This is a genomic window from Variovorax paradoxus (genome assembly GCF_030815855.1).
Taxonomy (GTDB): domain Bacteria; phylum Pseudomonadota; class Gammaproteobacteria; order Burkholderiales; family Burkholderiaceae_C; genus Variovorax; species Variovorax paradoxus_M.
Genome location: NZ_JAUSXG010000001.1, coordinates 2692863 through 2748346, shown reverse-complemented (window position 1 = coordinate 2748346; position 55484 = coordinate 2692863). Strand labels below are relative to the sequence as shown.

Annotated in this window: 55 protein-coding genes, 1 tRNA gene and 1 pseudogene (1 of these 57 only partly in view); 36 read left to right on the top strand and 21 right to left on the bottom strand. The window is 67.4% G+C overall.

Translation table 11 applies throughout. The features are described from left to right. From QFZ42_RS12905 to QFZ42_RS12875, 7 genes are all read right to left on the bottom strand, one after another. Positions 1-294, bottom strand: the beginning of a protein-coding gene (locus QFZ42_RS12905; RefSeq protein WP_307701331.1) for a 5'-methylthioadenosine/S-adenosylhomocysteine nucleosidase. It extends 651 nt beyond the left edge of the window; the window shows 294 of its 945 coding nt (coding positions 1-294); it begins with the start codon at positions 292-294; the stop codon falls past the left edge of the window. 8 nt (positions 295-302) lie between these two features. Further along, the gene (locus tag QFZ42_RS12900; protein WP_307701330.1) at positions 303-1304 is read right to left on the bottom strand and encodes a BMP family protein; all 1002 of its coding nucleotides are present in this window, start codon (positions 1302-1304) and stop codon (positions 303-305) included. Between the two features lie 76 nt (positions 1305-1380). Beyond that, entirely contained in the window at positions 1381-2010 is a 630-nt protein-coding gene (gene upp / locus QFZ42_RS12895) for a uracil phosphoribosyltransferase (protein ID WP_307701329.1), read from the bottom strand. A 34-nt stretch (positions 2011-2044) separates the two neighbouring features. Beyond that, the gene (locus QFZ42_RS12890) at positions 2045-3457 is read right to left on the bottom strand and encodes a URC4/urg3 family protein (protein ID WP_307701328.1); all 1413 of its coding nucleotides are present in this window, start codon (positions 3455-3457) and stop codon (positions 2045-2047) included. Beyond that, complete coding sequence (locus tag QFZ42_RS12885) at positions 3454-4779, bottom strand: GTP cyclohydrolase II (protein WP_307701327.1); 1326 nt, start codon at positions 4777-4779, stop codon at positions 3454-3456. Before QFZ42_RS12885 ends, QFZ42_RS12890 begins: the two co-directional genes overlap by 4 nt. Before the next feature lie 114 nt (positions 4780-4893). Then, on the bottom strand, positions 4894-5361 hold the full coding sequence (locus QFZ42_RS12880) for a DUF6152 family protein (RefSeq protein WP_307701326.1): 468 nt from the start codon (positions 5359-5361) through the stop codon (positions 4894-4896). 14 nt (positions 5362-5375) lie between these two features. Next, positions 5376-5795, bottom strand: a complete 420-nt coding sequence (locus tag QFZ42_RS12875) for a hypothetical protein (protein WP_307704228.1) — start codon at positions 5793-5795, stop codon at positions 5376-5378. A gap of 171 nt (positions 5796-5966) precedes the next feature. Between QFZ42_RS12875 and QFZ42_RS12870 the strand changes: the two genes are divergently transcribed. Together QFZ42_RS12870 and QFZ42_RS12865 are read left to right on the top strand one after the other, a co-directional pair. Next, positions 5967-6548 (top strand): sigma-70 family RNA polymerase sigma factor, encoded by a 582-nt coding sequence (locus tag QFZ42_RS12870; RefSeq protein ID WP_307701325.1) that lies wholly within the window; start codon positions 5967-5969, stop codon positions 6546-6548. Beyond that, positions 6545-7186 (top strand): DUF1109 domain-containing protein, encoded by a 642-nt coding sequence (locus tag QFZ42_RS12865; RefSeq protein WP_307701324.1) that lies wholly within the window; start codon positions 6545-6547, stop codon positions 7184-7186. Before QFZ42_RS12870 ends, QFZ42_RS12865 begins: the two co-directional genes overlap by 4 nt. 22 nt (positions 7187-7208) lie before the next feature. Here the strand turns inward: QFZ42_RS12865 and QFZ42_RS12860 are convergent, their stop codons facing one another. After that, complete coding sequence (locus QFZ42_RS12860; RefSeq protein ID WP_307701323.1) at positions 7209-8717, bottom strand: helicase HerA-like domain-containing protein; 1509 nt, start codon at positions 8715-8717, stop codon at positions 7209-7211. A 101-nt stretch (positions 8718-8818) separates the two neighbouring features. Between QFZ42_RS12860 and QFZ42_RS12855 the strand changes: the two genes are divergently transcribed. From QFZ42_RS12855 to fabG, 10 genes are read left to right on the top strand one after another with little or no spacing between them, the layout of a single operon-like run. Further along, positions 8819-9130, top strand: coding sequence for a phosphopantetheine-binding protein (locus QFZ42_RS12855; RefSeq protein ID WP_307701322.1), 312 nt, complete (start codon positions 8819-8821; stop codon positions 9128-9130). Positions 9131-9133: 3 nt separating this feature from the next. Continuing rightward, a complete protein-coding gene (locus QFZ42_RS12850) occupies positions 9134-9778 on the top strand; it encodes a hypothetical protein (RefSeq protein WP_307701321.1) in 645 nt (214 codons plus the stop codon). Between the two features lie 15 nt (positions 9779-9793). Next, positions 9794-11503, top strand: coding sequence for an AMP-binding protein (locus QFZ42_RS12845; protein WP_307701320.1), 1710 nt, complete (start codon positions 9794-9796; stop codon positions 11501-11503). Then, positions 11503-12501: an acyl-CoA synthetase gene (locus tag QFZ42_RS12840; protein ID WP_307701319.1), complete on the top strand. Its 999-nt coding sequence runs from the start codon at positions 11503-11505 to the stop codon at positions 12499-12501. The genes QFZ42_RS12845 and QFZ42_RS12840 overlap by 1 nt, the downstream gene beginning before the upstream one ends. Next, positions 12473-13120: a LolA-related protein gene (locus tag QFZ42_RS12835; RefSeq protein ID WP_307701318.1), complete on the top strand. Its 648-nt coding sequence runs from the start codon at positions 12473-12475 to the stop codon at positions 13118-13120. The genes QFZ42_RS12840 and QFZ42_RS12835 overlap by 29 nt, the downstream gene beginning before the upstream one ends. Then, entirely contained in the window at positions 13117-15519 is a 2403-nt protein-coding gene (locus QFZ42_RS12830; protein ID WP_307701317.1) for an MMPL family transporter, read from the top strand. Before QFZ42_RS12835 ends, QFZ42_RS12830 begins: the two co-directional genes overlap by 4 nt. Then, a complete protein-coding gene (locus QFZ42_RS12825; RefSeq protein WP_307701316.1) occupies positions 15519-16361 on the top strand; it encodes a polysaccharide deacetylase family protein in 843 nt (280 codons plus the stop codon). The genes QFZ42_RS12830 and QFZ42_RS12825 overlap by 1 nt, the downstream gene beginning before the upstream one ends. Next, the gene (locus QFZ42_RS12820) at positions 16358-17131 is read left to right on the top strand and encodes a class I SAM-dependent methyltransferase (RefSeq protein WP_307701314.1); all 774 of its coding nucleotides are present in this window, start codon (positions 16358-16360) and stop codon (positions 17129-17131) included. Before QFZ42_RS12825 ends, QFZ42_RS12820 begins: the two co-directional genes overlap by 4 nt. Then, positions 17128-17601, top strand: a complete 474-nt coding sequence (locus QFZ42_RS12815) for a hydroxymyristoyl-ACP dehydratase (protein WP_307701313.1) — start codon at positions 17128-17130, stop codon at positions 17599-17601. The genes QFZ42_RS12820 and QFZ42_RS12815 overlap by 4 nt, the downstream gene beginning before the upstream one ends. Beyond that, positions 17598-18329, top strand: coding sequence for a 3-oxoacyl-ACP reductase FabG (gene fabG, locus QFZ42_RS12810; protein ID WP_307701312.1), 732 nt, complete (start codon positions 17598-17600; stop codon positions 18327-18329). The genes QFZ42_RS12815 and fabG overlap by 4 nt, the downstream gene beginning before the upstream one ends. A 16-nt stretch (positions 18330-18345) precedes the next feature. Here fabG and QFZ42_RS12805 read toward each other — a convergent pair whose 3' ends face one another. The 4 genes from QFZ42_RS12805 to QFZ42_RS12790 are packed head-to-tail and all read right to left on the bottom strand — an operon-like array spanning position 18346 to position 21743. After that, entirely contained in the window at positions 18346-19122 is a 777-nt protein-coding gene (locus QFZ42_RS12805) for a glycosyltransferase family 2 protein (protein WP_307701311.1), read from the bottom strand. Continuing rightward, positions 19089-19892 (bottom strand): lysophospholipid acyltransferase family protein, encoded by an 804-nt coding sequence (locus QFZ42_RS12800; RefSeq protein WP_307701310.1) that lies wholly within the window; start codon positions 19890-19892, stop codon positions 19089-19091. The genes QFZ42_RS12805 and QFZ42_RS12800 overlap by 34 nt, the downstream gene beginning before the upstream one ends. Before the next feature lie 31 nt (positions 19893-19923). Continuing rightward, positions 19924-20952: a chorismate transformation enzyme, FkbO/Hyg5 family gene (locus QFZ42_RS12795; RefSeq protein WP_307701309.1), complete on the bottom strand. Its 1029-nt coding sequence runs from the start codon at positions 20950-20952 to the stop codon at positions 19924-19926. Between the two features lie 2 nt (positions 20953-20954). Next, on the bottom strand, positions 20955-21743 hold the full coding sequence (locus QFZ42_RS12790; protein WP_307701308.1) for a class I SAM-dependent methyltransferase: 789 nt from the start codon (positions 21741-21743) through the stop codon (positions 20955-20957). Positions 21744-21860: 117 nt separating this feature from the next. On the opposite strand from QFZ42_RS12790, the gene QFZ42_RS12785 reads away from it, so the two are divergent. From QFZ42_RS12785 to rng, 8 genes are read left to right on the top strand one after another with little or no spacing between them, the layout of a single operon-like run. After that, entirely contained in the window at positions 21861-22586 is a 726-nt protein-coding gene (locus tag QFZ42_RS12785) for a YebC/PmpR family DNA-binding transcriptional regulator (RefSeq protein ID WP_307701307.1), read from the top strand. A gap of 28 nt (positions 22587-22614) precedes the next feature. Further along, the gene (gene purD, locus QFZ42_RS12780) at positions 22615-23913 is read left to right on the top strand and encodes a phosphoribosylamine--glycine ligase (RefSeq protein ID WP_307701306.1); all 1299 of its coding nucleotides are present in this window, start codon (positions 22615-22617) and stop codon (positions 23911-23913) included. After that, entirely contained in the window at positions 23913-24830 is a 918-nt protein-coding gene (gene hemF / locus QFZ42_RS12775) for an oxygen-dependent coproporphyrinogen oxidase (RefSeq protein WP_307701305.1), read from the top strand. Before purD ends, hemF begins: the two co-directional genes overlap by 1 nt. After that, positions 24827-25462, top strand: a complete 636-nt coding sequence (gene nadD, locus QFZ42_RS12770) for a nicotinate (nicotinamide) nucleotide adenylyltransferase (RefSeq protein ID WP_307701304.1) — start codon at positions 24827-24829, stop codon at positions 25460-25462. Before hemF ends, nadD begins: the two co-directional genes overlap by 4 nt. Further along, entirely contained in the window at positions 25462-26145 is a 684-nt protein-coding gene (gene rsfS / locus QFZ42_RS12765; protein ID WP_307701303.1) for a ribosome silencing factor, read from the top strand. Before nadD ends, rsfS begins: the two co-directional genes overlap by 1 nt. After that, complete coding sequence (gene rlmH / locus QFZ42_RS12760) at positions 26142-26609, top strand: 23S rRNA (pseudouridine(1915)-N(3))-methyltransferase RlmH (protein WP_042579728.1); 468 nt, start codon at positions 26142-26144, stop codon at positions 26607-26609. Before rsfS ends, rlmH begins: the two co-directional genes overlap by 4 nt. Next, the gene (locus QFZ42_RS12755) at positions 26606-27211 is read left to right on the top strand and encodes a Maf family protein (protein WP_307701302.1); all 606 of its coding nucleotides are present in this window, start codon (positions 26606-26608) and stop codon (positions 27209-27211) included. Before rlmH ends, QFZ42_RS12755 begins: the two co-directional genes overlap by 4 nt. 7 nt (positions 27212-27218) lie before the next feature. Continuing rightward, positions 27219-28745 (top strand): ribonuclease G, encoded by a 1527-nt coding sequence (rng, locus tag QFZ42_RS12750; protein ID WP_307701301.1) that lies wholly within the window; start codon positions 27219-27221, stop codon positions 28743-28745. Between the two features lie 7 nt (positions 28746-28752). Here the strand turns inward: rng and msbA are convergent, their stop codons facing one another. After that, positions 28753-30537 carry a lipid A export permease/ATP-binding protein MsbA gene (gene msbA / locus QFZ42_RS12745; RefSeq protein ID WP_307701300.1) on the bottom strand — a complete coding sequence of 595 codons (1785 nt, stop codon included), beginning with the start codon at positions 30535-30537 and terminating at the stop codon, positions 28753-28755. Positions 30538-30698: 161 nt separating this feature from the next. On the opposite strand from msbA, the gene tolB reads away from it, so the two are divergent. The 5 genes from tolB to QFZ42_RS12720 all read left to right on the top strand — a co-directional run bounded on the left by tolB (position 30699) and on the right by QFZ42_RS12720 (position 34291). Then, complete coding sequence (gene tolB, locus QFZ42_RS12740; protein WP_444875726.1) at positions 30699-32015, top strand: Tol-Pal system beta propeller repeat protein TolB; 1317 nt, start codon at positions 30699-30701, stop codon at positions 32013-32015. A gap of 25 nt (positions 32016-32040) precedes the next feature. Continuing rightward, positions 32041-32559: a peptidoglycan-associated lipoprotein Pal gene (gene pal / locus QFZ42_RS12735; RefSeq protein WP_307701298.1), complete on the top strand. Its 519-nt coding sequence runs from the start codon at positions 32041-32043 to the stop codon at positions 32557-32559. Next, positions 32559-33308, top strand: coding sequence for a tol-pal system protein YbgF (gene ybgF / locus QFZ42_RS12730; protein WP_307701297.1), 750 nt, complete (start codon positions 32559-32561; stop codon positions 33306-33308). Before pal ends, ybgF begins: the two co-directional genes overlap by 1 nt. Positions 33309-33327: 19 nt before the next feature. Beyond that, complete coding sequence (locus QFZ42_RS12725) at positions 33328-34167, top strand: tRNA threonylcarbamoyladenosine dehydratase (RefSeq protein ID WP_373423331.1); 840 nt, start codon at positions 33328-33330, stop codon at positions 34165-34167. A 48-nt stretch (positions 34168-34215) separates the two neighbouring features. Further along, positions 34216-34291, top strand: a tRNA-Lys gene (locus QFZ42_RS12720). A gap of 58 nt (positions 34292-34349) precedes the next feature. Here the strand turns inward: QFZ42_RS12720 and QFZ42_RS12715 are convergent. The 7 genes and pseudogenes from QFZ42_RS12715 to QFZ42_RS12685 form a co-directional block, all read right to left on the bottom strand. Beyond that, a complete protein-coding gene (locus tag QFZ42_RS12715) occupies positions 34350-36374 on the bottom strand; it encodes a molybdopterin-dependent oxidoreductase (protein ID WP_307701296.1) in 2025 nt (674 codons plus the stop codon). Positions 36375-36414: 40 nt separating this feature from the next. Then, a pseudogene (locus QFZ42_RS12710) lies at positions 36415-36603 on the bottom strand (hypothetical protein); the annotation flags it as partial. 69 nt (positions 36604-36672) lie between these two features. After that, complete coding sequence (locus tag QFZ42_RS12705; RefSeq protein WP_307701295.1) at positions 36673-37680, bottom strand: NrtA/SsuA/CpmA family ABC transporter substrate-binding protein; 1008 nt, start codon at positions 37678-37680, stop codon at positions 36673-36675. Between the two features lie 44 nt (positions 37681-37724). Then, entirely contained in the window at positions 37725-38465 is a 741-nt protein-coding gene (locus QFZ42_RS12700) for an ABC transporter ATP-binding protein (protein ID WP_307701294.1), read from the bottom strand. Beyond that, complete coding sequence (locus QFZ42_RS12695) at positions 38462-39343, bottom strand: ABC transporter permease subunit (RefSeq protein WP_307701293.1); 882 nt, start codon at positions 39341-39343, stop codon at positions 38462-38464. Before QFZ42_RS12695 ends, QFZ42_RS12700 begins: the two co-directional genes overlap by 4 nt. A gap of 216 nt (positions 39344-39559) precedes the next feature. Continuing rightward, positions 39560-40696: a sigma-54 interaction domain-containing protein gene (locus QFZ42_RS12690; protein WP_307701292.1), complete on the bottom strand. Its 1137-nt coding sequence runs from the start codon at positions 40694-40696 to the stop codon at positions 39560-39562. Further along, positions 40693-41820, bottom strand: coding sequence for an acyl-CoA dehydrogenase family protein (locus QFZ42_RS12685; RefSeq protein ID WP_307704226.1), 1128 nt, complete (start codon positions 41818-41820; stop codon positions 40693-40695). The genes QFZ42_RS12690 and QFZ42_RS12685 overlap by 4 nt, the downstream gene beginning before the upstream one ends. 310 nt (positions 41821-42130) lie before the next feature. Between QFZ42_RS12685 and ssuD the strand changes: the two genes are divergently transcribed. The 11 genes from ssuD to QFZ42_RS12630 all read left to right on the top strand — a co-directional run bounded on the left by ssuD (position 42131) and on the right by QFZ42_RS12630 (position 54435). Beyond that, positions 42131-43294, top strand: a complete 1164-nt coding sequence (ssuD, locus tag QFZ42_RS12680) for an FMNH2-dependent alkanesulfonate monooxygenase (protein WP_307701291.1) — start codon at positions 42131-42133, stop codon at positions 43292-43294. Next, complete coding sequence (locus tag QFZ42_RS12675; RefSeq protein ID WP_307701290.1) at positions 43291-44481, top strand: acyl-CoA dehydrogenase family protein; 1191 nt, start codon at positions 43291-43293, stop codon at positions 44479-44481. The genes ssuD and QFZ42_RS12675 overlap by 4 nt, the downstream gene beginning before the upstream one ends. A gap of 340 nt (positions 44482-44821) precedes the next feature. Beyond that, positions 44822-45415 (top strand): FMN reductase, encoded by a 594-nt coding sequence (gene msuE / locus QFZ42_RS12670; RefSeq protein ID WP_307701289.1) that lies wholly within the window; start codon positions 44822-44824, stop codon positions 45413-45415. A 35-nt stretch (positions 45416-45450) separates the two neighbouring features. Beyond that, positions 45451-46587, top strand: a complete 1137-nt coding sequence (gene sfnG / locus QFZ42_RS12665) for a dimethylsulfone monooxygenase SfnG (RefSeq protein WP_307701288.1) — start codon at positions 45451-45453, stop codon at positions 46585-46587. 8 nt (positions 46588-46595) lie between these two features. Further along, positions 46596-47486, top strand: a complete 891-nt coding sequence (locus QFZ42_RS12660) for an ABC transporter ATP-binding protein (RefSeq protein WP_373423389.1) — start codon at positions 46596-46598, stop codon at positions 47484-47486. Positions 47487-47500: 14 nt separating this feature from the next. Continuing rightward, on the top strand, positions 47501-48382 hold the full coding sequence (locus QFZ42_RS12655; protein WP_307704225.1) for a branched-chain amino acid ABC transporter permease: 882 nt from the start codon (positions 47501-47503) through the stop codon (positions 48380-48382). A 3-nt stretch (positions 48383-48385) separates the two neighbouring features. Next, positions 48386-49402 carry a branched-chain amino acid ABC transporter permease gene (locus tag QFZ42_RS12650; RefSeq protein ID WP_307701286.1) on the top strand — a complete coding sequence of 339 codons (1017 nt, stop codon included), beginning with the start codon at positions 48386-48388 and terminating at the stop codon, positions 49400-49402. A 45-nt stretch (positions 49403-49447) separates the two neighbouring features. Then, a complete protein-coding gene (locus QFZ42_RS12645) occupies positions 49448-50770 on the top strand; it encodes an ABC transporter substrate-binding protein (RefSeq protein WP_307701285.1) in 1323 nt (440 codons plus the stop codon). Positions 50771-50808: 38 nt separating this feature from the next. After that, positions 50809-52071 carry an SfnB family sulfur acquisition oxidoreductase gene (locus QFZ42_RS12640; protein ID WP_307701284.1) on the top strand — a complete coding sequence of 421 codons (1263 nt, stop codon included), beginning with the start codon at positions 50809-50811 and terminating at the stop codon, positions 52069-52071. Position 52072: 1 nt separating this feature from the next. After that, positions 52073-52849, top strand: a complete 777-nt coding sequence (locus tag QFZ42_RS12635) for an ABC transporter ATP-binding protein (RefSeq protein WP_307701283.1) — start codon at positions 52073-52075, stop codon at positions 52847-52849. Between the two features lie 125 nt (positions 52850-52974). After that, positions 52975-54435, top strand: coding sequence for a SidA/IucD/PvdA family monooxygenase (locus QFZ42_RS12630; RefSeq protein WP_307701282.1), 1461 nt, complete (start codon positions 52975-52977; stop codon positions 54433-54435). A gap of 21 nt (positions 54436-54456) precedes the next feature. Here QFZ42_RS12630 and QFZ42_RS12625 read toward each other — a convergent pair whose 3' ends face one another. Then, the gene (locus QFZ42_RS12625) at positions 54457-55461 is read right to left on the bottom strand and encodes a tripartite tricarboxylate transporter substrate binding protein (protein ID WP_373423330.1); all 1005 of its coding nucleotides are present in this window, start codon (positions 55459-55461) and stop codon (positions 54457-54459) included. Between the last annotated feature and the right edge of the window lie 23 nt (positions 55462-55484).

Sequence of the window (55484 nt, the reverse complement as noted above, 5' to 3'; positions counted from 1 at the left end):
GTTCATGGTCGCGTTCGTCATGCTGATGCCCGAGAGGAACAGCACGACCGGCTTGCCTTCGAGCGTGCCGGTGGTGAACTCGACCCCGTTCAGGCTGTGCCTGGCGGCCCCCCGCAGGCGCCCGAGCAGCAGCTTGAGCTCGGGCTCGAAGGCCGACACGACCGCGATGCGCGGCGTGTCGTCCAGGCGCGTGCTGCCGATGTCGGCACCGCCGGTCTTGTACATACCGGCGCAACCCGCCAGGCCGAGGGCCAGCAAGCCGGCCGCAAGAAGAGAGCGCCAGCGCATCGTCATCGGCCCCTTCACTTGGCGGTCGATTTCGGTTGCGAGTCGTCGACCTTGATGGTCGCCTTGCCCGACAGGATGTCGGCCTGCTTGGCCTTCACCTTGGCCACGATGTCGGCCGGCACCTTCTTCTCGAACGTGCCGAGCGGCGCGAGTTCGGAGCCCTTGTGCTTCATGGTCGAGTAGACGCCGTAGTCTTCGGCGGCGAACTTGCCTTCCTTCACGAGCTTGATGGCGCGGTCGGCCGAGGGTTCGAAGTTCCACAGCGCGGAGGCCACCACCGTGTCGGGGTATTGCGCCTGCGTGTCGATCACGTTGCCGATGGCGAGCTTGCCCTTTTCCTTGGCTGCGTCCGAGACGCCGAAGCGCTCGGCGTACATCACGTCGGCGCCCTTGTCGATCATCGCAAAAGCGGCTTCCTTGGCCTTCGGCGGATCGAACCAGCTGTTGATGAAGCTCACGCTGAACTCGACCTTCGGATTCGTTTCCTTCGCGCCCGCCATGAACGCGTTCATGAGCCGGTTCACTTCCGGGATGGGAAAGCCGCCGACCATGCCGATGCGATTGCTCTTAGTTATGCCGCCGGCCACCATGCCGGAGAGGTACGCCGGCTCCTGGATGTAGTTGTCGAACACGCTGAAGTTGGGCGCCTGCGGCTTGAGCGACGAGCCCATGAGGAAGGCGACCTTCGGAAAGTCTTTCGCGACCTTGCGCGCCGCGGCTTCCACGCCGAACACTTCGCCCAGGATCAGCTGGTTGCCGCCGGTGGCGTACTCGCGCATCACGCGCTCGTAGTCGGCGTTGCTGACGTTCTCGGTGGCCTTGTATTCGATCTCGCCGCGCGCTTCCGCCGCCTTCAGCGCCTTGTGGATGCGGCCCACCCATTGCTGCTCGAAGGGCACGGTGTACACCGCCGCCACCTTGAGCTTGGCCTGCGCCCATGCAAGGCCCGGCGCGCCCGCCGCAAGCGCGGCGGCCAAGGCGGCGGAACGAATGATCAACTGACGGCGTGCTGTCACGGTGCTTCTCCTCGAGGTATGGAAATCTTCTTGTTGCGGCCGCATCGACAGCGGGCGCCGCCAGAGGGCGTCGGCTTTACTTGGTCCCAAAAATCCGGTCGCCGGCGTCTCCGAGCCCGGGCAGGATGTACCCGTGGCTGTTCAGCTCGCGGTCGATCGCGGCGGTGTAGATCGGCACGTCGGGGTGCGCCTTCTGCAGGGTCGCGACGCCTTCGGGGCAGGTCAGCAGGCAGACGAACTTGATCGACTTCGGGCTGAGTTCCTTCAAGCGCTCCACGGCAGCCACCGCCGAGTTGCCGGTGGCCAGCATCGGGTCGACCACGATCACGTCGCGGTTCTCCATCTCGCCGGGCATCTTGAAGTAGTACTCGACCGCGGTCAGCGTCTTGGGGTCGCGGTACAGGCCGATGTGGCCGACGCGTGCGCCCGGCACCACGGTGAGCATGCCGTCCAGGATGCCGGTGCCCGCGCGGAGGATGGACACCAGCACCAGCTTCTTGCCGTCGATGACCTTGGCCTGCATGGTCTCGAGCGGGGTCTCGACCTCGATGTCCTGCATCGGCATGTCGCGCGTGACCTCGTAGGCCATGAGCATGCTGATTTCATTCAGGAGCCGGCGGAAGCTGTTGGTGGAGGCATCCTTGCGGCGCATCAGCGTGAGCTTGTGCTGGACGAGAGGGTGATCGACGAGGTGGACGTTGCTCATTGGATTTTTTTCTACCGTTGCTGAAGCAGGGAGTCTAAAAGACGGTGCCGTCGCTCTCGATCAGGAGCGGTGGTGCTCCGTCACGCAAGCGTTGTGCCAGCGCACGGCCGGCGGCCCAGGTGCCGCCCTCGAGCACGCAGGCCAGCGGCAATTCTTCCTCGGTGCGGTCGAGCATCTTGCGCACGCGCGGTGCGAGCTCGTCGAGCAGCGCCACGGTGAGCGCACGCCATTCCACGATGAACTCGTCCCCGGCCTTCCATACGCGCGAAAGAGAAGCCGGGTCCTTCGGCACGATCACGCCGCTGTCGATCAGGAGGCCGCCGTTGCGGTATTCGGGCAGGGCGGTGAGCGCATTGAGCTGGCGCACCTTCACGCCCGCCCACTCGAAGGGTTCGAGCAGCGAATAAGTGAGCCATTGCGAAAGCTTGTGGAACGGCATCCATCCGTTGGTAAGGCCCGGCCCGCGCACCGCGCTGTGGCGCCAGCAGTCGCCCAGCGCGAGTGCCGGGTCGCTCGAACCGATGCCGCCCGTGGTGTCGCTGCCGTCGAGCGCGATGCTGTCAATGGCGTTGGCGGCGGGCCAAATGCGGGAAAGCGTTTCGAGCAGCAGCGAAAGGATCTGGTGCGCGGTAATTTCGGCGGTGGGCGGCGCGGCGGCCCCAAAGGGAGCGACCAATGCGTCGAACATGCCGGCGGGCCGGCCGTCGTCACCGAAAGTCTCGGGTTGTTCGCTCATCGCTTCGCCCAGGCGGCGCAGCAGCACGGCGCGGCCGGCAAGGCCTACCAGCGGATTGACGTCGCTCACTTGAAAGGCGTCGCCGAGCCGGTCGGTGACCAGGCCGCGCAGTCCTGCCGCATCGGCTTGCAGCGGATGGTCGGGGTTGGACGAAAAGAGTCCGCTCGTGAAGGCATGGAAACTCGCCACGCCCAGGCCTTCGGAGCGCGTGAAGCGCTGGCCCGTGGCCGGCTCGGTGTAGTGCCAGTCGGGGCCGGCCCCGGCATCGAGCAGCACGCTCACCAGCACCAGGTCGATGTGCGCGCGGGCACGCTGACGGGCATCGATGCCCTTGCCGAGCAGCGCATCGAGCTGTTTCAGCCGGTCAACGCCGCCGGCCTCGAAGTGGCGCCAGCGGCTGTGATACGGAATGGTGTCCCACGGGTAGCGCTCGCGCGTGACTTCGGCCACGGTGCGGGCTGCGTCGTCCGCCGCATCGTCGCCGCCGATGCGAAACCATTGCGACTCGCCGCGGCGTGCGCGGGCGAGCAGCGCGGCCGCGCGCTCGCGAATGGCGCCGGTGGTGCGCAAGAGGGTAGCGGCGCCCGCCGGTCGGCTGGTGTCGGGCGCGAATTCGGTCGCCGGATCGATGTCGCCAGCGCTGCCGGCCGGCAGGGTGCCCGACCCGTCTGCGGGCAGGTAGTTGTTGCTGTGTTCCTTGTTGTCGCTCATTCGCTCAGTCCCCGGCCCTTGGCCTTCTTGAGTTCCTCCGCGTCCGGCACCGGGCCGGGCGTGAAGTAGCCGGCCGCCATCTTGGCGTCCATCTCGACGCGGGCGTCGGCCGGAATCAGTTCGTCCGGAATGTTCACGCGCTCGCCGATCTCGATGCCGGAGCCGGTGATGGCGTCGAACTTCATGTTGCTCATCGACACGAGCCGATGGATTTTCTTGATGCCGAGCCAGTGGAAGACGTCGGGCATCAGCTCCTGAAAGCGCATGTCCTGCACGCCGGCCACGCATTCGGTGCGCGCGAAATACTGGTCGGCTGTGTCGCCGCCGACCTGGCGCTTGCGCGCGTTGTAGACCAGGAACTTGGTCACCTCGCCGAGCGCGCGGCCTTCCTTGCGCGAGTAGGCGATCAAACCCACGCCGCCGCGCTGCGCGCCCTGGATGCATTCCTCGATGGCGTGCGTGAGGTAGGGGCGGCAGGTGCAGATGTCGGAGCCGAACACGTCGGAGCCGTTGCACTCGTCGTGAATGCGCGCGGTGAGCTCCACCTCGGGGTTGGCGAGGTCGCGCGGGTTGCCGAAGATGTAGAGCGTCTGTCCGCCGATGGGTGGCAGGAACACCTCGAGGTCGGACCGCGTGACGAGTTCGGGGTACATGCCGCCGGTTTCCTCGAACAGCGTGCGGCGCAGGTCGGTTTCGGAGCAGCCGAAGCGCCGCGCCACCTCGGGCAGATACCACACGGGCTCGATGGCGGCCTTGGTCACCATCGCGGCGCCGCCGGTGGTGAGAAAGTGGCCGTCGGCCTTGAGCCGGCCGCTCTGCAGCGCCTCGATCACCTCGGGCAGGATCACGTGCGCCTTGGTGATCGCGATGGTCGGGCGGATGTCGTAGCCCGCGGCGAGTTCGGCGGAGAACACGTCGGCGACCAATGCGCCCCAGGGGTCGAGCGAGACGATGCGCCCCGGCTCGCTCCATTGAGGATACGGGCCGATCACGTCGGTCGGCGCGGTGTTGGTCAGGTCGGCCTTGTGTTCGCGCTTGAGCGCGCCGGCCGCCACGGCGAGCGCGCGGTACACGCTGTACGAACCGCTGTGCGTGCCGATGACGTTGCGGTGCGCCCGCTTGGTGGTGGTGCCCACCACGGGCCCGCGCTCGGTGGCGGTGGCCGCGCCCCATCGGATGGGCAGTGCGCCGAAGCCTCCGGCATGAGAGGTCAACCGGATGTGGCCGGTCGACGACGAAGGATGGATCGGGGGGAGGGGTGAGACGGGGATCGCGGAAGTCGCGGAGATCTCGGGAGAGGTGGCGGTGCTGTCTGCGGACATTGAAGGCCCTCAAAAAATGCAATGTACCGATCACTCGCGCGGCTGGCAAGCAGGGCGCGAACATCGTCATTGCCGCCGGTGGCCGCGGCGATTCCGCGGCGGCCGTGTTGCCGTTCAAGCCGGCGAGGAGCGCAGTCCGTAGGTCTTGCCGCCGACGAACAGGTATTCGGCGCGCAGCACCGCTTCGCCTTTTTCACCTGTGAACGTGAAACCCAGTGCGGCCACCGGGGTGCCGGGCTTGATCTCCTCGAGGCCCCAGGCCTGCAGCCGCGTGAGCGGCGCCAGTTCGACGAGCCACTTGCGGTCGCGCCGGGTCGGCAACTGGGCCTTGGCCAGCAGCCCTGGGCCGTCGACGGCCGTGCTCTGCTTGGGCAGCGGGCGCTGCTTCAGGTCCGACGGCAAAGTCGGGTTCTCGGGAAGCTCGAGCTCCAGCTCGCCATGCGGGTTGCGCCACATGACCTTGGTCGCGCGCCCCTCCAGGTAGAGCGGGCGGTCCTGGTCGAAACTGCTCCAGCCGTGGTGAGCCCACGCCGGCAGGGCCAGGCCCAGCGAAGCGGCAACGAACATGCGCCTGTGCATCATCTCGGCCTCCTTGTTCAGATGTAAGCGATCCAACGCCCGCAGATGATGACAGCGAGCCAAAACCCCAGCGACAGCAGGCATTGCAGCTTGGGGACTGCGCCATTCGCGGCGACGCCGCCGCGCACATGGAACCACACGGCGTTGACTCCCGCCAGGCCGATCAGCAGCAGCTTGATGCGAAAGGCGGTGTTGGCCAGAAGTTCGCCGGGCTGCGTCGAAAACATCGTGAGGCCTGTGGCGGCACACAGCCCGAAGCCGACGAGTGCCGGCAGCAGCGTCAGGCGCGCCAGCTTCGGTGCCGGAAGCTCGTGGGCGAAGCCCAGCATGCGCAACTCGAACACGAGCAGGCCGCCGAACAGCAGCGCGATGCCGACGATGTGCACCACCTCCAAGGCGGGATAAGCCCAGGGATGCGAAACCAGCCCGGCCAGCATCGGCATCAGCGACGGGCCGGAACCCGTTCACGGACCAAAAGGCTTGCGGCAGCAGGTGGCACGAGGCGCTCCTTCTTCAAGGGTTCGGACAAGCTTAGCCCAGGACGGGACCGCCGGGGCGGCACAATCCGGCGAACCTTTTTTCTGAACGCGCTGTAACCAGCCGGTCCGATGGCACGAAACACAATGGACAGCAAGACGCGAATGAGCGACGCCGAGGCGGCGCTGCGCAGCCTGTTCCTGCGCGGGCTGGACGGCGACGCCACGGCCTATCGCGAATTCCTGCAAAAACTCAGCGCGCACCTGCGCGCCTTTCTGGGCAAGCGCCTGTTCGGCTGGCCCGATGAAGTGGAAGACCTCGTTCAGGAATGCCTGCTCGCCATGCACAACCAGCGCCATACCTACCAGAGCGACCAGCCGCTGACGGCCTGGGTGCATGCCATTGCGCGCTACAAGATGATCGACCTGCTGCGTGCGAAGTCCGTGCGCGAAGCCCTGCATGACCCGCTGGACGACGACCTCGCCGTGTTCGCCGAATCGGCCACCGATGCCAGCGATGCGCGGCGCGACCTCGGCGGCCTGTTGCAGACGCTGCCGGAACGCCAGCGGCTGCCGATCGTGCACGTGAAGCTCGAAGGCCTCTCGGTGGCCGAGACGGCCAGCTTGACCGGCATGTCCGAATCGGCCGTGAAGGTGGGCATCCACCGCGGCCTCAAGGCGCTGGCGGCAAGAATGGGAGGCAAGCCCTCATGAAAACCGACGATCTCGTGGCCATGCTGGCGACCGGCGCCCCAGCCGCGCCGCGCCGCGCCGCAGGGCGCCGCCTGACCTTGGCACTGCTCGCGGGGTTGCCGTTGTCGTTCGCCATCATGTTCACCGAATACGGATTGCGCCGCGACCTCGTGCAAGCCATGTTCTGGCCGATGTTCTGGGTCAAGGTGCTGTTTCCGCTGTGCATCGCTGCGGCGGGCTTCGTGATGGTGCAGCGCCTTGCGCGGCCAGGCGTGCAGTTGCAGCGCGCGTGGATCGGCGTTGCCGTGCCTGTGCTCGTGGTGTGGGTGCTGGCGGCCATGGCCTGGTTCGGCGCACCGGCCACGGAGCGCATGCCGCTGCTCATGGGCCAGTCGTGGCGGATCTGCGCACTCAGCATCGGGTTCATGGCGCTGCCGGTCTTCGCGGCGGCGCTGCTCGCGTTGAAGAGCCTGGCGCCCACGCGGGCTGCGTTGGCCGGAGCGGCCGCCGGTGCGCTGGCGGGCGGGGTGGGCGCCTCGGTCTACGCGCTACACTGCATGGAGCTGACGGCACCATTCCTTGCGGTCTGGTACGTGAGCGGCATTGCGCTGCCGGTGCTCGTGGGCGCCGTGCTCGGGCCGCGCCTGCTGCGCTGGTGAGCCTGGCGGCGCGCCGCCGCGGTCAGCGCTTCTTGGCGCCGAAGATGCCGCCCAGCACGCCGCGCAGGATCTCCTTGCCCACCGAGGTGCCCATGGTGCGCACGGCCGACTTGGCCATCGTCTGCACCAGCCCGTCGCGCTTGCCGCCGCGCGGGCCCGTGCTGCCGAAGAGCAGGTCGTTCAGCATGCTGCCGGCTCCGGACGATTCGGCCGCGTCCTTGGCGCCAGGCTTGGCCGCCGGTGCGTCGGGCGCGGTTTCGGCACGGCCCTTGAGCTTTTCGTAGGCCGATTCGCGGTCCACCGTCTTCTCGTACACGCCGGCGACGAGCGAATTGGCAACAACCGCCTGGCGCTGTGCCGGGGTGATGGGCCCAATCTGGCTGCCCGGCGGCACCACGTACACGCGCTCGGTCACGCTCGGGCGCCCCTTGGCATCGAGAAAGCTCACCAGCGCTTCGCCCACGGCAAGCTCGGTAATCGCCGTTTCGATGTCCAGCCCCGGCTTCTGGCGCATGGTGGTGGCCGTGGCTTTCACGGCCTTCTGGTCGCGCGGGGTGAAGGCGCGCAGCGCATGCTGGACGCGGTTGCCCAACTGGGCCAGCACCGAATCCGGAATGTCGAGGGGGTTCTGCGTCACGAAATAGACGCCCACGCCCTTGGAGCGCACCAGCCGCACCACGAGTTCGATGCGTTCGACCAGCGCCTTGGGCGCCTCGTTGAAGAGCAGGTGGGCCTCGTCGAAGAAGAAGGCCAGCTTGGGCTGGTCGGGGTCGCCGATTTCGGGCAATTGCTCGAACAGCTCCGACAGCATCCAGAGCAGGAAGGTGGCGTAGAGCCGCGGCGAGTTCATGAGCTTGTCGGCGGCCAGGATGTTGACCACGCCCTTGCCGCCCACGGTTTGCATGAAGTCGGCGATGTTGAGCATCGGCTCGCCGAAGAACTTGTCGCCGCCCTGGGTTTCGATCTGCAGCAGGCCGCGCTGGATGGCGCCCACGCTGGCGGCGCTGATGTTGCCGTATTCGGTGGTGAACTGGCTGCCGTTCTCGCCCACGTACTGCAGCATGGCGCGCAGGTCCTTCAGGTCGAGCAGCAGCAGGCCGTTGTCGTCGGCAATCTTGAACACCAGGTTCAGCACGCCGGCCTGGGTTTCGTTCACGTCGAGCATGCGGCCCAGCAGCAGCGGGCCCATGTCGGACACCGTAGCCCGTACCGGATGGCCCTGTTCGCCGAACACGTCCCACAAGGTGACGGGGCAGGCGGCCGGTTCGGGCAGCTCGATGCCCCGTTCCTTCAGCGTGGCGGCCATCTTTTCGCCGATGCTGCCTTTCTGGCTCATGCCGGTCAGGTCGCCCTTGACGTCGGCCATGAACACCGGAACGCCGATGCCGGAGAGCTTTTCGGCGATGGTCTGCAGCGTGACCGTCTTGCCCGTGCCGGTCGCGCCGGTGATCAGCCCGTGGCGGTTGGCCAGGCTGGGGAGCAGGGCGCATTCAATGGTGTCGTGACGCGCGATCAGAAGGGGGTCGGCCATGAAGGGCTCCGGGTCGTATCGAAGCGGGCAGTCTAATCAAGCCGCCCTCCTATAATCCACGGCCCCCGAGGTAGTTACGGAAAAAGTTTCAGGAGGTTTTTTTGTCATCGACTGCTCAGCCCCCCATCCCCGCCATTGGCGATTCACCTGAACAGTCGCCGATTGAACAAGAGTTGGCCGTCTTGCTGGTGAACGCGCTCAATCTCGAAGTCAAGCCCGAAGAAATCGGGCCGAACGATCCGCTGTACGGCGAAGGCCTGGGCCTCGATTCGATCGACATCCTCGAAGTTGCGCTCGAAGTGTCACGGCGCTACGGCTTCCAGCTGCGCTCGGACGACGAGCGCAACCAACAGATCTTCCAGTCGCTGCGCACGCTCGCGACCCACGTCGCCCAGCACCGCAGCGCTTCCTGATCCATGTCTCGATGGCGACTGGCGCTCCTGCTGCTGGTGGGAGTGGCCTATGCCGGCCTCTCTCACTGGATGATGCTGTTCCACCCCACCGAGCCGTGGGCGGTGGTGGTCTTGCTCGGTCCGCTCTGGCTGGCCGCCATGGGTTTTGCCGCCAGCAAGCTCGGCCGCTGGGGTTTCGTTGCCGCCATGCTGCTCGGCATTGCCGGATTTGCGCTGGTTTTCCTCGGTGAAGCGGGCGACACCAACCGGCTCTATGTGTTCCAGCATGTGGCCATCAATGGCCTCTTGTGCGGCTGGTTCGGCGCTTCGCTGCGCGGGCCCGGCCTGCCGCTGATCACCCAGTTTGCCCAGCGCGTGCATCCGCTGAAGGGCCACATGCTGGCCTACACCACGCAGCTCACCCGCATCTGGACCGTGTATTTCGCGCTGGTGGTGGTGTCGTCGATCGTGGTGTACCTGACGCTGCCTTTCTCGGCCTGGTCGCTGCTCGCGAACGTGCTGACGCCGCTCTCGGTGACGCTGCTTTTCGTGGGCGAGCACCTGGTGCGCTATCGGCTGCATCCCGAGTTCGAGCGCACGCGGCTCATCGATGCGGTGCGTGCCTTCCAGGGCACGTCGACCATCGATCCCGGCACTGGCGGCCGGTGAAGCAGGTGGCCGCGCGTGACTGCTGAAACCCGCCTGCTGCCGCTGATCGCCGATCGGGACCTCGACGCACCCCTGGCCTGGCGCGCCGGCATGCCGGTGAGCACGCACCAGTTCCTCGCCGACGTGGCCCGCTTCGCCCCGGTGCTGCCGGCGGAGGGGAAAGCCGTCAATCTGTGCGTCGACCGCTATGCCTTCGCGGTCAGCCTGGCCGCCGCGCTGGTGCGCGGCCACGCGAGCCTGCTGCCGCCCGACGCACGGCCCGACACGCTCGCGCGCCTGCTCGACGACGGGAGCCCCGGCCTGTTTGCGCTGACCGACGACGCCGCGCTGGCCACTCCGGGCATGCCGCGCGTGCTGATCGAAGACCGCTCCAGCCCCGAAGGCGGCGCCGGCCTCGATGTGCCGGCGGTTGACGGCGGCATGCACGCGGTGAGCTTGCTGACTTCCGGCTCGACCGGCGTGCCCCAGCCGCACGCCAAGCGGTGGGACACGCTGGTCGGCGACGTCGCGGTGGCGGTGGAGCGGCTCTCCAGCCTGCTCGGCCGGCCCTCGCTGGCGGGCCTGACGCTGGTCGCGACCGTGCCGGTGCAGCACAGCTACGGACTCGAATCGTCGGTGCTGCTGGCCATGCTGGGCGGCGCCTCGTTCGAAAGCGGGCGGCCGTTCTTTCCGGCCGACGTCGCGAAGACGCTGGCTTCGGTGCCGCGCCCGCGCGCGCTGGTCACCACCCCTTTTCACCTGAAGACGCTGCTGCTCTCGGGCATCGAGTTGCCGCCGGTCGATCTGATTCTTTCGGCCACCGCGCCGCTGTCGCCGCAGCTCGCGGCCCAGGCCGAACAGTCGCTCGGTGGCGTGCTGATCGAAATCTACGGCAGCACCGAGTCGGGCCAGGTTGCCACCCGGCGCACCACGCAGAGCGATGTCTGGGAAAACTTCGGCCAGATCCGCGTGCACGCTGAACCCGGCGACGGCGATGGCCCCGAGCGCTTCATCTTCAGCGGCGACTTCGTGCCCGAGCCCACGCCGATGGCCGACGTGCTCGAACTGCTCGACGCGCGCCGCTTCCGGCTGTTCGGCCGGGCCAACGACCTGATTCATGTCGCGGGCCGGCGCAGTTCGCTCGCGCACCTGAACTATCACCTCAACAGCATCGCGGGCGTCGAGGACGGCGCGTTCTGGCTCCCCGACGAAGTGGCCGACGGCGTGGTTCGCCCCGTGGCCTTCGTGGTGGCACCCACGCTTTCGGCCGGCGAAATCGTCGCCGCGCTGCGGCAGCGGCTGGAGCCGGTGTTCGTCCCGCGGCGCGTGGTGCAGGTCAAGGCTTTTCCGCGCGAAGGTACCGGCAAGCTCACGGTGCGGGCGCTGCGCGAATTCGCGCTCGCGCAGCTCGCGGAAGACGGCACGCCGGTGCAACTGGCCCATGCGGTGCCCGCCGATCATCCGGCGTTCGCCGGCCACTTCCCGGGCCAGCCGCTGCTGCCTGGGGCGCTGCTCCTCGCCGAGGTCATGGAAGCCGTGCAGCGCGTACCGGCGCTGGTCGCGCGCCTGGGCGCCCATCCGACGCTCGCGGCGGCCAAGTTCCTGGCCCCCGTGCGCCCCGGCAGCGTGCTTTCCATCGAACTGCAACCCGAGCCTGGCGCAGGGCGCGGCGTGCGTTTCGACGTGCGCTGCGATGGCGTGGTGGCTGTCACCGGCCGCTGGGCCGCGGTGCAAGAGTCCGCGTGATGAAGCACACCGACGTCGAGACGCAGGCCGTGAAAGAGGCCGCGCAGACGGGGCAGCGCGGCGACTGGGCGCGCGCGCCGGAGCGCAGCAACATGCTGGCCTTGCGCTTCATCTGCCTGATGGCCCTGGTATGCGGGCGCCACGTCACGCGCCTGCTGCTGCCCCCCATCAGCCTGTACTTCCTGCTGTTCGCGCCCGCGCCGCGCCGCCACATCAAGCGCTACCTGTTCAGGGCCATCGGCCCGCACGCCAAGTGGATCGACGGCTATCGCCTGCTGCACGCCTTTGCGTCGACGGTGCTCGACCGCGTGTACTTCCTGCGCGGGCGCATGGACCTGTTCGACGTGAAGGTCGAGGGCAACCTGCCTCTCGAAGCCGAGGCCTTGGAGGGGCGCGGCGCCTTCCTGCTCGGCGCCCACTTCGGCAGCTTCGAGGCGCTGGGCGCGTGCAAGCAACACAGCCAGCACAAGCACAGCCTGCGCCTGGCGATGCTGATGTACCCCGACAACGCGCAGCGCATCACGGCCATTCTCAATGCCATCAGCCTGCCCGAAGCGCGGCCCCACGTGATCGCGCTGGGCCGGCCCCATTCGATGCTCGCGCTGCGCGACTGGCTCGACGGCGGCGGCCTCGGCGGCCTGCTCGCCGACCGCACCTTGCCGGGCAGCGAGGACCAGCCCGCGCAGCAGCGCGGCAGCAACATCGTGCTGCCTTTCCTGGGCCAGCCCGCAAGTTTCAACGACGGCCCGTTCCGGCTCGCGGCGCTGCTGCGGCGCAAGGTGTTCTTCATGGCCGGGGTCTACAGCGGCGGTGCGCGCTACGATGTCCGGTTCGACCTGCTGGCCGACTTCAGCGAGCGGGCATCCGACCCCGCCGAGCGGGAACGCCGCATCCGCGCGGCCGTCGAAGCCTATGTGGCACGCCTGGAAGCGCTGTGCCGCGCCCACCCGTACAACTGGTTCAACTTTCATGATTTCTGGCTCGAAGATTCGGTTTGATCGGCTTTGCAGGAGCCTGCTGCTGGCACTGGCCTGTGGCGCCGCGCCGGTGTGGGCGTTCGACCTCTCCGAGTTGATGGGTCTGCTGTCCAAGCAAAAGAGCGGCGAGGCCCGCTTCACCGAGCAACGCTTCGTACACGGCCTGGAAGGCCCGCTCGACGCCCGCGGCACGCTGAGCTTCGAAGCGCCCGACAAGCTGGTGCGGCGGACTCTGTCGCCGCGCGTCGAGACCATGGCGGTCGAAGGCAACACGCTCACGCTCTCGCGCGGCGGCCGCAACCGCACCCTGACGCTCGACAGCATGCCCGAGCTGCTCGGGCTGGTCGAAGCCATGCGCGGCACGCTGACCGGCGACGGCACCACGCTGCAGCGCTATTTCCGCAGCACGGTGGGCGGATCGGCCGGCAACTGGACGCTCGACCTTGCGCCCATCGACAGCCGCCTTGCGGCGCAGATGCGCAGCATCCGCATCACGGGGCGCGCCAGCGAAGTGCTGGGCCTTGAAATGGAGTTCGTCGGCGGTGACCGCTCGGTGATGAGCATCACGCCCGAGCGCCCGGGCGCTGCGTCCAACGCTCCCACTGCGCCATCGGGCGCTGCCGGGCGCACCACGCCGTGATCGCACGCGACGCCGGGGGAGGGCCGCCGAGCTGGCAGCGCCGGGCGGTGGTGCTGCTCGCGTGGCTGCTGGTGCTGCTCGCCGGCGCGCTGCAGATTGCGCGCACGCAGTTCAGCGCCGACCTTTCGGCTTTCCTGCCCAAGAGCCCCGACGTGCGGCAGCAGGTGCTCATCGAGCAGCTGCAAAGCGGCGTCGCCTCGCGCACGCTCTTGCTCGGCATCGAGGGCGGTGCCAGCGTGGAGCAGCGCGCCGAGGTGTCCCGAGCGGTGGCCAAGGCCATGCGCGAGAGCCGGCTGTTCGACCTGATCCAGAACGGCGACACCGGTGACTGGTCCGAGGCCGGCACCTGGGTCTTCGACCATCGCTACCAGCTCTCGCCGGGCGTCAGGCCAGAGCAATTCACGGTCGACGGTTTGCGCGACGCGATCAACGAAACGCTGTCGATGCTGGGCACGCCGGCTGGCAACGTGATCAAGCCGTTGCTCGACCGCGACCCGACCGGAGAGACGCAACGCATTGCCGTCGACCTGGCGCCGGCCAGCGCGCCGCGCAGCGAGAACGGCGTGTGGATGTCGCGCACCGCGCCGCGCGCGCTCATGATCGCCACCACGCGCGCCGCGGGCAGCGACCTCGACGCACAGGCCGTGGCCATCGCGCGCGTGCACGCGGCCTTCGACACCGCAACGCGCGACATGGGCGAGGCCAAGCCGAAGCTGCTCCTCAGCGGACCGCCCGTGTTCTCGGTGCTGAGCCGCGACAAGATCAAGACCGAAGCCATTCACCTTGCGATCGTGGGCGGCATCGTGATGGGCGGCTTGCTGCTGCTGGCCTTTGCGTCGCCGCGCGCGCTGGTCATCGCGTTCCTGCCGGTGGCCACCGGCGTGGTGGTGGGAACCGCGGCGGTGAGCGTGGTGTTCGGCTCGGTGCATGGCATGACGCTCGGCTTCGGCAGCACGCTGATCGGGGAGACCGTCGACTACGCCATCTATTACCTGATCCAGGCGCGGGGCGCGGCCGTGGCCGGCACCGGATGGGCGCGCTGGCGCGAGGTTCATTGGCCGACCGTGCGGATCGGACTGCTGACCTCGGTGTGCGGCTTCGCGGCGCTGGTGTTCTCGGGCTTTCCGGGGCTCGCGCAACTCGGTGTGTTCTCCATTGCGGGGCTCGTGGCCGCGGCGCTCGCCACGCGCTACGCGCTGCCGATGCTCGCGCCCGATGGCGCCACCGGCATGGGCATGCGCAAGTACATGGCGCACGCCGCCGGCGCGCTGGTTCGCGGACTGCCGCATCTGCGCTGGGTTTTCGCCGGCCTCGGCGTGGCTGCGCTGGCGATGGTTCTCTGGCAGGGCGGCCATCTCTGGCGCGCCGACCTCGGTGCGATGAGCCCGGTGCCCAAGTCGGCACAACAGCTCGACGAGATGCTGCGCGCCGACATCGGCACCGGCGACGGCAGCACGCTGGTGGTGGTCTACGGTGCCGACGAGGAAGCCGCGCTGCGCAACACCGAGGCGGCCACCGCGCGGCTCGAAGCGCTGGTCGACAAAGGCGAACTCGGCGGTTTCGAAGCCGTGACGCGCGTGCTGCCCAGCGCGGCGACCCAGGCCGCACGGCTTGCCAGCCTGCCTGACGCGCAAACGCTGCGCACTCGGCTGGCCGAGGCCACCCAGGGGTCGCCGCTGCCCGCCGCGCGTCTGGGCCCCTTCCTGGCTGAAGTCGAGGCCGCGCGCAAGCTCGCACCCGTGCGGCGCGCCGACCTCAGCACCGGCCCGCTCGGTTCGGTCGTCAACACGCTCATGTACCAGCGCCCGGGCGGCGGTTGGTCGACGCTGGTGGTTCTGCACCCGGGTCCGAAGTTCGATGCGGGGCGGCTCGAGGCGGCGCTCGCGGGCGCACCCGAAGTGCAAGTGGTCGATGTGGGCCGCGAGCTGGCCGGGCTCTATCAGCGCTACCTGCACGAGGCCTTCGTGCAGGTGCTGCTCGGCGCATTGGCGGTGGTGGTGCTGCTCGGTATCTACCTGCGTTCGGGCAAGCGTTTGCTCGCGGTGTGCCAACCGTTGGTGGTCGCGGTGGTGCTCACGCTTGGCGGCATGGCCGTGCTTCAGGTGCCGCTGGGCATCCTGCATCTGGTCGGGCTGCTGCTGATCGTGGCGGTAGGTTCCAACTACGCGCTGTTCTTCGACCAGCTGCGCATGGCCGGGCGCGCCGACGAGGACACGCTGGCGTCGCTGATGCTGGCCAACCTGACCACGGTGGTGTCTTTCGGGCTGATCGCGATTTCGGACATTCCAGCGCTGTCGTCGATCGGCCGCGTGGTCGCGCCGGGGGCCTTGCTGGCGCTGCTGCTCTCGGCTGCGTTCGCGCGCCGGGTGGCGCCGCCGCCCGTGCGCGGCCACGGCTGATGGGAGAATCCCGCGCCATGTCTTCTGCCTCCGCAGCCCCGTCCGAATCCTGGCCCTGGCCTCCGGCCATTCGCGCCAGCGCCGCGTTGCATGTGGCGGCCATCGGTGCGGGCGCGCTGGTGCCCGGCGCCATGCCCTGGGCCATCGGCGCCGTGGTGCTGAACCATGTGCTGATCACCGGTGCGGGCCTCACGCCGCGCAGCAGCCTTCTGGGGCCCAACGTCACGCGCTTGCCCGAGGCGGCCGGCGTCCGGCGAGAAGTGGCGATCACCATCGACGATGGGCCCGAGCCCGATGTCACGCCCCGGGTGCTCGACCTGCTGGACGCCCATGGCCAGCGCGCCACCTTCTTCTGCATTGCCGAGCGCGTGCTCGCGCAACCGGCACTGGCGCGCGAGATCGTGGCGCGGGGCCACAGCATCCAGAACCACACCGCGCGGCACCGGCACAATTTTTCTTTTCTCGGCCCGCGCGGCTTTGCCAGCGAGATTGCGCGGGCACAAGACATCCTGACTGACATCACCGGCCAGCGCCCGACCTGTTTTCGCGCACCGGCCGGCTTGCGCAACCCGTTTCTGGAGCCGGTGCTGCACCGGCTCGGCCTTTCGCTCGTGAGCTGGACCCGCCGCGGCTTCGACACGCGCGAAGGCGACCCCGCCAAGGTCATGGCGCGCCTCGCCCACAGGCTGCAGGCGCGCGACATTCTGCTTTTGCACGACGGCAATGCCGCGCGCACTCCTGAAGGAACCCCCGTGTTGTTGGACGTATTGCCCTTCCTGCTTGAACGCCTGCGCGCCGATGGCCTTAGCGCCGTGACCTTGCCCGAGGGCCTGAAGCCATGAGCGCGGTGCTGCCTTCTTCGACCCGCACGACCGACAGCGCCTGGCACGAGCTGCACGAGGCCGCCACGGTTCCCTACAAGAAGGGCGGCAGCTTCGCCTGGCATTTCGCGCGCGGCAAGCTGGGGCGCGACCCGGTATTTCGCGGGCTGCTCGAACGCGGGCTGATCGGTTCGGCGCATCGGCGCGTGGTCGATATCGGCTGCGGGCAGGGGCTCTTCGCGAGCTTGCTGGCGTCGATGGGCCTCATGCAGGCGCAGGGCCGCTGGCCGGCGTCATGGCCGTCGACCCCGGCCGCGGCCGACTACACGGGCATCGAACTGATGCCCAAGGACGTGGCCCGGGCCGAAGCTTCCATCGGGCATCTGCAACCGACACCCAAACTGGTCTGCGCCGACATGTGTTCGGCGCCGCTGCCGGACTGCGACCTGGTCGTGATTCTCGACGTGCTGCACTACGTGAACATCGAAGCGCAGAACGGTGTTCTCCAGCGCGTGCGCGATGCATTGCAGCGCGCCGGCAATGCGAATGCACGGCTGCTGCTGCGCGTGGGCGATGCATCGAGCAAGCGCGGTTTCGCCATCAGCCAGTGGGTCGACCGCACCGTGACGCGCATCCGCGGCCACAAGGTGTCGCCCACCTGGGGCCGTCCGCTGGCCGACTGGGTGGCGGTGCTGCAGCAATTGGGTTTCCGCGTGCAGAGCATTCCGATGAGCAAGGGAACGCCCTTTGCCAACGTGCTGCTGGTGGCCGACCTGGAGCCTTCCGCGTGACAACGGCCCCGCAAACGCTCGACTGTGCGGGCATTGCGCAGCGCATTCCGCACAGCGGCAGCATGTGCCTGCTCGACCGGCTCGAGCGCTGGGACGCCGAATCCATCCATTGCAGCACCCGCACGCATGCGCAGCCGGACAATCCGCTGCGCACCGCGGGCGGACTGCTCGCGCCCAATGCCATCGAATACGCCGCGCAGGCCATGGCGCTGCACGGCGGCCTGCTGGCCGCCGAGGGAAGCGCCCCTTCGGCCGGCTTTCTGGCCAGTGCGCGCAATGTGCGCTTTTCGACCGCTCGGCTCGACGACGTTGCCGGCGCATTGCAGGTGGAGGCGCGACGCCTCTCCGGCGACACGAACCAGATCCTTTATGAATTCGCGGTGAAGGCCGAGGGCGGTCTCGTGCTGGCCGAAGGCCGCGCCGTGGTGGTGTTGAACACACCGCTCGCAACCGGAGCCATCGCCTCATGAGCCTCGAAGGAAAACGCGCGTTGATCACCGGTGCCAGTGGCGCCTTGGGTGCCGCCATGGCCGAGCGCCTGGCGCGCGAAGGCGCCATGGTGTTGCTGCATGCCAATTCGCGCCCGGAAGCGGTGGAGCAGCTGGCGGCCACCATTGCGGCCGCCGGCGGCAAGGCCGAGTGCCATGTGTTCGACCTGCGAAGCGACGAGGCCTGCCGGGTGGCGTGCGAACGCATGCTCGAAGGCGGACCGGTCCAGGTCGTCGTCAACAACGCGGGCGTGCACGACGATGCCGTATTGCCCGGCATGCGCGCCGAGCAGTGGCACAAGGTCATCGACGTCTCGCTCAACGGATTCTTCCGCGTGACGCAGCCGCTGCTGCTGCCGATGATGCGCACGCGTTGGGGGCGCGTCATCAACATTTCGTCCGTTTCGGCGCTGACCGGCAACCGCGGGCAAGTCAACTATGCCGCTGCCAAGGGCGCGCTCAACAGCGCGACCAAGGCGCTGTCGCTCGAAGTGGCGTCGCGCGGCGTCACGGTCAACGCCATTGCGCCGGGCATCATTGCTTCGCCCATGGCCGACGCGGTGTTCGACCCTGCCGTCGTCAACCAGATGGTGCCGATGAAGCGCGCCGGAACGCCGCAGGAAGTGGCGGCGCTCGCTTCATTCCTGGCCAGCGACGAGGCCGCCTACATCACGGGGCAGGTGATTTCGATCAATGGCGGAATGATTTAACCGCCTGTCGTCTTCGTCAGGGCTGGAAGGGCGGCAGGCGCCTGGCCTTGCGCCACAGCAGCCCAGGCAGCCGCAACACGAACTCGATCATCAGCCGCGTGTGCATCCACGTCAGCAGCACGTTGTCGCGCCCATAGCGGAAGTGCGAAACCCCGCCTTCCTCGGCCGTCAGGTATTTCACCGGCGCATCGATGTTCACGGGCTTGACGCCGCGCCAGGCCAGCCGCACGACGGCTTCGGTGTCGAAGTCGAAGCGGCGCATCCATGGCTGCCGCGTCATCACGGCGATCAGGTCGGTCACCGGATACACGCGAAATCCGTAGAGCGAATCGCCCACGCCGGCGAACAGGGTCTCGAGTTGGGTCCAGCCGTTGGAAATGCGTCTTCCGCGCACGCGCAGCAGCGGGGCGGAGGCATCGAACACCGGGCGGCCGAGCACCATGGTTTCGAGCCGCGCCAGCGAGGCGTTCATGAAAGCGGGGATCAGGTCGGCCGGATGCTGGCCGTCGGAATCCATGGTCAGCGCATGCGTGAAGCCGGCCTCGCGCGCGGCGCGCAGGCCGTGCAGCACGGCCGCGCCCTTGCCCTGGTTGTGCGGCAGCAGCCAGACCCGCAGACCCGGGTCGCGGGCGGCCATTTGCTGCAGGCGCTCGCCCGTGCCGTCGGTGCTGCCGTCCACCACCACCCACACGGGGTTCCATTGGGCGCGCGCCGCTTCGACGGTCGAAAACAGGCGTTCGCCCGTGTTGTAGCTGGGAATCAGGACAAGGTGTGTGCGCGAGGCGTCTGGCATTCGGGGGACGCGTCGGTGGCGCGCTGTTCCATGTGTTGGCGAAAGTATCGTTCCATCTCCGCCTGCAGCACGTGGCTGTCCTGCATGGGCGCGAACCGTTCGCCCAGCCGTAGCTTGAAGACGATGGGCAGCGGTGGCAAGCGCCACAGCGGCCAGCCCTTGCTGAGATAGGGCGAGTCGGTCTCGATGAAGACGGTCTGGATCGGTACCTGCGCGAGCTTGGCGATCAGTGTCACGCCATTGCCGAACGGATTGAGTGGCGGCGTCACCGTGCGCGTGCCTTCCGGAAAAATGACCAGCTGGCCGCCGTTGCGCAGATCGGCCACGGCCAGCCGCACCATGGTGCGCGCCGATTCGTTGCTGATGTAGCGCGCCAGCCGCGCGCCCGCGCCGAGAAAGATATTGCGCAGCAGGTCGGCCTTCATGATGCAGGCGCTGCGCGGCAACCGGGCCACGAGCAGCAGGGCGTCGAGCATTGTCGGGTGATTGGCGACGAAGATCACGCCGGGTTCGTCGCGCATCGGGTCGAGGCAACTCGCGTCGATGCGCATCATCCCGGTCACGGAGGCCAGGCCCCAGAACATGCGGTACGCAAAGGCGATGGTCAGGCGGCCCAGGGTGCGTGCGGGGGCCTCCGGCATGACCGGATACAGCAGCATGGCGATGAAATTCCAGGCCAGCGAAATGAGGCCCAGGAACAGCAGCAGCGCGTAGAGCATCAACGCGAGCGGAATGGTCGCGAGAATGCGCGGCACGCGGGTCATCGACATCTCGTCGGTCCGGTCGAATCGCAACAACGGGTCAGGCCCGCAGGCGACCCGGCGCGACGGCGTGGGCTTCGATCTCGACCAGCAGGTCGCTGCGGCAGATGTCCGCCTCCAGGTAGACCGCATGGCGGACCATCGGCGCGTCGGCGCCCAGCGCGTTCTCGAGCACGCCGCGCACCGCCTCGGTGTTGGCCGGATGGCGCACATAAACCACGCAGTCGAGCATGGCGAGCGAAAAGGTTGCCGTGACCTGGCTGTTGGCCGCCGCGATCACCGCTTCGAGGTTGCGCAGCGTTTCGCGCGTTTGCTCCAGCACGTCTCCCTGGTGAACGGTTTCGTGGCCCACGATGCTCGCGGTGCCCGAGATGAAAAGCGCCACGTCGCCGTTGCCGATGTCGGTCAGCGCCGCGCGCGAAAAGGTGGGCGAGCGCGGGCCGTAGGTTTCCGGATAGCGGTAGGCTGAAACCTGGCGCGGGTTCTCGACCGGCACCGGGGCTGTTTGTCCGGCCAGGAACCGGATGGACAGCGCGCCTTGGTGAATGCCCAGCGCGCAAGCCGCAGGGGCGCCTTCGAAGGCAGCGCGGCCGGCCTCGAAAAACGCTTCCTGCCGCCCGAGGTTGAACTGCCGGTATCGCTCCAGCCCGCCGCCGTCGCCATTGATCTGCGGCAGGTAGTTCCAGATGCGCAGCAGGTGCGGCGTGGCGGTCTGGTCGAGCGTCTTGAAGAGGTCGCGGTAGGCGCAGTGCGCAATTTCGGCGAGGTTCTGTTTTTCCGCGGATTCGTCGATGTCGATGGCGCCGAGCAGCCAGTGCCCGTTGCTGCGCCAGCGGGCGATGCCGGTGGTGCCCGACTGCACGTACCCGCCGTTCACGTGCCACACGTCGGCCATGGCGCCTTGTCCGGAAAGCACGCGCGCGTTGACGGTCGGCATCCACGCCAGCCCGTGCGGCGTGCCGTAGCCGAGCGCCGCAAAAGGTGCGGTGCCGTGGGCGGCCAGCGCGAGGCTGTCGGACAGTGAAAGACGCTCGACGCGCAAATGAGAAATTTCGCCCTGAACTCGCACGGTCAGCCGGCCTCGACGGTGTTGTCTGGCTTGCGGGCCATGTATTCGGAAAAAACGCCGAGGCTCGCGTGCCGGCGCACTTCGGTGAAGCCGGCGGCGCGCAGCGCTTCCAGCACGCGCTCGGGCGGAATGCAGGCTTCGATGGTGTCCCAGTAATAGCGCCACAGTTCCGAGGTGTTGGTGCGGCGGCCGACGATCCGCGCAATCAGCGGAACCACCGCGCGCATGTAGCCCTTGAGCAGCGCGGTCGCGAAGCGGCCGTTCGGCTTGGTGATTTCGAGCACCACCAGGCGCCCGCCCGGTCGCAGCACGCGATGAAATTCGCTGAACGCCGCGGCCACGTCGCTGATGTGTCGCATCGCATAGCCCATGCTCACGAAATCGCAGCTGGCGTCCGACCGGGGCAGGGATTCCGCCACGCCTGGAACCAGTTCCACGCCCGGAAGGTTGATCTGTTCCATCATCCCGACGCTGGGATCGACGCCCACCAACTGGCCCGTCGAGCCGATGATCTTGAGCGCCTCGCGGGCGACCAGCCCGGTGCCGATGCCGACATCGAGCACTTGCGCACCCGCAACGAGTCCGGCCTGCGTCAGGGCGGCCCGGCGGTAGGACGGGCCGGTGCCGAAGGCGAGCACGCTCTCGATGCGGTCGTAGTCGGCCGCGGTGCTGTCGAAGATGCGGCGCAGGAACACCTGGTGCTCCGCCTCGTTCTTGTAATACAGCGGCAACGGGGTGTGAGGAGGCAGGGCGACCGGATTAGCGGGCACGACAGAAGGCGATGGCGTCATCGAAGGATTATCACCAAAAGACCCGGCCGCTTCGGCGCTGCCGCCCGGGCCGTTGTGCGCGCCGGACAGTAAACTCGGAGCTTGCTTTGAAAACACAAGACTGCGAGATAGAAAGCCATGGCCGGACATAGCAAATGGGCAAATATTCAGCACCGGAAGGGCCGCCAGGACGAGAAGCGCGGCAAGCTCTGGACGCGCGCCATTCGCGAAATTACCGTGGCTGCCCGCGCCGGTGGCGGCGACCTAAGTGCTAACCCTCGGTTGCGGCTGGCAGTGGAAAAAGCCAAGGCCGTCAACCTGCCGATCGACACCGTCAAGCGCAACATCGACAAGGCCACCGGCAACCTCGAAGGCGTGAATTACGAAGAAATTCGTTACGAGGGGTACGGCATCGGCGGCGCCGCGATCATCGTCGACACCATGACCGACAACCGCGTGCGCACCGTGGCCGAAGTGCGCCACGCTTTTTCCAAGCACGGCGGCAACATGGGCACCGAAGGCTCGGTGGCCTTCCAGTTCAAGCACTGCGGCCAGATCATCTTCGCGCCCGGCACCGATGAGGACAAGGTGATGGAGCTCGCGCTCGAAGCCGGTGCCGAAGACGTGATTACCGACGATGACGGCGCCATCGAAGTGCTGACCGCGGTCGGCGATTTCGAGGCCGTCAAGAATGCGCTCGAGGCCGGCGGGCTCAAGCCGGAGGTGGCCGAAGTCACCATGCGTGCCGAAAACACGGTCGAAGTGACCGGCGAAGACGCGGCCAGGATGCAGAAGCTGCTCGATGTGCTCGAAGACCTGGACGATGTCCAGGAGGTCTATCACAACGCGGCGCTTTCCGAATGAACGACATACAGCGAATGAAGGCCTGCGAATGAAGGTACTGGTAATTGGAGGAGGGGGCCGCGAGCACGCTCTGGCGTGGCGGCTGGCGCAGGCCAACCGGGTCAGCCGCGTGTACGTGGCGCCGGGCAACGGCGGCACCGTGAGCGACGAGCGCTACGACTGCATCGACATCACCGAGCCCGCGGCGCTGCGCGAGTGGGCCATGAAGGAAAAGATCGCGCTCACCGTGGTCGGCCCCGAGGCGCCGCTGGCGGCCGGCGTGGTCGATGAATTCCGTGCGCACGGCCTGCGCATCTTCGGCCCGACGCAGGCCGCCGCGCAGCTCGAAAGCTCCAAGGCGTTTTCCAAGGCGTTCATGAAGCGCCACAAGATTCCGACCGCCGAATACGAGGCCTTCACCGATGCGGCCGCAGCCCATGCGTACATCGATGCCAAGGGCGCACCGATCGTGGTCAAGGCCGACGGCCTGGCCGCCGGCAAGGGCGTGGTCGTGGCCATGACGGCACAGGAAGCGCACGAGGCGGTCGACTTCATGCTGGTCGACAACAAGTTCGGCGTGTCCCACAACGACGGCGGCGCGCGCGTCGTCATCGAAGAATTCCTGCAGGGCGAGGAAGCCAGCTTCATCGTGCTGTGCGATGGCAAGAACGTGACCGCGCTGGCCACCAGCCAGGATCACAAGCGCCTGCTCGACAACGACGAAGGCCCCAACACCGGCGGCATGGGGGCGTACTCGCCCGCGCCGGTGGTCACGGCCGAGGTGCACGCGCGTGCCATGCGCGAAATCATCCTGCCGACGATTCGCGGCATGGAAATGGACGGCATTCCCTACACCGGCTTTCTGTATGCCGGTCTCATGATCGACGCGGCGGGCCATCCCAAGACGCTCGAGTTCAACTGCCGCATGGGCGACCCCGAGACGCAACCGATCATGATGCGGCTCAAGTCCGACCTGTTCGAGGTGTTCTGGCACGCCACCGACGGCACGCTCGACCAGGTCGAGCTGCAGTGGGACCGTCGCGTGGCGCTTGGCGTGGTGATGGCAGCGCACGGCTATCCGCTCTCGCCGCGCAAGGGTGACCGCATCACCGGCATTCCGGCCGAGGCGCCCGATGCCGTGGTGTTCCATGCCGGCACCACGCAGCAAGACGGCGAACTCAAGACCAGCGGCGGCCGCGTGCTCTGCGTGACCGTGCTGGCCGACAGCGTGAAGCAAGCGCAGCAGCGCGCCTACGAAGTCGCGGCGCGCATCAACTTCGACGGCGCGCAATACCGCAGGGACATCGGTTTCCGCGCGGTTCACGCGCGCAACAATCCGCACGCTTGATGCAGCAGACCCATTCGGCAGCGGTCGGCGACTACCTGCGCAAGCTTCAGCAGGAGATCGTCGCGGCCGTCGAGGCAACCGACGGCGGCGCCTGCACGCGCGATGCCTGGCAAAAGGAGCCTGGAGAGACGTTGCAGGGCCACGGGCTCACCTGCATTCTGGAAGGCGGGGAATTGTTCGAGCGCGCGGGCTGCGGTTTCTCGCAGGTGCGCGGGCCCAGGCTGCCGCCCTCGGCCACGCAGAACCGGCCCGAACTCGCGGGGGCGCCTTTCGAGGCCATGGGCGTTTCGCTGGTGTTCCATCCGCGCAACCCCTACGTGCCGATCGTTCACATGAACGTGCGCATGCTGGCCGCGCTGCCCGAGGGCAAGGACCCGGTGTGCTGGTTCGGCGGCGGCATGGACCTGACGCCTTGCTACGGCTTCGAGGAAGATGCGGTGCACTTCCACGCCGCCTGCCGCGACGCGCTCGCCGCCTTCGGTAGCGACAAATACCCGCGCTTCAAGACCTGGTGCGACGAGTATTTCTTTCTCAAGCACCGCAACGAGCAGCGCGGCATCGGCGGCATCTTTTTCGATGACTTCGCCGAGGGCGGATTCGAAAACGGGTTTGCCATGCTGCGTTCGGTGGGCAATGCCTTTCTGCCGGCGTACCTGTCGATCGTGGAACGCCGCCGCGGCATGCCCTGGGGCGAACGCGAGCGGGCATTCCAGCTCTATCGGCGCGGCCGCTACGTCGAGTTCAATCTCGTGTGGGACCGCGGTACGCACTTCGGGCTGCAATCGGGCGGGCGCACCGAGTCGATCCTGCTGTCGATGCCGCCGCTTGCGAGCTGGGCCTACCGCCAGCAACCCGAGCCGGGCAGCCCCGAAGCTGCGCTGTACAGCGACTTCATCGTGCGGCGCGACTGGCTGTGAACACGAGCACCGCCGGCACGGCTGCGCGCATCGGCATTTTCGGCGGCGCGTTCGATCCGCCGCACAACGCCCATGTCGCCTTGGCCGAAGCGGCGCTTTCGCAGCTTGGCCTCGCCGAGCTGCACGTCATTCCCACCGGGCAGGCCTGGCACAAGAGCCGGACGCTGACGCCCGCGCAAGACCGCTTGGCGATGGCGCAGCTGGCCTTTTCGGAACTGAAGGGCACCGTGGTGGTCGACAGCCGCGAAGTGTTGCGCGACGGCCCCACCTACACGCTCGACACGCTGCACGAGTTGCAGCGGGAGCAACCCGGAGCGCAACTCGTTTTGATCATGGGCGCCGACCAGGCGACGGCGTTGCCTGCATGGCACGGCTGGCAGGCTATACTCGGCATTGCTATCGTTTCTGTAGCGTATCGCGCATTATCGACGGGCGACACTGCTCGTTTTGATCCGAAAATGCTGCCCGGCCTTCCGGCTGGCGCACGTTTCGAAGCGCTCGAATTGCCGGCCATGGACACCAGCGCTACCGATATCCGGCGGCGCGCGGCGCTTGGCGAGGACATTTCCTCGCTGGTTCCGTCCGCCGTTGCACGCTATATTGACCAACACCACCTTTACCGCTCTGCCTGATGACCACTGAAGCCGCCGCCAAGAAAGACACCCAGAAACTCCAGCGAGCCATCATCGATGGACTCGAAGACGTCAAGGCGCAGGACATTCAGGTTTTCGATACAGAGCATCTGTCGCCGCTGTTCGAGCGCGTGATCGTTGCGTCGGGCACCTCCAACCGCCAGACCAAGGCGCTGGCCGCCAGCGTGCGCGACGCCGTGCGCGAAGCCGGTTTCGGCAAGCCGCGCATCGAGGGCGAGGACAACGGCGAATGGATCATCGTGGACTGCGGTGCGGCCGTGGCGCACATCATGCAGCCCGCCATCCGCCAGTACTACCACCTTGAAGAAATCTGGGGCGACAAGCCGGTGCGCGCCAAGCTCGGCGGCACCAAGCCGGCCCTTGCAACCGCCGCCAAGGTGGTGAACGAAGAGAAGAAGCCGGTTGCGGCCAAGATGCCCAACCTGCGCCGTGCAAGCGCGGCCAAGACCGCCATCCGTGCGGCCGAGCAGGAAGCCAAGGCCGAGAAGGCCAGCCGGAGCCCGGCCAGGAAAACCGCCGCCAAGAAGGCCCCCGCCAAGAAGACCACGACCGCGCGCGTGCCGGTCAAGGTGGTCGGCAAGCCGGCCGCGAAGAAGCCCGCGGCAAAGAAGGCGCCTGCCAAGAAAGCGCCGGCCAAGAAGGCGCCAGCCCGCCGCGCATGAAGCTGCTGGTGGTCGCCGTCGGGCAGCGCATGCCCGACTGGGCGCAGACCGCCTGGGACGACTACGCCAAGCGCTTCCCGCCCGAACTCAAGCTTGAGCTGCGGGCCGTCAAGACCGAACCGCGCGGCTCCAAGTCGCTCGAGACGTTGTATGCCGCAGAGCGCGAGCGCATCGAAGGCGCGATTGCCAGGGGCATGCGCATCGTGGCACTCGACGAGCGCGGCACTGCGCTGACCACCAAGGCACTCGCTGCACGCCTGCAAGCCTGGCAAGGCGAGGGCGACGATGTGGCCCTGGTTATCGGCGGGCCCGATGGCCTCGACCCCGCCTTCAAGGCCGCGGCGCACGAGCGCATCCGCCTGTCCGACCTGACCTTGCCGCACGCCATGGCGCGCGTGCTGCTCGTGGAGCAGCTGTACCGGGCCTGGTCGGTCAACGCGGGCCATCCGTACCACCGGGAATGACCCCCGACTTCATCTACCTCGCGTCGCAGAGCCCGCGCCGTGCGCAACTGCTCGGCCAATTCGGCGTTCGCCACGAGCTGCTGCTGGCCGGCCCCGACGAAGATGCCGAATCGCTCGAAGCGGTGTTGCCCAACGAGTCGCCCACCGCTTATGTGCAGCGCGTCACGGCGCTCAAGCTCGATGCGGCCGTCGCGCGGCGCAAGCGCCTCGGACTCGTCGATGCACCGGTGCTCTGCGCCGACACCACCGTGGCCCTCGGCCGCACCATTCTCGGCAAGCCCGAAGACGCGCGCGATGCCGAACGCATGCTCGCGCTGTTGTCCGGCACCACGCACCGCGTGTTGACGGCTGTTGCTCTCCAGCATGGCCGCCGACGCCATGCGGCGCTCAGCGTGTCGCGCGTGCGTTTCGCAACGCTCACCAAACAGCAGATGGCGCGCTATGCCGCGAGCGGCGAGCCGCTCGGCAAGGCCGGCGCCTATGCGATCCAGGGCGCGGCGGCCGCGTTCATCGAGCACATCAGCGGGTCCTATTCGGGCATCATGGGACTTCCGATGTTCGAGACCGCGCAGCTTCTTCGCAGCGCCGGGTTCAATACTTGAGATTTCCATGCAAGACATCCTGATCAACTGGTCCCCGCAAGAGACCCGTGTGGCGCTGGTCGAGCACGGCGCGGTGCAAGAACTGCACGTCGAACGCACGCTGGAGCGCGGGCTGGTCGGCAACATCTACCTGGGCAAGGTCTCGCGCGTGCTGCCGGGCATGCAGTCGGCCTTTATCGACATCGGGCTCGAGCGCACGGCCTTCTTGCATGTGGCCGATATCGTGGCGCCGTTCACGCCGGGCTCGCGGCCGAGCGCGCCTGCGCCCGAGCGCGACCACCGCAACGGCGGTCCGATGGTGCCCATCGAGAAGCAGGTGTTCGAGGGCCAGTCGCTGCTGGTGCAGGTCATCAAGGACCCGATCGGCACCAAGGGTGCGCGGCTGTCGACGCAAATCAGCATCGCGGGCCGCCTGCTGGTGTTCCTGCCGCAGGACAACCACATCGGCGTTTCGCAGAAGATTCCTTCGGACCAGCGCGAATCGTTGCGCACCCGCATGCTCGCGCTGATCGAGGCCGCCGCGGCGGCCGACAGCGGCGGCGTGGTACCGGCCAACACCGGCGGCTTCATCTTGCGCACCAATGGCGAAGACTCGTCGGATGCCGAGCTGGCCGAAGACATCGGCTACCTGCGCAAGACCTGGTCGCGCATTCGCGATGCGTCGGGCAAAGTGCCGCCGATGTCGCTGCTGCACCAGGACCTGAGCCTGCTGCAGCGCGTGCTGCGCGACATGACCAGCGAAGACACGCAGACCATCCGCATCGATTCGCGCGAGCAGTTCGAAGTGCTGCTCAAGTTCGGCCTCGAATACATGCCGCAGGCGGCCGGCAAGCTGCAGCACTACAAGGGCGAACGGCCGATCTTCGACCTGTACTCGGTCGACGAGGAAATCGCCAAGGCGCTGGGCCGGCGGGTCGACCTGAAATCGGGCGGCTATCTCGTGGTCGACCAGACCGAAGCGCTCACCACGGTGGATGTGAACACCGGCGGCTTTGTCGGCGCGCGCAACTTCGACGACACTATTTTCAAGACCAACCTGGAGGCGGCGCAAGCCATTGCGCGCCAATTGCGGCTGCGCAATCTGGGCGGGATCATCATCGTCGACTTCATCGACATGGGGCGCGACGATCACCGCGAGCAGGTGCTGGCCGAGTTCCGAAAGCAGCTCGCACGCGACCGCGTCAAGACCACCGCCGGCGGTTTTTCGCAGCTCGGCCTCGTCGAGATGACGCGCAAGCGCACGCGCGAATCGCTGGCCCACATGCTGTGCGAGCCCTGCGCGGCGTGCGGCGGCCAGGGCATCGTGAAGACGGCCCGCAGCGTGGCCTACGACGTCATGCGCGAGATCTTGCGCGAGGCGCGGCAGTTCACGCCGCGCGAGTTCCGGATCGTGTCGTCGCCGCAGGTGATCGAACTGTTCCTCGACGAAGAAAGCCAGCACCTGGCGGGGCTGAGCGACTTCATCGGCAAGCCGATCTCGTTGCAGGCCGAGCCCGCCATCGGGCAGGGCCAGTACGACATCGTGCTGCTTTGAAGGCGCGTTAAAGCGTCGGGTCCTGGCCCGGCGTGGCGCTGCGCACCGCCAGCGTCTGCAAACGCGCATAAAGCCCGTCCAGTGCCATCAATTGTGCGTGGCTGCCTTGCTCGGCAATGCGGCCTTGCTCCATCACGATGATGCGGTCGGCATGCTGGATGGTCGACAGCCGGTGCGCCACGATCAGCGTGGTGCGGTTCTGCATCAGGCGCTGCAGGGCGTCTTGCACCAGCCGTTCCGATTCGGTGTCGAGCGCGGAGGTGGCTTCGTCGAGCAGCAGGATGGGCGCGTTCTTGTAGAGGGCGCGCGCAATGGCAAGGCGCTGGCGCTGGCCGCCTGAAAGCTGCGTGGCGTTGTGGCCGAGCACCGTGTCGATGCCCTGCGGCAGGCTTTCGACGTGAGACGACAGGTTTGCGGCTGCGATGCATTGCTGCACGCGTTCGCGATCGACTTCGGAGCCGAGCGCCACGTTGGCGGCCAGCGTGTCGTTGAGCATCACCACGTCCTGGCTCACCATGGCGAACTGCGCGCGCAGGCTTTTCAGTTCCCATTCGGCGGTGTCGTGGCCGTCGAGCAGCACCTGCCCGCCGCTCGGCAGCACGAAGCGCGGCAGCAGGTTGACCAGCGTGGTCTTGCCGGAGCCCGAAGGGCCGACGAAGGCCACCACCTGGCCCGGCTCGATCGTGAGGCTCACGCCGTCGAGAGCGCGGGCTTCATCCTCGCCCCGGTAGCTGACCTTGGCGTCGCGAAGCTCGATGCGGCCTTGCGCACGGGCGATGGCGAAGCTGCCTTGCGGCTCGGGGGCGACGTCGTCGATCAGCACCAGTCCGCGCTCCAGGGCGGCCAGGCCGCGGGTGATGGGTGCGGCCATGTCCGCCAGGCGGCGGATGGGCGCGATCAGCATCAGCATGGCCGTGATGTAGGCGACGAAGCCGCCCACGGTCAGGCCCTGCTCGCCGCTTTGCCAGAGCGCGATCATCACCACGACCGACAGCGCGAGCGAGGCCATCATCTGCGTGAGCGGCGTGGTGGCCGCCTGCGCGATGGTCGATTTCACGGCCAGCCGGTTCAGGCGCTGGCTCAACTGCTCGAAGCGTTCGCCTTGCGCCGCTTCCGCGCCGTGCAGCCGCACCATGCGGTGCGCGAGCACGTTTTCTTCGACCACATAGGCGAGCTCGTCAGTGGCCTGCTGGCCCTGCTGCGTCAGGCGGTACAGGCGCTTGGAAAACACCTTCATGATCCACGAGATGCTCGGCACCAGGAAGGCCACGATGAGCGTGAGCTTCCAGTTCAAGTAGACCAGGTAAGCGAGCAGCGCAATCAGCGTGAAGCCATCACGGGACAGCCCGAGCAGGGCCTGCACCAGCAGCATGGAGCCGGTCTGGACTTCATACACCACGGTGTTCGAAAGCGCGCTGGCCGACTGCCGCGAGAACAACGCCAGCTCGGCCCCGAGCAGCCGCTCGAACAGCACGCGGCGCAGCCGCTGCATGCCTTCGTTGGCGATGCGCGACAGCGCATATTGGGAAATGAACTGCGCAATGCCGCGCACCGCGAAGAGCAGCAGCACCGCAGCGGGCACGATCCACAGCGCCAGCTGGCCGCGGTTGAACCCGCGGTCGAGCAGCGGCTTGAGCAGGGCCGCCATCAAGGGCTCGGTAATCGCGGCCATCAGGGCGCCCACGAGCCCGACGGCCCACCAGTGGCGCGAGCCGCCGAACCAGGTCATGAGGCGCGCCATCCGGCGTATCAGGGGAGGGCGTGCGGTCTCACTGCCGGGGGATGCTTGCATGGCGGCGGATTCTACGGGCCGCCCAAACAAGCCTCCAGCAAGGTGTCATGTAGGACCGGTTCGCCCAATACACGTTTTGTGACGGCACGATCGAACCAGTGTGTAACATGTGGCCCGTCGCACCGGGGAGAACTTTTTGCCCCGAAACATCTCCGAACCGCATGCACAAGCCGTTGCCAGTTTCCATTCCAACTCCTTCCTCATCGCTTTTTGCACGCCGCACGCTCATCGCGGCTCTTGCTGCGACTCCCGTGCTGCCCGCGCTCGCCCAGTTCCGGGTCGAGGTGTCGGGCGTCGGGCTGACGCAGCTGCCGATCGCGCTCGTCCCGTTCAAGGGACAGGACGCGTCGCCCCAGAAGATTTCCGAGATCGTGCAGGCCGACCTCGAACGCAGCGGCCAGTTCCGCGGCGTCGATGCTTCGGGACAGGCGCTCGACGAAGCGTCGCGGCCCGATCTCTCGCTGTGGCGCCAGCGCACGGCTGATTCGCTCGTGGTGGGCAGCGTGACCCGGCTGGGCGATGGCCGCTACGACGTGAAGTTTCGCCTGTGGGATGTGGTCAAGGGCCAGGACCTGGGCGGCCAGAGCTACACCGTTCCGCAAGGCGACCTGCGCCTCGCATCGCACCGCATTGCCGACTACGTCTATGAGAAGCTGACCGGCGAGAAGGGCATCTTCTCGACCCGTATCGCGTACGTCACCAAGGGCGGCAGCCGCTACTCGCTGTGGGTGGCCGATGCCGACGGCGAGAACGCGCAAGCCGCGCTCGCGAGCCCGGAGCCCATCATTTCGCCGGTGTGGTCGTCCAACGGCCAGCAGCTCGCCTACGTTTCGTTCGAGTCGCGCAAGCCCGTGGTGTACGTGCACAACGTGGCCAGCGGACAGCGCCGGCTGCTCGCGAACTTTCGGGGTTCGAACAGCGCACCGGCCTGGGCACCCGACGGCGGCTCGCTGGCCGTCACGCTCAGCCGCGACGGCGGTTCGCAGCTCTACACCATTCCGGCAGCCGGCGGCGAGCCGCGCCGCCTGACGCAGAGCGCCAGCATCGACACCGAGCCCGTCTACTCGGCCGACGGCAGCACGATCTATTTCGTGAGCGACCGCGGCGGTGCTCCGCAGATCTACAAGATGGGCGCCAGCGGCGGCGCGCCGACCCGTGTCACTTTCAGCGGCACCTACAACATTTCTCCTTCTGTCAGCGGCGATGGCCGGTGGTTGGCCTACATCTCCCGCGTTGGCGGTGCGTTCAAACTCCATGTGATGGAGTTGGCAACCGGCAATGTCTCGGCCATCACCGACACCTCGGCAGACGAGAGCCCAAGCTTTGCCCCCAACAGCAAACTGATCGTCTACGCAACGCACCTGCAAGGCCGCGAAGCGCTCATGACGACCACGTTGGACGGAAAAATCAAGGCGCGGCTGGCGGGGCAGGCAGGAGACATCAGAGAACCGGACTGGGGTCCGTTTCAAAAGCAATGACCAAGGTTTATTTGAGGAGTTATAGATGTTGAAACGTACGATTTATTCGTTGGCTATCGTGGCCCTGATTGCTGGTTGCTCGTCGGGCACCAAGCTCAACGACACCCCGGTGACCGACCGCTCCGGAACCGCCGGAGGCCAGCAAGGCGGCGCGAGTTCGGTTGCCCCCGTCTCCATCGATTCCACCGCCGGCACCGCGCAAGGTCCGGTCGGCATCGAACGGATCGTTTATTTCGACTACGACAGCTACACGGTGAAGCCCGAGTTCCAGGCGATCATCGACGGCCATGCGCGCTTCCTCAAGGGCGCGCCGCAGCGCCGCATCTCGATCGAGGGCCATACCGACGAGCGCGGCGGCCGCGAGTACAACCTGGCACTGGGCCAGAAGCGTTCCGAAGCCGTCCGCCGTGCGCTGACGCTGCTGGGCGTGAACGACGCCCAGATCGAAGCCGTGAGCTTCGGCAAGGAAAAGCCCGCGGTTCAGGGTTCGGGCGAAGAAGCCTGGGCGCAGAACCGCCGCGCTGAAATCCGATACACCCGGTGATGCCACGCGCTTTGCTGCGAGGCGCGGCACTGGCTGCCGCCTTGCTTTGCGTTTCGGCCGGCTCGCAAGCCGCGTTGTTCGAGGATGACGAAGCGCGCCGCGCCATCCTCGACCTGCGGCAGCGGGTGGAGGCGATGCGCCAGCAGACCGACCAGCGGCTTTCCGACGAAAACGGCCAGCTGCGTCGCAGCCTGCTCGACCTGCAGAACCAGATCGAGCAGATGCGGGGCGACCTGGCGCGCATGACCGGCCAGAACGAACAGCTGCAACGCACGCTGGGCGAAATGCAGTCGCGCCAGAGCACCATCGACGACCGGCTGAAGCAGAACGAGCCCACGAAGGTGTCGGTGGACGGCCGCGAGTTCAACGCCGATCCCAAGGAAAAGGCCGACTTCGACGCCGCGCTTGGCATCTTCCGCGCCGGCCAGTTCGCGCAGGCGCAAACCGCGTTCGCCGAGTTCGTCAAGCGCTACCCGCAAAGCGGCTACAACGCCTCGGCGTTGTTCTGGCTCGGCAATGCGCAGTACGCCACGCGCAACTACAACGAGGCCATTGCGAACTTCCGTTCCATGCTGTCGCTCGCGCCCGACCACGCCAAGGCTCCCGAGGCCGTGCTGTCGATTGCGAACTGCCAGATCGAGCTGAAAGACACGCGCGCCGCGCGCCGCACCTTGGAAGACCTGACCAAGGCCTATCCGCAATCCGAAGCCGCTCAGGCGGGCCGCGAGCGTCTCTCGCGCCTGCGCTAGCGCAAGCGGAGCCTTCCGCTTGAGTGCAACCCTTCCGGAAGCATCGATCGTTGCCGCCGCGGATGTCGTCACCGACACCGCGGCGCTCGACTTTGCGCGCCGCTTCGGCGGCCTCGAGCGTCTCTACGGCGTGGCCGGTGCCGCGCGCATCCGCGGCGCCCATGTGCTCGTCGCCGGCATCGGCGGCGTCGGCTCCTGGGCCGTCGAGGCATTGGCGCGCAGCGGCGTGGGGCGGTTGACGCTGGTCGACCTCGACCATGTGTCGGAGTCGAACATCAACCGGCAGATCCACGCGCTCGACACGACCGTCGGGCAGGCCAAGGTCGAAGCCATGCGCGACCGCATTGCGCAGATCAATCCCGATTGCAAGGTGCTCGCCATCGACGAGTTCGTCGAGCCCGGCAACTGGACAGCGTTGCTCGATGCCGCGCAGGCCGCGAACGGACCCGCGACAGCCGTCATCGATGCGTGCGACCAGGTGAAGGCCAAGCTCACGATGGCCGCCTGGGCACGCGCATCGCGCGCTGCCTTCGTCACCGTGGGCGCAGCCGGCGGCAAGCGGCAGGCGCACAAGGTCGACATCGACGATCTTTCGCTCGTCACGCACGATCCGCTGCTGGCCCAGCTGCGCCAGCGGCTGCGCAAGGAGCACGGCGCACCGCGCGAAGGCCGCAAGATCGGCGTGACCTGCGTCTTCAGCCGCGAAAGCGTTGCACCGCCCGATGCCTCCTGCGCCATCGACGGCGACGGTTCGCTCAACTGCCACGGCTACGGCTCGGTGGTGAGCGTGACGGCCACTTTCGGGCAATGTGCGGCAGGTTGGGTTCTCGACAAAATAGCGAGCAACGCCACGCTATAATCTTTGGCTTTGCCGGATTCAATGTCGGCAAAGAAGAAAAATGGTTCCGGGACGTTAGCTCAGTTGGTAGAGCAGCGGACTTTTAATCCGTTGGTCACTGGTTCGAATCCAGTACGTCCTACCAGGAATCCTCACCCGATATGAAAAGCCCGCTATTTACTCGATAGCGGGCTTTTTTGCTTTCAGCTCATTGCCAAAGCGTTCCGTCCAGTGGCGAACGCGGGTGGCTCGAAGCCCGTGAGAGGCGGCAACGGTGCGGTCCATAGCGCTACCTCCACCTGCGCGCTTTGCGCCGCGCAGCCCTGGCCGAGTCGGGAGCTGCCGACGTCAGGAGCCACCACGTTCGGATTGCCGTGCTTCTCCAGGCTACCCGGTGTGCGCGCATCGAGCGGGTCGTACCAGGCACCGGTGGCAATCTGTGCCACGCCGGGCCGGATGCCATCGGACAGCACGGCGCCGGCGAGAAACCCGCCTTGTGCGTTGAAGACGCGAACCACGTCACCCGCGGCGATGCCGCGGCGCCGGGCGTCTTGCGCGTTCAACGTGATGGGCTCGCGCCCCGCGATCTTCGAGGCACGGCTCAGCGCGCCATGGTCGTACTGGCTGTGCAGCCGCGTTGCGGGTTGATTCGACAGCAGATGAATCGGCCAGGCCGAGGGCTCCGGCTCAAACCAATGGGCGTGGCCGGGGCAGTCGTCGTAGCCGAAGCTCGCAATGCGTTCTGAAAAGAGTTCGATCAGCCCTGAGGGGGTCGGCAAAGGATGAGCGGCTGGGTCGGCGCGGAAGTGAGCGAGCAGCACGGTTGGCGCCGCGGGTCTCGTTCTGGTTCGTGAGACGTCGAAGCGTCCGGCCTCCCAAAAATCGTCGAAGGCGGGCAGTGCGATGCCGTCCGCCTCCGCCCTCGGCCGCGATGTCTCGTAGAGATGTCGCAGCCACTGCCGCGCGTCGCGCCCTTCCGTATAGGCCTGCGCCACACCCAGGCGCTCGGCGAGCTGGGTGAAGATGGTGTAGTCGTCGCGTGCCTCGCCTACCGGCGCAACAGCCGCGCGCATCGCGATCATGAAGCGCTCGCTGCCTGCGCTGCCGATGTCGTCGCGCTCCAGCGAAGTGGTGGCGGGCAGCACGATGTCGGAGTACTTGGCCTGTGCGGTCCAGTACTGTTCGTGCGTGATGATCGTTTCGGGCCGCTGCCAGGCCTCGATGGTGCGGTTCAGGTCCTGGTGGTGGTGAAACACGTTGCCGCCGGCCCAGTGGACGAGTCGGATGTCCGGGTAGCGGTGATGGCCGCCGTTGTATTCGAAGGGCTCGCCCGGATGCAGCAGCATGTCGGCGATGCGCGCCACCGGAATGAAGTCGGCCACGGGGTTGGTGCCTTGCGGCAGGCGCGCCCCCGAGAAGCTGCCGTGCCCACTGCCGATGTAGTTCATGCAGCCGTAGCCCAGGCCGAAGCCGCCGCCCGGCAGGCCGACCTGGCCGAGCAGCGCGGCCAGCGTGACGGTCATCCAGAACGGCTGCTCGCCGTGCCGTGCACGCTGCAGCGAGTAGGTGCAGTTCACCAGCGTGCGGTGCGCCGCCATGCGGCGCGCGAGCTTGGCGATGGCTTCGGCCGCGATGCCGGTGCGTTCTGCTGCCCACGCGGGTGTCTTGGGCACACCGTCGGACAGGCCGAGGATGTAGTCGCGGACCCGCTCGAAGCCCACCGCGTGGCTTCTGCAGAACGCTTCGTCGTGCAGTTGTCCGTCGATCAGCACGAAGGCCAGGCCCAGCATCAGCGCCGTGTCGGTGCCGGGCCGCACCGGCAGCCACTCGGCGCCGGGCACCGCATCGAGATCGCCCTGCACCGGGCTGATGTTGACGAAGGCCGTGCGGCCTGTCGCCGCCATGCGCCGGATCGCCGGCGCCACGCCGTGGTCGCTCGCGCCGCCGGGGCTCACCTGCGTATTGCGCAGCGGCAGGCCACCGAACGCCACGAAGAGTTCGCAGTGTTCCTCGAGCACCTCCCACGAGGTGTGGTTCTGCAGCAGTGCATCCATGCCGTCGACGATGTGCGGCATCAGCACCCGGCCCGCACCCAGGCTGTAGCTGTCCTTGCTGTAGACGTAGCCACCCAGGGCGTTGAGAAAGCGGTGCAGTTGGCTCTGCGCATGGTGAAAGCGCCCCGCGCTCGACCAGCCATAGACTGCCGCCGAAGATGGCTTTGTTGCCATGCTTTTCCTTCACGCGGCGCAGCTCGTTCGCCACCAGGTCGAGCGCCTCGTCCCAAGGCACCTCGACAAAGGGTTCGAGACCGCGCTGCCGGCCGCTGCGGTGCCGCGTGGAGGCCTCCAGGAAGCCGCGGCGCACTGCGGGACGCCGCACCCGCGTGGGTGAATCGATGGCGCCGACCATCGACTGGCCGATGGCCGAAGGAGCGGCGTCCCATTCGGCCGGCTGCATGCCGGTGAGGCGGCCGTTCTCTACAACAGGGCGATAGACACCCCAATGGGTGGAAGTAAGCGACATGCGTCAGATGCGAGCGAGGTAGTCCGTGACCTTGGCTTTCTGCGGCAGGATCTTGCGGTCCGACAGCCAGTCGGCCGCCTTCTGGAATTCCTGGATGAACTTCGCATCCTGCACGCCATGAACATCCCAGCGGCGCTTGAGCTTGACCAGCGTGTCGCGCACCGCATCGCTGTAGCCGGCATCCTGCTGGCTCAGCGTCTCCGCTTCCACGGGATGCTCGGTGATCCATTTGGCTTCAGCCGCATAGGCCGCATTCACCGCGCGCACGATGGACGAGTTGTCCTCGGAGAACTTGCGGTGCGTGACGTAGGAATTGAAGTCGATCAGAAAGTCGAGGTCGCGCCCTTCGAAGAAGATGTCGTGCGCCTTGTACTCGCTGCGCGCAATGTCCACGCCCGGGCTCCACATCGACCAGGCGTCGATCTTCCCCTGCGCGAAGGCCGGCCCGGCGTCGGGCGGATTGAGGTAGACGAACCTCACCTTGCTGCGGTCGATGTTGTGCTTCTCGAGCGCCGCCACCAGGAGGAACTCGCCCAGACCCGAGCGGTTGACCGCCACCGACTTGCCCACGAGGTCCTGCACCTTGTCGATGCCCGAGCCGTCCTTGGCAATGATGGCGGTGCTGCGCGGCTCGACGATGGCGAACTGCGTGAACACCAGCGGCGAGCCCGCGAGCATGGCCGCCAATGCGGGCGTGGTGCTGCCGCCGAAGCCGAAGTCGGCACTGCCGCCGGTCACGGCCTGCAGCGAGGGCGCATGGTTCGGAAAGGGGCCGATCCACTGCACCTTGATGCCGTCCTTGGCGAGCAGCTTCTCGAATTCGCCGCGGTTCTTGGCGAGCGCAGGAAGGCCGCCGCGGCCCCAGGTGAGCCGCACGGTGTCGGTGTTGCGCGTGGGCTTGGCGGTGCCGGCGGTTTGGGCCCGGGCCAGGCCCGTGGCAAGGGCGCCTGCGCCGGCAAAGGCGGTTTGCAGGAAGCTGCGGCGCGAGGCCGCTGAGAACGATGAGGTCATGAAAATGCGCCGAACGGCGGAAGCAGGAAACAAAAGAAATGGAGTCAGACGTCTGCGCTCTCGGCCGCCACGCCCAGTTCGGCAAGCAGCGCCTCGCGCAGCGCCGCGGCATCGGGATGCGTGCGCCTGGAATTGGCTTCGGGAGAGACCGCGTACTCGCTCGCGATCGCACCGTCGCGCATCACGAGCACGCGATCGGCGAGCGCAATGGCTTCATCGACGTCGTGTGTCACCAGCAGCACGCCGGGCCTGTGGCGCCGTACGAGCTCCTTCACCAAGCCGTGCATGCGAATGCGGGTGAGCGCGTCGAGCGCCGCAAAGGGTTCGTCGAGCAACAGCAGCCGGGGTTCACGTACCAAGGCGCGTGCGAGCGCCACGCGCTGCGCCTGCCCGCCCGAGAGGTTGCGGGGCCAATCGTCCAGCCGGTCGCCGAGTCCGACCTCGGCCAGCGCGGTCTGCGCCAGCGCCTTGCCCGTGGCTTCGTCGAGGCCGAGCGACACATTGCGCCAAAGCGAATCCCAGGGCAGCAAGCGGTGCTCCTGGAACACCACGGCGGGCTGACGCGGACCGTCGATGCGGCCTCCGTCGATCGCGTCGAGCCCGGCCAGCGCGCGCAGCAGCGTGGTCTTGCCGCAGCCGCTTTCGCCGAGCAGCGCGACGAACTCACCGCGAACGACGCGTAAGTTCAGCCCGCCGATCACCGTGCGCTCGCCGTAGCGGCGCTGCAGGCCGTGCACGACGACGGCAGGCGCCTCGTCGCCGCGGGTGTGTCGTGGCGTGCTCATGGCTGGCCCGAGGCTGCGTAGTTGGGGTGCCAGGCAAGCAGCCGCCGTTCGAGAAGCCGGGCGACAGCGTCGGAGCCGACGCCGATGCTTGCGTAGACCACGATGGTGAGCACGATCACGTCGGTGCGCAGGAACTCGCGGGCATCCATCGCGAGGTAGCCGATGCCCGAGCTGGTGGCGATGGTCTCGGCGATCACCAATGCGAGCCACGCCACCGCCAGCGCATAGCGCACGCCCGCCAGGATCGAGGGCAGGGCGCCCGGCAGCACGATGCGGCGGATCAGCGTGATAGTGCTCAGCCCGGTCACCCGTCCGAGCTCCAGCAATTTCGGGTCGACCTGGCGGATGCCCAGCACCGTATTGATGTAGATCGGAAACATCACGCCGAGCGACACCAGAAAGATCTTGCCGCCCTCGTCGACCCCGAACCAGACGATCACCAGCGGCAGCATCGCCAGGAAGGGTATGGCGCGGATCATCTGGATGCTGCGGTCGAGCAAGGCTTCGGCGAGGCGCGAAAAGCCCACCACCGTGCCGAGCGTGAAACCGACCGAGCCGCCGATCACGAAGCCGGTGGCCGCGCGCAGCAGGCTGGTGCCCATGTCGCTGATCAGGCGGCCTTCCTGGATCAATCGCCATGCCGTGGCAGCCACCTTGCTGGGCGCCGGCAGCACGTGGATGGAGAGATAGCCGGCGCGCGCCGCCAGCTCCCACACCACCAGCACGAAAGCCGGCACGAACCACGAGATCAGCAGCAGCTTGTTGCGCGTCAGCGGGCGCGGGGCCGTTTTCCTGGTCGCAGTGTCGGCGGGCGCGGCCGCGGCCGCCGCTTGCGGAAGGTTGTCGAAGACGTGGGACATCGAGGCGAGGCTTTCCATGAGGGTCCCTGTCTGTCGGGAATGTCGGGAGCCGCAGCAGGCTATCGCGCGCGGCTGCAGAAGCCAAAGAACAAAAACGGATCTGCGTATGCGGATTCCGTGCTTGGCTTCTCGCGTCGATGCCTGAAGAATGGCCGTTCTTGCCTTCGAGGTGAGTGTCTCCTCGTCGTACCCGAAGCGACGTTCGGCGGGCCCACCGGGCCCGTTTTTTTTTGATCACTTCAACGCGGAAATCTCCCGGCTCCTGATGAGCCGCGAGCGCAGCACGTTGCGGCTGATGCCCAGTAGCTTGGCGGCCTGCACCTGGTTGCGGTGGCAGAAGTCGAAGGCGGTACGCATCACGGTTTCTTCGATCTTTTCGAACATCTGCTCGTCCGGCTCGTTGAACAGCTCGCGCAGCACGGTCTCCAGCGCCTGCTGCGGAGTGGCGCTCGTCGCCTGTGCCTTGCCCTCGGGAGCGCGGCGCTGGACGTTGAGCGAGGACAGGTGCAAGTGCTCCGCGCCCATCACGCCATTCGGGCAGATCAGCAGTGCGTGGTGAATCACGTTCTCGAGCTCGCGGATGTTGCCGGGCCAAGCGTGAGCGCCGAGCTTCTGCTCGGCGCTCGCATCGAGCTGCACCGCGCCGTAGCCCAGCCGTTGCCTGTACGCCTCGATGAAGTGACGCGCCAGCGGCAGAATGTCGCCGGGCCGCTCGCGCAGCGTCGGCAAGGCGAGGTGCACCACATGCAGCCGGTAGAAAAGATCTTCGCGAAAATTGCCGGCCGCCACCGCGTCCTGCAGTCGCACATTGGTCGCGGCCACCACGCGCACGTCGATCGGCACGCTCTTGCGCGAACCCAGCCGTACCACCTCGCGCTCCTGCAGCACGCGCAGCAGCTTGACCTGGATAGACAACGGCAGGTCGCCGATCTCGTCGAGGAACAGCGTGCCGCCGTTGGCCGCCTCGAACCAGCCCGTCTTGGCCGCAAAGGCGCCGGTGAACGCGCCTTTCTCGTGGCCGAAGAGCTCGCTCTCGACCAAGCTCTCGGAGAAGGCGCCGCAGTTCACCGCCACGAAAGGCTTGCCGCTGCGGCGGCTCAGGTCGTGCACATGCCGCGCGATCAGCTCCTTGCCGGTGCCGGTCTCGCCGATGATGAGCACGTTGGCATCGCTGGGCGCAACCATGCGGATGCGTTCTAGCAGCGCCGCCGAACGCGGGTCCTGAAACACCTGGGCGGTGGCACGGATCGAGGTGGTGAGCTTTCGCGGGTTGGGCAGGGTGAGCAGCGTGGGCGCAAACCGGTCCTCGTCCGGCGCAGAGGCGGCATCGGACGGTGGCAGCACGGCCAGAGGGCGGGTGTAGGCGGTCATGAGTAGAAGGTCGGTAGGGGATATTGCTGCTTGAGGGCCCATTCGCCAATCTCGCGCAGCTTGTAGGCCACGGGGTCGTGCAGGGTCTGGGTGCGCAGGTTGCGCCAATGGCGGTCCAGGCGCAGGCCGCCGTGCGTGGCGCGCGCACCGGCCACGTCGAACATGCGCGTACAGATGTCCAGCCCCGTGTTCGTCGCCGCGACCTTGGCGGTGGCCACGGCCATCGCGACATCGCCGCGTTCGTTCTCGGTCAGCGCGGGGCCGCGCCGCCAAGCCGCATCGAGCCGGTCGGCAGCGCGGTCGGCCAGCACGCGCACGCTCTCCAGACCGACCCAGAAGTCGCCGTAGTGGCCGAGCACATAGGGGTCTTCGTGCATCTGCGCCACCTTGGCCGCGTGCCACGGGCGCGACTCGTGCAGCGTGTAATGCCGCGCATCATTGAAGGCCGCTTCCGCAATGCCGAGGTAGATGTTGGCCAGCACGAGCTGCGACACCAGCGGGCGCAGGCAGGCAAAGGGTGTCGAGAGCGGACCCGGATCGGCCAGCACCTCGTGCTGCTCGACGCGCACCTTCTCGAAGGTCACGCTGCCGCTGTCGGTCTGGCGCTGGCCAATGTTGTTCCAGTCGGGCGCGACGAAGATGCCCGAGCGGCCGGTGGGCACCGCCGCGACGATGAAGGCGCCGCTGCCTTCCTCGCGCGCCGACGCGATGAGCATCTCGGAATCGAGTGCGCCCGAGCAGAAGCTCTTCTGGCCGGTGAACTCGCGCCAGCCTCCGTGCGGGCTGGCCACGGTGCGGTCGTCCAGCGGGTTCAGCGCATTGCCCCAGAACCAGCGGTGGCGCGCCGTCTGCTCGAACCACGGCTCCCACTGCGCGGGCCGCGCGAAGAGGCGCACCGTGGCGAGCATCAGGTGATGAAAGCCGAACACATGCGAGAGCGAGCTGTCGGCCTGCGCGAGCAGGCGCACGACGTCGAACGTCTCCCGCCAATCGGCGCCGCCGCCGCCGAACTCGGCCGGAATGCTCAAGGCGAGCAGGCCGCTCTCGCGCAAGGCATCGCGCTCGGCCTTGGGCGTGCCGCCGCGCTCGTCGCGCTCGACGGCCGTAGACGCAAAGCGCAGCATGAGGTCGCGCGCAATGTCGTGCGGCGATTCGGAAAGCGGAAGAGAGAGAACGGAGCTCACACAAGGCCTCGGTGGTGTGCAGGCAGCACGGTTGCTGCGGCATCAGCATGTTGGAGGCGCTGGCGCACGCAGCCAACGATGCGATCCGTATATCGATCCTTGTTTTGCTTCCATGGCAGCAGTGCAGGCGACGGCATGCGCCGCGTGCAGCAGATCTGGTGTTCTGTTGCTGTTGCAGCAGCAGAACTTGTGCGCTTCGGCGGGTTTCCACGGGCAAAGGCCACTGGCACGCTAACTGCTGAACCGTGCCATGCAACTTTTCTGGTTTCTCCCCACGCACGGCGACAGCCGCTACCTCGGAACCTCGCGCGGTGCGCGCACCGTGAGCCATCGGTATCTGCGGCAGGTGGCGCAGGCCGCCGACGAGTTGGGCTATGAAGGCGTGCTGATTCCGACAGGGCGCTCCTGCGAGGACTCGTGGGTGGTCGCCTCGTCGCTCGCGGCGCAGACCGAGCGGCTCAAGTTCCTGGTGGCGATCCGTCCCGGCATCATTTCGCCGACGGTCTCCGCGCGACAGGCTGCGACGCTCGACCGTTTTTCCGATGGCCGCCTGCTCATCAACGTAGTGACCGGCGGCGATCCCGACGAGCAGCACGGCGATGGCAGCTTCCTGACGCATGCCGAGCGCTACGAGGTCACCGACGAATTCCTGCGCATCTGGCGCGGCGTGGCAGCTGGCGAGACCGTCAACTTCTCGGGCCAGCACTTGCGCGTGGAGAACGCGAAAACGCTGTACCCGCCGGTGCAGAAGCCCTATCCGCCGCTGTGGTTCGGTGGCTCGTCGGATGCGGCCATCGAACTCGCGGGCGAGCAGGTCGACGTCTATCTCACCTGGGGCGAGCCGCCAGCCGACGTGGCCGACAAGATCGCGAAAGCCCGCGCCGCGGCGGCGAAGCATGGCCGTACGCTGCGCTTCGGCATCCGGCTGCATGTGATCGTGCGCGAGACCAGCGAGGCGGCTTGGCGCGCCGCCGACGAACTCATTTCCTACGTGACCGACGACACCATCGCGGCGGCGCAGAAGGCGTTCTCGCGCTTCGACTCGGTGGGCCAGCAGCGCATGGCCGCGTTGCATGGCGGGCGGCGCGACAGGCTGGAGGTGTCGCCCAACCTGTGGGCGGGCGTGGGCCTGGTGCGCGGCGGTGCGGGCACGGCGCTGGTGGGCAGCCCGGAAGAGGTGGCGGCGCGCATCAGGGAGTACGCGGCGCTTGGCGTGGAGACTTTCATCTTCTCGGGCTATCCGCATCTGGAAGAAGCCTATCGCGTGGCCGAGCTGCTGTTTCCGCTGCTGCCGCTCGACCATGTACGCCCGGCGGGGCAGGCCAACATCACCGGCCCCTTCGGCGAGGTCATCGCCAACGACATCGTGCCGCCGTCGTCGCAAGTGTCCGTGCGCGAGAAGGCCGCCGCATGAAGCATTTCTCCGCGGAGGCCGGCGACGAAGTCGTGCCATGGCATGCCACCGCGCAGCGCGTCGCACAGGCATTGGCGAAGACCGCCGTCGAACGCGACCAGCGCGGCGGCACGCCCAAGGCCGAGCGTGACCTGCTGCGCGAGAGCGGCCTGCTGATGCTCAGCGTGCCGACCGAACTCGGCGGCCTGGGCGCGAACTGGCAGCAGACGCTCGATGTGGTGCGCGGCTTTGCGCGTGTAGACAGCTCGGTGGCGCATCTGTTCGCCTTTCATCATCTGCTGCTCGCGACCACGCAACTCTTCGCGCAGCCTGCGCAATGGCAGCCGTGGATCGAGCAGACCCGCGAACAGCGCTGGTTCTGGGGCAATGCGCTGAACCCGCTGGACAAGTCCACGCGCGCGCAGGCCGTCGACGGCGGATACGTGTTCGCTGGCCGCAAGAGTTTCTGCTCGGGCGCCAGCGACTCCGACATGCTGCTCGCCTCGGCCTTCGACGCGAACGACCGCCTGCTGATCGGCGTCGTGCCCACGCGGCGCGCGGGCATCACGGTGCTCGATGATTGGGACAACATGGGCCAGCGCCAGACCGACAGCGGCAGCGTGCTGTTCGACGGCATGCGTGTCGAGTCGAATGAGCTGCTGCTCGACCCCGGTCCGCTCTCGACGCCGTTCGCCTGCCTGCGTCCGCTGCTTGCGCAACTGATCCTCGCGAACATCTACCTTGGCCTGGGGGAGGGCGCTCTCGAGGAAGCGAAGTCTTTCACGCTGCAGCAAGGCCGGCCCTGGCTGTTCTCGACGGCTTTGGCGGCAAACGAAGACCCTTATGTGCTCACGCACTACGGCGATTTCTGGCTCGCGCTGCAAGGCGCGCGCATGCTGCTCGACCAGGCGGCGGCAGCGTTCGACCAGGCCTGGTTGCGCGGGCCTTCGCTCGATGAACACGAGCGCGGCCAGGTCGCCATCGCCGTGGCCGCAGCCAAGGTCGCGAGCACGCGCGCGAGCCTCGAGGTGGCGCACCGCATGTTCGAGGTGACAGGCGCGCGCGCGACCACGGCCGCGCTGCGCCTGGACCGCTACTGGCGCAACCTGCGCGTGCACACGCTGCACGATCCGGTGGACTACAAGGTGCGCGAACTCGGCGACTGGGCGCTCAATGCGCATGTGCCGCAACCCAGCTTCTATTCCTGAGCTCCGGCGTCTCATGCAATGGGCCTGCGACTTCGCGTTGCAGGCCCGTTGTGCTTTCCGGCCTGCACATCGCACTGCTGCCAGCCGAGCAGTTTTCTCGCCGGGTTGCTGCCTGGCGTTCATTCGGTGGCCGCATACCGATCTGCTTCAAACAACTATGGCCGCCGAGCTGCTGTCTCGCCAGCAACTCACCCGCAGCCTGCTGCCGATTCAGCATGCAGGGCCGCGACCAATTTGCTCTAACTCGTTGATTCGTAAGGGAAAAGGAAGTGGCACGCCATTCGCTTATATCCAATGCGCCGCGAACGGATCGCAGCTTCCAAACAGAGGTCATATCACCATGAGTCGAAAACTGAAAGTCGTTGCCGTTTCCGGCAGCCTGCAACGTCCCTCGCGCACGCTGGTGCTGGTCGATCAACTGCTGGCCGCATTCGGCGACGAGATCGCCATCGATACGCGCGTGATCTCGCTCGGCGAGATCGGTCCGCAGCTTGCCGGCGTGCTGTACCGCAACCAGCTGCCTGCCGTCGTCGAAGAAAGCATCGCGGCCATCGAGTCAGCCGACCTGCTGCTGGTGGCGAGCCCTGTCTACCGCGGTTCGTACACGGGCCTTTTCAAGCACCTGTTCGACTTCGTTCATCACGAGGCACTGACAGACAAGCCCGTGCTGCTCGCTGCCACCGGAGGCAGCGACCGCCATGCACTGGTCATCGACCACCAGTTGCGTCCGCTCTTCAGCTTCTTCCAGGCACGCACGCTGCCCATCGGTGTCTACGCGGTCGAGAAGGACTTCGAGGGCTACGAGATCGCCAACCCCGCGCTGCGCGAGCGCATCGCGCTGGCCGTGGCGCGCGCCGTGCCGCAACTGCGTGACGCCGCCCCGGCCACCGCGCCCGCCCCCCGCAAGCCCGCGCCCGTGGCGCTGGCCGCCTGAAGCCCTATCGACCGTTCACAAAGAGGAACCTAGCCATGAGCCAACCGTCTTCCACCGCCGCCCCCGTCAAGTTCGCCTACTGGGTGCCCAACGTCAGCGGCGGACTCGTGGTCAGCACCATCGAGCAGCGCACCGACTGGAGCCTGGAGTACAACCAGCGCCTCGCGCTCGCGGCCGAGAAGGCCGGCTTCGAATACGCGCTGAGCCAGATCCGCTTTACCGCCGGCTATGGCGCGGAGTACCAGCATGAATCGGTGTCCTTCAGCCAGGCGCTGCTGCATGCGACCACCAAGCTCAAGGTGCTGGCCGCGATCCTGCCCGGCCCGTGGAACCCCGCCGTGGTGGCCAAGCAGATCGCCACCATCGACCACATTTCCAACGGCCGCATCGCCATCAACGTGGTGAGCGGCTGGTTCAAGGGCGAGTTCCAGGCCATCGGCGAGCCATGGCTGGAGCACGACGAGCGCTATCGCCGTTCCAACGAATTCATCCGCGCGCTCAAGGGCATCTGGACGCAGGACAACTTTACCTTCAAGGGCGATTTCTACCGCTTCACCGATTACACGCTGAGCCCGAAGCCGGTGCAGAAGCCCCACCCCGAAATCTTCCAGGGCGGCAGTTCGCGCGCCGCGCGCGACAACGCGGCCAGCGTGTCGGACTGGTACTTCACCAACGGCAACACGCCCGAGGGCCTGAAGGCCCAGATCGACGACATCCAGGCCAAGGCGGCGCAGAACGGCCACACGGTGCGCATCGGCGTGAACGCCTTCGTCATCGCCCGCGACACCGAGGAAGAAGCGAAGGCGGTGCTGGCCGACATCATCAAGCACGCCCACGTCGAGGCGGTGCATGCCTTCGGCGATGCGGCCAAACAGGCCGGCAAGTCGTCGCCCGAGGGTGAGGGCAACTGGGCCAAGTCGACCTTCGAAGACCTCGTGCAATACAACGACGGCTTCCGAACCAACCTGATCGGCACGCCGCAACAGATCGCGGAGCGCATCGTGGCGCTCAAGGCCATCGGCGTCGATCTGGTCCTGACGGGCTTCCTGCACTTCATCGAAGAGGTGGAGTACTTCGGCGAGAAGGTGCTGCCGCTGGTGCGCAAGCTCGAAGCCGAGCAGGCCGCGCACGCAAGCCAGCGCACCCAGGCAGCGCTGGAAGCTGTCGCGTGAACCTCGCGATGCGCGACTTTCTCTTCGAGGCGAGCCCGGTCTCGCTCGGTGTCGATCCGGTGGCCTTCGTGCCTGCGGGCCGGACAGCACCGGCGGGCGAGGGCCCCTCTACCGCTGCCGTGCTGCGGCTGGAGGGCATCGACCTGTCCTTCGGTGGCGTCACCGCGCTGGCGGGTGTGGACCTGTCGATCGCCAGGGGAGAGATTCGCGCCGTCATCGGCCCGAACGGGGCCGGCAAGAGCTCGCTGGTCAACGTCATCAGCGGGCTGTACCGGCCCGACCATGGACGCGTGTGGATCGGCGGGCGCAGCTTCGGCCATGTGCCGACCGCGCAGTTGGCACGGCTGGGCATCGCACGCACCTTCCAGAACCTGGCGCTGTTCAAGGGCCTGAGCGTGCGCGACAACATCGTGCTTGGTCGCGTCGATGCGGCGCGCGCCACGTTCATCGAGCAACTCGTGGGCCTGGGCCGCGCACGCCGTGAACGCGAGGATGCGCGCGCACAGGCCGACGCGATCATCGGCTTCCTTGGCCTCGGCGCTGTGAGCGAGCGGCCGGCCGGCACGCTGGCCTATGGATTGCAGAAGCGCGTCGAACTGGCGCGGGCGCTGGTCGCCTCGCCGCAACTGCTGCTTCTCGACGAGCCGATGGCCGGCATGACCGTGACCGAGAAAACCGAAATGGCGCAATTCGTGCGCGCCGCACGCGACGAGTTCGGCACCACCATCCTGCTGATCGAGCATGACATCGGCGTGGTGCTGGGCTTGTCGGACCGCGTGGCCGTGCTCGACTATGGCCGCAAGATCGCCGACGGCACGCCAGCCGAGGTACGCAGCGATCCGGCGGTCATCGACGCCTACCTGGGCGTGGCCCACGACGACGAAGCGGAGCAGGGCTGATGGACGCCTCGGATCTGAGCTTCTTCGCCGAAGTGCTCATCGGTGGCCTGCTCTCGGGCGTGATGTATTCGCTCGTGGCCATCGGCTTCGTGCTGATCTACAAGACATCGGGCGTGCTCAACTTCGCGCAGGGCGCGCAGTTGCTGTTCGCCGCGCTCACCTTCGTGAGCCTGGTCGAGCGCGGCATGCCCTTTGCGCTCGCTCTGGTGCTGACCTTCGCGCTCATGGTGCTGCTGGGCCTCGCCATCGAGCGCACCGTGCTGCGCCCGCTGGTGAACCAGCCGCCGATCACGCTGTTCATGGCGACGCTGGGCCTGTCGTATGTGATCGAAGGCGTGGCTCAGCTGGTGTGGGGCACGCAGGTGCATGCGCTGGAACTCGGCATCGCGGACGAGCCGCTGCAGTTCTTCGGCATCATGGTCTCGACCTTCGACCTGTTCGCCGCCGCGGCGGCAGGCGTGATGGTGGCGGTGCTCTCGGCCTTCTTCCGCTACACCCGCGTGGGCCTCGCGTTCCGCGCGGTGGCGGACGACACCTATGCCGCCATTGCGGTCGGCCTGCGCCTGCCGCGCATCTGGGCCACGGTGTGGGCCGCGGCCGGCGTCGTCGCGCTGGTGGCGGGGCTGCTGTGGGGCGCGCGGCTCGGGGTGCAGTTCTCGCTCTCGCTCGTGGTGCTGAAGGCGTTGCCGGTGCTGGTGCTGGGTGGCTTCGATTCGATCCTCGGCGCGATCGTCGGCGGGCTGGTGATCGGTGCGCTCGAGAAGCTGGCCGAGGTGTATATCGGGCCCTTCGTGGGCGGCGGCATCGAGAGCTGGTTCGCGTACGTTGCCGCGCTCGCCTTCCTGCTGATCAGGCCGAGCGGACTGTTCGGGCAGAAGCTCGTCGAGAGGGCCTGAGCAATGAGCACCGTCGCGTTGCCCCGGACGCTGCCCGCGTGGATCTGGCCCCTCGCCGTGCTGGGCGCCGCCTACGGCGTCGTGCCGTTCGTCGCGTCCGAGTATGTGTTCGATGCGCTGCTGATCCCGTTCCTCGCGTTGTCGCTTGCGGCGGTAGGCCTCAACCTGCTGACCGGCTACGCGGGCCAGCTGTCGCTCGGCACCGCGGCTTTCATGGCGGTCGGCGCCTTCGCGGCCTACAACTTCAACCTGCGCGTGGACGGCCTGCCGCTGCTCGCGAGCATCGGCCTCGCGGGCCTGGCCGCCACGGGGGTCGGCCTGGTGTTCGGCCTGCCCAGTCTGCGGCTGCGCGGCTTCTACCTTGCCGTGTCGACGCTCGCGGCCCAGTTCTTCGTGCAATGGGCACTGACCAAGTTCAGCTGGTTCAGCAACGACAACGCCTCGGGCGTCATCGACGCGCCCGCGCTCGAAGTGGCGGGCATCGTGTTCGACACGCCGGCGGGCCGCTACATCTTCTCGTTGACCGTGGTGACCGTGCTCACGCTGCTCGCGTGGCGCCTCGTGCACACGCAAACGGGCCATCACTTCATCGCCGTGCGCGACAACGAACTGGCCGCGCGCGTCGTCGGGGTGCCGGTGCTGCGCACCAAGCTGCTGGCGTTCGCGGTGTCGTCGTTCATCGTCGGCGTGGCGGGCGTGCTGTGGGGCTTCGTGTACCTGCGCACGGTGGAGCCAGCGGGCTTCAACCTCGACCGATCGTTCCAGATCCTCTTCATCGTGATCATCGGCGGGCTCGCGACCATTCGCGGGGCTTTCTTCGGTGCTGCACTGATCGTGGTGTTTCCGCTGCTGCTCTCGCGCGTTGGCAGCTTCTTCTTCGGTGGCTGGTTCGATTCGGGCGTGCTCGACATGAGCCAGCGCATCGTGCTGGGCGCACTGATCATTTTCTTTCTCGCCGTGGAGCCGCGGGGGCTCGTTGCCCTCTGGGACCGCGCGCGCGAGCGGCTCCTGCCGGCCTGAGCGAACGCCTTCATTTTTTCCTTCGTACCAAGAGTCTTCATCACCATGTCTTTCATCAAGCACCTGAAAACCGCGGCCCTGGCCTTCATGCTGGCCGTGAGCGGCCTGCAGCTCGCGCATGCCGATGCCAACGAACAGTTCTTTCCGCTGCAAAGCTACCGCGTGGGTCCTTACGCGGCGGGCGGCACGGGCTTCTTCGGCGGCTTCATCGACTACCTGAATCTCGTCAACACGCGCGACGGTGGCGTCGGCGGTGTCAAGTTGACCTGGGAAGAGGGCGAGACACAGTACGAGGTGGAGCGCGGCGTGGAGGTGTACGAGCGCCTGAAGCAGCGCCCCGGCATCGCGGCCTGGAACCCGTTGTCGGTCGGCATCGCCTACGCGCTGATCGACCGCGTGACGGCCGACAAGGTGCCGCTGCTCACCATCAACCACGGCCGCACCGACACCACCGACGGCCGCGTGTTCAAGTACATCTTTCCGCTGCTGCTCAATCCGTATAGCGAAACCTCGGGCATCGTGAACTACATCGCGGGCAAGGAGGGCGGCACCGACAAGCTCAAGGGCAAGAAGATCGTGGTGCTCTACCACGGCTCGCCCTACGGCAAGGAGACCATTCCGGTCTATGAGCTGCTCGCGAAGAAGTACGGCTTCACGCTGCAGCAGATCGAGGTGCCGCACCCGGGCAACGAGCAGCAGTCGCAGTGGCTCGCCATCCGCCGCTCCAAGCCGGACTACGTGGTGCTGCGCGGCTGGGGCGTGATGAACCCGGTAGCGCTCAAGACGGCGCAGAAGACCGGCTTTCCGGTCGACCACATCGTAGGCAACGTCTGGTCCAACTCCGAGGAAGACGTGATTCCCGCGGGCGACGCGGCCAAGGGCTACGTGGCCATCACAACGGTCGCGGCCGGTGCGCAGTACCCGGTGCTGCAGGACATCGCGAAGATCGTCTACGGCGCGGGCAAGGGCAACCTGCAGGACCCCAAGCGCATCGGCAGCGTCTATCACAACCTCGGCGTGCTCAACGGCATCCTGAACGTCGAGGCCATCCGCATCGCGCAGGCCAAGTTCGGCAAGCGCACGCTCACCGGCGACGAGATCCGCTGGGGCCTGGAGAACCTGAAGATCGACGAGGCGCGCGCCGCCGCACTCGGCGCCAAGGGGCTGTTCCATTCGATCAACGTGACCTGGGACAACCATGAAGGCGATGGCCGCGTGGCTTTCCAGCAGTGGGACGGAAGCAAGTGGAACGTGGTGTCCGACTGGATCGCGCCCGACTGGAAGCTGCTGCGGCCGATCATCGAGAAGTCTTCGCTCGCCTATGCGAAAGAGAAGAACGTCAAGGTGCGCAAGAGCATCGACGACTGAACCCCGCCACGCGACGTATGCATTCGAAAGGTCATCCGATGTCCGCTGTTCTCCAATCTTCCGCACCCGTACCTTCACCGGCCGCCAACGATCCGGTGCCTGGCCTGCCGCTGTCCGACAAGCCCGCCCATGTGATCCGCGACGACGCCGAGGCCATCGCGGTGGCGCATGCACTCGCGGCCAAGCTGATCGTCGGCGCCTCGGAGCGCGACCGCCTGCGCCGATGGCCCGTCGAGGAGATCGACGCCTATTCGCAAAGCGGCCTCTGGGCCATCAACGTGCCCCGGGCCTTCGGCGGTGCGGAGGTGTCGTACGCCACGCTGGCCGAGGTGATTGCGATCATCTCGGCGGCCGATCCATCGCTCGGGCAGATCACGCAGAACCACCTGGGCTTCGTCGCCGCGGTGCGCACGGTGTCCGATACTGCGCAGCAGAAGCTGTTCTTCGCCGACTTCCTGCGCGGCGTGCGCTGGGGCAACGCGTTCTCCGAATCGGGCTCCAGGCGCGCGGCCGATTTCGAGACGCGCTTCACCGACGCGGGCGACCATGTGGTGGTGACCGGCAAGAAGTTCTATTCGACCGGCGCGCTGCTCGCGCACTACGTGCCGATCGTGGCCAACGACGAGCAGGGCAATACCTGGTACGTGGTGGCCGATCGCAATGCACCGGGCCTCACGGTGATCGACGACTGGTCGGCCTTCGGCCAGCGCACCACCCTCAGCGGCACGGTGGTCATCGACCATGTGAAGGTACCCAAGTCGCACCTGATCCCGGCGTTCAAGGGCTACGACACGCCTTCGGCCGACGGCGCGATCTTCCAGATCATCCAGGCGGCGGTCGACGTCGGCATCGCGCGCGGCACCATCGCGGAGACGGTCGATTTCATCCGCACCAAGACACGCCCGTGGATCGACAGCCAGCGCGACCATGCCTGGGAAGACCCGTACTCGATCCAGGCCGTGGGCGATCTGCAGATCCGCCTGCATGCGAGCGAAGCGCTGCTGGAGCGCGCGGGCCGCGCCATCGACCACGCCGTGGCCGAGCCCGATGCCGACAGCGTGGCCGCGGCGCAGATCGCGACGGCCGAGGCCAAGGTGCTCTCGACCGAGATCGCGATCCTGGCGACCAACAAGCTCTTCGAGCTGGCGGGCACGCGTTCGACGCTGGGGCAGTACAACCTCGACCGCCATTGGCGCAACGCGCGCACGCACACGCTGCACGACCCGGTGCGCTGGAAGTACGCGATCGTGGGCAACTATTTCCTGAACGGCGTGAAGCCGCCTTTTCACGCCTGGAGCTGAGGTGACGGCTCCCCTGTTGCGCATCGAAGCCGTCGAGGCCGTGTACCAGCGCTCCATCGTCGCGCTGCACGGCGTGAGCCTCGACGTGCACGCCGGTGAGATCCACGCACTGCTCGGCGCCAACGGCGCGGGCAAGTCGACCACGCTCAAGGCGGTGTCGAACCTGCTGCCGGCCGAGCGCGGGCAGGTCACGGCCGGGCGCATCGCCTTCGACGGGCACGACACGGGCCGCACCAGCCCGGCCGATCTGGTCCGGCTCGGCCTGGTGCAGGTGCTCGAAGGCCGTCACTGTTTTCGCACCCTGACCATCGAGGCGAACCTGCTGACCGGTGGGCTCGGCCGCAGCGCGCGGCGCTCGGAAGCCGCCGAAGACCTCGCGCGGGTCTACGCGATTTTTCCGAAACTGAAGGACAGGCGCCGCACGCTGGCAGGCTTGAGCTCGGGCGGCGAGCAGCAGATGACGGCCATTGGCCGCGCGCTGATGTCGCGGCCCCGCCTGCTGGTGCTCGACGAACCCTCGATGGGCCTCGCGCCGCTCGTGGTGCGCGACATCTTCGAGCAGCTGCGGCGGCTCAACCGCGAGGCCGGCCTGTCGATCCTCGTTGCCGAGCAGAACTCTACCGTTGCGCTGCAGTACGCCGACCGTGCAACGGTGCTCGATGCCGGCGTGGCGGTACTTGGCGGCGATGCGCAGGCCTTGCGCCAGCGCACCGATATCCAGTCTTTCTATTTCGGCGAAGGCGTAGCCGCTGGGGCCGTGTCCGAAGCCGTGGCGTGAAAGCCCGGCTCCTACACCTGGGAGTGGCGGTCGCATAGCCGCTTTGCGCATGAGGACATCTGGAAAGCATCGTTGCTGCAGGACGGCGCGCCTTTCAGACTGAGCGGCTTTGCGGTCCGCCACCCATGAGTTCTTCTTTCACAACGAACCCCGACCACGCCGCCGAGGAAGCCCTGCGCCTGCTCGGCCCCGCGCCCGCCAACTGGGTTCCCACGCACGACGGTGTCGACCACAACGTGGTCATCGTCGGCGGCGGCCAGATCGGCAGCGCCTTTTCCTTCGCGCTGCAGCGCGCGGGGGTCGGCGGTGTCAGCGTCATCGATGCGGCGGCTGAGGCGTCGCAGGCCGGCGTGTGGCTCACGCGGGCGCGCATGCACACGCTGCGCACGCTCAAGAACCTGGTCGGCCCCGAAGGCCCGGTCACCGCGCTGGGCTTTCAGGCCTGGTACGAATCGCGGCACGGGCAGGAGGCCTACGCCGCCATCGACCGCATTCCGCGCACGGCCTGGGCCGAGTACCTGGACTGGTTTCGCGGCATCACGGGCACGGCGGTGCGGTACGGCACGCGACTGGTCCGCTTCGAGCCGGTGACGGGCGCGGCCGTGCCGCACTTCAGGCTGCACCTCGAGGTCGGCGGTGCGCCGCGCACCGACACCGCGCGCAAGCTGATCTTCGCGAACGGTGTTGCCGGCAGCGGCGCGCCTTTCGTTCCCGACTTGCTGGCGACCGCCGTGAGCCAAGGCCTCGCGGCCCACACCGGCCATGCGATCGAATTCGCGGCGCTCGCCGGCAAGACCGTGGCCGTGATCGGCGCCGCTGCATCGGCCTTCGACGCGGCCGCCGTGGCACTGGAACATGGCGCGGCGGCCGTGCACCTGTTCTCTCGCCGCGAGCAGATCGCCGCTACGCCCGTGACCCGCGTGCGCGGCTACCCGGGCCTCTACGACAACTACCTTGCGCTGCCCGATGCCACGCGCTGGCACCACGCGGCGCGCTATCGCCACCTGGGCACCACGCCGCCGCCGGACTCGGTGCAGCGCGTGCTGAAGTTTCCCAACTTCCACCTGCACCTGTCCGCGTCGTGGCGGGCCGCCGAGGTGCGGGACGGGAAGGTGGTCGCCTCGGTGCACGACGAGACTTTTCGCTTCGATTTCGTGATTGCCGGCACCGGCTACACGCACGAGCTCTCGCAGCGGCCCGAGCTGGCCGGCGTTGCCGACCTGGTGCTGCGCTGGCGCGACCGCTTCGAGCCGCCCGCGCAGGAACGCGACGAAGAACTCGGCGCGGCACCTTACCTGGGCGCAGGGCTCGAATACCTTGAGAAAGAGCCCGGCACCGCGCCCTGGCTGCGCGACATCCACACCTACAACCCGGGCGGCTTTGCGAGCACCGGCCTGCCGCTGGGCGATGTGCCGAGCATCCGCGGCTATGTGCCCGCGGTGGTGCGCCGCATCAGCGAAGACCTGCTGCTGGCCGACCTCGCGCTGCACGAGGCGCGAACGCGCGCCGACGTTCCAGCGGATTTTGACGAGACACTCTATGCCGACGCCATCTGGCAGGCCGGCAAGCAGCGGCTCGCGGCTTGATGCCTGATGCCGACAGCCGGTTCAGCGCAGGGTGATGCCTGCGGTCTGAATGGTTCTGGCGTAGCGCACGCGTTCGGCGGCGAGCGTGCGCGCCATGTCGGAGGGCAAGCCGCCGGCTACCCTGAAGCCCATGTCCTCGAGCTTCGCCCGGGTCTCCGGTGCCGAGATCACGGCCTGGATGTCGCGGTTGATCTTCGCCACCACCGCGTCAGGCGTGCCTGCGGGCGCGAAGTAGCCCTGCCAGCTCTCGACTGCAAAGCCGGGCAGGCCGGCCTCGGCCATGGTCGGCACGTCGGGAAGCGCGCTCGACCGGTAGGCCGTGGTCACCGCCAGCGCGCGCAGCTTGCCGGCACGCACGTGGTCGGTCACCGCTGCGAGCGTGATCAGCGTGGCGTCCACGTGGCCGGCGATCACGTCCAGCGTGGCAGGGCCGCCGCCGGAGTACGGGATGTAGTTCACTTGCGCGCCGGTGTCCTGCGCGATCATTTCGTGTGCCACATGGGCGATGCCGCCGTTGCCGGGCAGCCCGAGGCTGATCGATAGCGGCTGTGCCTTGGCGCGTGCCAGGTAGCTGCGAAAGTCGTTGATCCCGGTCTTTGGGTTCACCACCAGGATCTGCGGATTCACCACCGCCTTGATCACCGGCGCGAAGGCTTTCTGCCCGTCGTAGGGGAGGCGGTCGAAAAGAATGGCGTTCAGCGTCAGCCCTTCGCCTTGCTGCAGCAGCGTGTAGCCGTCGGCCGGCGCCTTGGCGACGCGCGCGGCCCCGATGGTGCCGCTGGCGCCAGCCAGGTTCTCGACCACCACCGACTGGCCCCAGCGTACGGACAGGCGCTCCGCGATGAGCCGAGTGAGCTTGTCGGCGCTGCCGCCCGCGGCCACCGGCACCACGATGTGCACGGGTTTCGAGGGGAAGCTGGCCGCTTCGTCGGCCGCGGCATGGGCGAGCGGGTGGAGCGCCGCGAAGGCCACGACGCCCAGCAGCACGGTGCGGCGAGACGCGCGCGACAGGGGAATTGTTTTCATCATCGGCGCAATCTATGTGCGCC

What these genes read in the sequence shown, in the direction of transcription:
- QFZ42_RS12805 (WP_307701311.1), bottom strand. Translation starts at nt 19,122, where the DNA reads ATGCCAGACGCCTCGCGCACACACCTTGTCCTGATTCCCAGCTACAAC.
- QFZ42_RS12625 (WP_373423330.1), bottom strand. Translation starts at nt 55,461, where the DNA reads ATGAAAACAATTCCCCTGTCGCGCGCGTCTCGCCGCACCGTGCTGCTG.
- QFZ42_RS12675 (WP_307701290.1), top strand. Translation starts at nt 43,291, where the DNA reads ATGAAGCATTTCTCCGCGGAGGCCGGCGACGAAGTCGTGCCATGGCAT.
- QFZ42_RS12705 (WP_307701295.1), bottom strand. Translation starts at nt 37,680, where the DNA reads ATGACCTCATCGTTCTCAGCGGCCTCGCGCCGCAGCTTCCTGCAAACC.
- QFZ42_RS12650 (WP_307701286.1), top strand. Translation starts at nt 48,386, where the DNA reads ATGAGCACCGTCGCGTTGCCCCGGACGCTGCCCGCGTGGATCTGGCCC.
- fabG (WP_307701312.1), top strand. Translation starts at nt 17,598, where the DNA reads ATGAGCCTCGAAGGAAAACGCGCGTTGATCACCGGTGCCAGTGGCGCC.
- rlmH (WP_042579728.1), top strand. Translation starts at nt 26,142, where the DNA reads ATGAAGCTGCTGGTGGTCGCCGTCGGGCAGCGCATGCCCGACTGGGCG.
- ssuD (WP_307701291.1), top strand. Translation starts at nt 42,131, where the DNA reads ATGCAACTTTTCTGGTTTCTCCCCACGCACGGCGACAGCCGCTACCTC.
- tolB (WP_444875726.1), top strand. Translation starts at nt 30,699, where the DNA reads ATGCACAAGCCGTTGCCAGTTTCCATTCCAACTCCTTCCTCATCGCTT.
- QFZ42_RS12755 (WP_307701302.1), top strand. Translation starts at nt 26,606, where the DNA reads ATGACCCCCGACTTCATCTACCTCGCGTCGCAGAGCCCGCGCCGTGCG.
- QFZ42_RS12690 (WP_307701292.1), bottom strand. Translation starts at nt 40,696, where the DNA reads ATGACCGCCTACACCCGCCCTCTGGCCGTGCTGCCACCGTCCGATGCC.
- QFZ42_RS12645 (WP_307701285.1), top strand. Translation starts at nt 49,448, where the DNA reads ATGTCTTTCATCAAGCACCTGAAAACCGCGGCCCTGGCCTTCATGCTG.
- msbA (WP_307701300.1), bottom strand. Translation starts at nt 30,537, where the DNA reads ATGCAAGCATCCCCCGGCAGTGAGACCGCACGCCCTCCCCTGATACGC.
- rng (WP_307701301.1), top strand. Translation starts at nt 27,219, where the DNA reads ATGCAAGACATCCTGATCAACTGGTCCCCGCAAGAGACCCGTGTGGCG.
- QFZ42_RS12825 (WP_307701316.1), top strand. Translation starts at nt 15,519, where the DNA reads ATGGGAGAATCCCGCGCCATGTCTTCTGCCTCCGCAGCCCCGTCCGAA.
- QFZ42_RS12700 (WP_307701294.1), bottom strand. Translation starts at nt 38,465, where the DNA reads ATGAGCACGCCACGACACACCCGCGGCGACGAGGCGCCTGCCGTCGTC.
- QFZ42_RS12820 (WP_307701314.1), top strand. Translation starts at nt 16,358, where the DNA reads ATGAGCGCGGTGCTGCCTTCTTCGACCCGCACGACCGACAGCGCCTGG.
- QFZ42_RS12660 (WP_373423389.1), top strand. Translation starts at nt 46,596, where the DNA reads ATGCGCGACTTTCTCTTCGAGGCGAGCCCGGTCTCGCTCGGTGTCGAT.
- QFZ42_RS12870 (WP_307701325.1), top strand. Translation starts at nt 5,967, where the DNA reads ATGGCACGAAACACAATGGACAGCAAGACGCGAATGAGCGACGCCGAG.
- QFZ42_RS12890 (WP_307701328.1), bottom strand. Translation starts at nt 3,457, where the DNA reads ATGAGCGACAACAAGGAACACAGCAACAACTACCTGCCCGCAGACGGG.
- QFZ42_RS12865 (WP_307701324.1), top strand. Translation starts at nt 6,545, where the DNA reads ATGAAAACCGACGATCTCGTGGCCATGCTGGCGACCGGCGCCCCAGCC.
- QFZ42_RS12715 (WP_307701296.1), bottom strand. Translation starts at nt 36,374, where the DNA reads ATGGCAACAAAGCCATCTTCGGCGGCAGTCTATGGCTGGTCGAGCGCG.
- upp (WP_307701329.1), bottom strand. Translation starts at nt 2,010, where the DNA reads ATGAGCAACGTCCACCTCGTCGATCACCCTCTCGTCCAGCACAAGCTC.
- sfnG (WP_307701288.1), top strand. Translation starts at nt 45,451, where the DNA reads ATGAGCCAACCGTCTTCCACCGCCGCCCCCGTCAAGTTCGCCTACTGG.
- ybgF (WP_307701297.1), top strand. Translation starts at nt 32,559, where the DNA reads ATGCCACGCGCTTTGCTGCGAGGCGCGGCACTGGCTGCCGCCTTGCTT.
- QFZ42_RS12640 (WP_307701284.1), top strand. Translation starts at nt 50,809, where the DNA reads ATGTCCGCTGTTCTCCAATCTTCCGCACCCGTACCTTCACCGGCCGCC.
- QFZ42_RS12885 (WP_307701327.1), bottom strand. Translation starts at nt 4,779, where the DNA reads ATGTCCGCAGACAGCACCGCCACCTCTCCCGAGATCTCCGCGACTTCC.
- QFZ42_RS12860 (WP_307701323.1), bottom strand. Translation starts at nt 8,717, where the DNA reads ATGGCCGACCCCCTTCTGATCGCGCGTCACGACACCATTGAATGCGCC.
- QFZ42_RS12630 (WP_307701282.1), top strand. Translation starts at nt 52,975, where the DNA reads ATGAGTTCTTCTTTCACAACGAACCCCGACCACGCCGCCGAGGAAGCC.
- QFZ42_RS12840 (WP_307701319.1), top strand. Translation starts at nt 11,503, where the DNA reads ATGAAGCACACCGACGTCGAGACGCAGGCCGTGAAAGAGGCCGCGCAG.
- QFZ42_RS12800 (WP_307701310.1), bottom strand. Translation starts at nt 19,892, where the DNA reads ATGTCGATGACCCGCGTGCCGCGCATTCTCGCGACCATTCCGCTCGCG.
- QFZ42_RS12695 (WP_307701293.1), bottom strand. Translation starts at nt 39,343, where the DNA reads ATGGAAAGCCTCGCCTCGATGTCCCACGTCTTCGACAACCTTCCGCAA.
- QFZ42_RS12790 (WP_307701308.1), bottom strand. Translation starts at nt 21,743, where the DNA reads ATGACGCCATCGCCTTCTGTCGTGCCCGCTAATCCGGTCGCCCTGCCT.
- QFZ42_RS12850 (WP_307701321.1), top strand. Translation starts at nt 9,134, where the DNA reads ATGTCTCGATGGCGACTGGCGCTCCTGCTGCTGGTGGGAGTGGCCTAT.
- msuE (WP_307701289.1), top strand. Translation starts at nt 44,822, where the DNA reads ATGAGTCGAAAACTGAAAGTCGTTGCCGTTTCCGGCAGCCTGCAACGT.
- purD (WP_307701306.1), top strand. Translation starts at nt 22,615, where the DNA reads ATGAAGGTACTGGTAATTGGAGGAGGGGGCCGCGAGCACGCTCTGGCG.
- QFZ42_RS12880 (WP_307701326.1), bottom strand. Translation starts at nt 5,361, where the DNA reads ATGATGCACAGGCGCATGTTCGTTGCCGCTTCGCTGGGCCTGGCCCTG.
- QFZ42_RS12835 (WP_307701318.1), top strand. Translation starts at nt 12,473, where the DNA reads ATGATTTCTGGCTCGAAGATTCGGTTTGATCGGCTTTGCAGGAGCCTG.
- QFZ42_RS12685 (WP_307704226.1), bottom strand. Translation starts at nt 41,820, where the DNA reads ATGCTGCGCTTTGCGTCTACGGCCGTCGAGCGCGACGAGCGCGGCGGC.
- rsfS (WP_307701303.1), top strand. Translation starts at nt 25,462, where the DNA reads ATGACCACTGAAGCCGCCGCCAAGAAAGACACCCAGAAACTCCAGCGA.
- QFZ42_RS12785 (WP_307701307.1), top strand. Translation starts at nt 21,861, where the DNA reads ATGGCCGGACATAGCAAATGGGCAAATATTCAGCACCGGAAGGGCCGC.
- hemF (WP_307701305.1), top strand. Translation starts at nt 23,913, where the DNA reads ATGCAGCAGACCCATTCGGCAGCGGTCGGCGACTACCTGCGCAAGCTT.
- QFZ42_RS12875 (WP_307704228.1), bottom strand. Translation starts at nt 5,795, where the DNA reads ATGCTGGCCGGGCTGGTTTCGCATCCCTGGGCTTATCCCGCCTTGGAG.
- pal (WP_307701298.1), top strand. Translation starts at nt 32,041, where the DNA reads ATGTTGAAACGTACGATTTATTCGTTGGCTATCGTGGCCCTGATTGCT.